Origin of the sequence: Paenibacillus naphthalenovorans (assembly GCF_900099895.1) — a bacterium.
GTDB classification, from domain to species: Bacteria; Bacillota; Bacilli; order Paenibacillales; family NBRC-103111; genus Paenibacillus_G; species Paenibacillus_G naphthalenovorans.
The window spans coordinates 1-56,154 of sequence record NZ_FNDY01000021.1; the positions used below are offsets into that span (position 1 = coordinate 1).

Sequence of the window (56,154 nt, forward strand, 5' to 3'; positions counted from 1 at the left end):
TTTCAGTTCTGCTCTGGTCAATGTTAATGTCTCCTGTCCCATAGTGACATTATCTCAGAACAGTTACAGGATGACATTATCACAGACGAACAACACCTGGTCGAAATCATTACACTTGACAGCAAGGATGGGCTGGAGGTCTATCGCCACAGTACGGCGCATTTTGATGGCGCAAGCCATGAAGCGCATATACGGGGATAAGGCCGTCAAGCTCGGAATAGGCCCCGTTATCGCAGACGGGTTTTACTACGACATCGACATTGAGAAGCCGCTTGCAGTGATTACCATATATACGCAGGGAGAGTTTTCAGACCTTTGTCGCGGACCGCATCTGCCCTCCACCGGCCGGATCAAAGCATTCAAACTGATGAATGTTGCCGGAGCTTATGGGCGCGGTGACTCAAAGAATAAAATGCTTCAGCGTATTTACGGGACTTCATTCTCGAAAAAGGGGCAGCTCGATGAGCATTTGAAACTTCTTGAAGAAGCCAAAAAGCGCGATCACCGGAAGCTGGGCAAAGCGCTCGGATTGTTTATGTTATCCGAAGAAGCGCCGGGTATGCCATTCTACTTGTCAAAAGGGATGGTCATCCGGACCGAGCTTGAAAACTTCCTGCGCAATATGCAGCAAAAACGGGATTATGAAGAAGTGCGCACACCGTTTATCATGAAACAAAGGCTGTGGGAGAAGTCAGGCCACTGGGATCATTACCGTGAAAATATGTACTTTACCGAGGTTGACGAAACAAAATTCGCGCTCAAACCGATGAATTGTCCGGGGCACACTGGATTTTCAGATGCCGGAGAAATTTGACCTGTCGTACATCGGCGAAGACAACAGGAAATACCGGCCAGTCGTGATTCATCGTGCCGTATATGGTTCCATTGACCGGTTCATTGGCATTTTAACGGAACACTACAGCGGCGCATTTCCGCTTTGGCTTGCGCCGGTTCAGGTGAAGCTGCTGCCGGTGTCGGCTCCATTCCTCGACTATGCTTTTCAAGTGAAGGCAGCGCTCCGGAACGCTGGTATACGGGTCGAGGTCGACGGGAGTAACGAAAAATTGGGCTACAAAATCCGCGAGGCTCAGTTGGAGAAAATTCCTATTATGCTGATACTCGGTGAAAACGAGGCAACCTCCGGTACAGCAGCCGTCAGAAAACGCGGGGAAGGGGATCTCGGGACAAAAAGCGTGCAAGAGATCGCTGAGCAGATCTGCAAAGAAATTCGCGAAAAAAAGTGACGGCTGGCGCGCTGTTTCACACGAAAATAGGATGAGCAGGGAACAAGGTTATTATCAAAATATAAGCGAATGGAAAGAATTGTTGGAAGCCTACATCATTTCTTCACAAGTCAGTGGTAAAGTAATCAAAGAAACGTGTTTGGAGGATGGTCATGAAAACGATTTTGGTGGTGGATGACGAGGAGAAAATTCGCGATGTCATGGTGTCCTATCTTAACAAGGAAGGGTTTAAAACATTAGAAGCGGCAACCGGAAAAGAGGCATTGTATACTCTGCAAAACCTGCCGGTCGATCTCGTCATACTCGATCTCATGCTGCCGGATATGGAGGGGGAGCTTGTATGCCAAACCATACGTCAAAACCATTCCGTTCCAATTCTCATGCTTACCGCCAAAGTGTCGGAAAACAATCGAATCAAAGGCTTGTCCATTGGCGCCGATGATTATGTGACCAAGCCTTTCGATCCGCGCGAGGTCGTGGCCAGGGTCCGGGCGATCCTGCGCCGAACGGATGACCGTCATTTGCTTGCTGACCGCATAGCCTTCAACAATGGCCATTTGGTGATCGATTCGCTGAAACGAATCGTCCTTCGCAATGGAGAACCGGTGAATTTAACGCCGAACGAATACTCGCTGCTCCTTGCTTTGGCTAAATATCCTCAGCGGCATTTTTCACGTGAGGAATTGGCAGATAAAGTGCTCGGTTATGAATTCGAAGGCGATATTCGGACCATTGACCAGCATGTTAAAAATATACGCCACAAAATCGAGCCGGATCCGAAAAACCCCCGATATATCGTTACAGTTTATGGTTACGGTTATCGCTTTTCAGGTGGTGCCCGATGAATAAGCGATTGCACACCCGTCTGGCGATGCTGATCATTGCAATAGCGACGGGCATTTTATTGATTTCGACGGTCAGCATTATTTGGGGAACCCATTATCATATTTCCATGTATCAGGCACAGGCTGCAGGCGCGCATCATGATTTTCCGCAGCTGGGTTATCACTTGGAACAGGCGCTCATTCAATCGATCTTGTGGACGTTTGCCGGTTCCATCGTCCTTTCGGTTCTGATCGGTTTTTATACAGCGAAACGTATTTCGGCCCCCCTTGTCGACATGAAACGGGTCGCGGAACGGATGTCGGACGGCCAGCTGGACGCCAGGGTGAAACTCGACGGCAAGGACGAGCTTGCGGAATTGGGCAGTTCGCTAAACAAACTGGCCGAGCAATTGCACAAACAAGAGCAACTTCGGGTCACCATGACCGAAGACATCGCGCATGAACTTCGAACGCCGCTCGCCACTTTAAAAAGCCATATGCGGGCGTTTGAAGACGGCGTTTGGGAACCGACTCCGGAACGCATCCATTCCTGCTACGAAGAGATTGAACGGTTGACGGACATGGTAGCAGAACTGGAAGACCTGACCCATATGGAATCTCAGGCATTTCATTTGGAACGAAAAGAAGAGCCTCTGGTTTCCATGATTGCCAAAGGGGTGGACTTGGTTTCCGCTGCTTATCTTGAAAAAAAGATTAAGCTTTCGTTTAGCTGCAGTCCGGACATCCGGATTGTTGCGGACCGCAAACGCATGATTCAGGTGTTGGTCAATCTGCTTGGCAATGCCCTCAAATACACTCCGGAGAGCGGGGAAGTGCGAATTGAAGCTGTAGAGGAGGAACAATACGTACTTATTGCCGTTCAGGATTCGGGCAGCGGTATTGCGCGGGAGGATTTGCCGTATATTTTCGAGCGGTTTTACCGGGGGGACAAGTCGCGAAACCGGAAAACCGGCGGCAGCGGTTTGGGGTTAACCATCGTAAAGAAGCTGGTTAACGCTCACGGGGGACAGATTTGGGCGGAAAGCAGTCAGGGGACCACGTTTTATATCCGAATTCCTAAAGTAAGCCGTTCTTTTTAACCGGCAAATCATCATTCTTCACAAGATCTTCAAAAGCGGTGGTTATTCTTATTGCAGCGGATTGGTTTGGACATTAGCGGGCACAATCTCGCAAAATGAAAAACCGTAAAGACAGGAAGGAGGCTGTGTAATGAAAAAAACAATGAAAGTCGGAATTGTTTCCGTGGTTACGGCCTTGGCCTTAACGGGATGCTTCCATGCTACGGATTCTTCCCCGCAGCACGAGGGGCATAACATGGGGAATGCGGAGCAGCAGGCCGGTTCCGGACAAAGTCAACCGGTCTTGGCGGTTAACATGCCGTGGGTGGGATCGAAAAACACAACACGCATCAATACGAGTGATCCCGCGGAGGCGGCCGTGCTGGTTTCGCGAACGTTGTGGATGGCTACCGGCGACGAGAACAGACCGGGCGGTGTCGTGCTCGCGAATCCGGACGATTGGCAAACGGCGCTTGTCAGTGCGAATCTGATTCATCATCCGAATAACGGCCCAGTGCTTTTCGTGGATAAAGACGGGATTCCCGAAGTCACCTTGAACGAGTTGAAGCGGTTAAAGCCTGCAGGTGTGCCCATGAACAACGGTGTCCAGGTCATTCTGGTCGGTGATCTCGATCCAAAGGTAGAGGAACAGGTGAAGGAGCTTGGGCTGAAAACGGACAAGATTGCAGGCGGAAATCATGCGGCGGTGGCCAAAGCGGTTGATGCCTATTATGCGAATGTCACTAAAGAGAATCCTCCTTCAGTGATCGTGGGTTCGAAGGATAGCCAGGAATATACCATGCCTGCCGTAAACTGGATCGCCCATATGCCGGAACCGCTGCTTTATGTCACAAAAGACGAAATTCCGCAGGAAACCGTCGATGCTTTAAAGACGCGGGGAGGCAAAGCAAACATCTATATCCTTGGACCGGAATCGGTGGTATCGGCCAGTGTGGAAACCCAATTGGGGCAATTCGGAAGGGTCGTCCGGATCGCCGGGAAAGATCCTTACGAAAATGCCGTTGCCTTCGCGAAATACAAAGATCTCGTTACGGATTTTGGGTGGGGAATAACAACACCGGGACACAACTTCTCTTTCGTGAGCAAGGATTCCCCGGCTTTGGCCCTGGCTGCCGCACCGTTCTCCCATTTGGGCAAACATGCGCCGATGCTTTGGACGGATAAGGACAGCATGCCGGAGGCCGTCATGTCCTATGTCATGTCGATTCAGCCGAAGTATAAGAGGACTCCTGCGGAAGGACCTTACAATCATGCCTGGTTAACAGGGGGCGAAGACGTGCTGAGCGCCGCGGCACAAGGGGAAATAGATGCCATGCTGGAGATCGTCTCCGAATCCGGAGCAGGCCATGGAGGACATGGCAGCGGCAATGCCCATGCGGGAACGCAGCCTGATACGGGTGGAGGAAACGGACACGATATGGGCAGCATGCCTGGAATGAAGCATTGAATAAAAGCAGCTTGAAACGGCGAAAATACGCAATCGATAAGAAAACATAAACGCCTTTTACATGCTATGAATGAAAAAAGCGCCTCCTGTATGCCGGGTCTCGGAATGATGCACATTCACTGCCCTAATTGAAGGAGGACGTTCTACATGAAGTATAAGCAATCCAAAAAGCAAAATCAACGCATTCTACAAAATACCGAATCGACCCTTGTGGTCGGAGCCGACATTGCCAAGAAAACGCATGTCGCCCGAGCCGTCGATTACCGCGGAATCGAGCTCGGAGTCTTAGCGAAATCCAATGCGGAGTTTGTGAACAGAACGAAGCGTATTGTTGCCGAATTAGGCAAGGAAATCGCAACCCCCGATGAAGCAAGAAAGATTTTGAAATTAACCAAGACACCCCAACTTGGAGAAGTTTTCAAGTGACCAAACCCGAAAACAACCAAGGGAGGAAGTCACTTTGTATATTCTCCAAGTATGTCTGTTTTCCTTCGAAGAACTATTAAAAATACAACCCAAGGAGCGATTGCCCATCTTATTCAGCTCTCTCGATCTGAGGCCGTATGCCAAGGAATTGAGGAGCCGTTCACCCCGAGGCGCTGACGGATACTGCAGACAAGGTATTCTACGAGCACTCTTGGCTGCGCCACTTGAAGGAATCGATACCTTTACGGGATTGCATCATCGTTTGGATACGGATCTCCGGTTTCGTTATCAGTGTGGTCTTCCTCTGGATCGGGAAGCTCCCTCCATATCCACATTAAGCCGAGTTTTCGCGGAACTGACGAAGAAGGGCTTGGCAAAACAGCTTTTTGAGGATTGGTCACACGCTGTCAACAGGAAGGCATCCTGGATGGCAGTAACGTCGCCATTGACAGCGCCGCTCTCCGTGCTTACGAGAAAAAGCAACCCAAACGCAAAAGCGCGCAAACGGGCAATTGCAAACTGGGGCGCAAAATTTGATTCCTTCGGTAAAATTAGAATAATAAAGGACTGCCCGTTATTCAACTAACGAAAGTCCGCATGTTAAATAAAGGAGTGGAACCCCGAGGCCGATCGGGATTATTTTTATGCCCGGGAATGGGCGGGAAGGAGTGACTGATCTGGGACTGCGATGTTTATTTTAAGTGGATTCGAGGGAAGGCTTCATATTTTTCAGTACCTTGTCGGCGTTCACGACGTCGGCGTATCTCGCATTTAAGTCCAATAGGGTGATGTTCTGGATTGTCTGATTGCGGTCGCCTACCGCCTCCTTTGGAATGATCACCTTGTATCCCCTCTGCAGCGCTTCGACAGCCGTCGCCCGGATGCTTCCGCTTGTCGTCGCACCCGCGAGAATCAATGTATCGATTTGACGCCCCTTCAAAAAATCTTCCACCGAAGAATTGTATAAGTCCGTAATGTAGACCGTGGGGTTGATAAGGTCGTAGGGATAATCGGCAAGCTTCGGGTGAATATGGACCCATGTGCTCTGATGATCCAATATTTGGAGCGACGGAAACTTCTGGCTCCATAAACGGGACACCTGATGGCTTGATTCATAAATGGTCATGCTGAAAATAACCGGGATACTGTGGGAAAGCGCCTCTTCGATAAGCTGCTGTGTCACGCTTACCTGATCCTCGATTTCAATAGACAGCTGTGACTGCGGGTCTGTAAACGCTATAGTTAAGTCCCGGATGAGCAGCGCGGATTTGTTACCGAAGCCGGTTTGCCCTGAGAATCCTTGATTGGAATAAAGATGCTGAACCTCATCCAGCATGTATCTTCTTTGTCCGCCGGGAGTATACATGACCTTCAAACCGTACCCCTCAACGGTTCCGTTTTTCTCCAGACGCCGCAGGGTGCTTGCCGAAATCCCCAGTAATTTTGCGGCCTCCGATATATTTAAAAGATTTTCATACATACGCTGCATTCATTACTCTTTTCGTATAAACTTGTTAACTATGCCCAAACTTATCTAAATCCATTATAACATAATATTTTTGTTAACCATATGTAGTTTTCATTCTCCATTCAAAATGTAATAAAACATAACATAAAAAACTTGATGCTTGCATTTTAAAGGGATTATTCTAAAAAAAGAAAATGTTGACAGTGTATAAAATATAAAACACAATGAATTTGAAAGGTTTGGTAAGTTTAGTTTGTGGACTCGTGTTTTAAGAAGGAAGCGGAGTAGGGGTTCATCAAGATACGTTGAATTGAAAGTGTAGTTGCTGGCATATACCGCACCTGCTGTTATTGTACTTCCAATTTAACACGCGATTCCGCTAACGGGAAACGATAGTTGAAACATCGAAAGGGGTGCCGCGCGGCATCCCTTCGCTTCGCTAACGGGCAGTTTCGGGTAATAATTATTTCTAAAAAAGGAATTGGTTTGGTGCTCACGAATCATATATTTAATATCCTCAATTTAAAGGAGACTAGAACACAATCATGAAATTATCGATAAAATTATTAGCTGTATTTTCCTTGCTTTCAGTAGTGTTGGGAAATTTAGATACAGCCTTTGCTGGGAATGACTCGATTGGTTGGAAGGATATCGCAGTTGGCGGAGGAGTTAGTCTTGCCATTAAAAAGGATGGGACCCTCTGGGCATGGGGTGAATCAAATCGATCAGGAGTATTCGGTAATGGACAAAAAGGAACGGAAAATCCTATGATTCCAGTTCAAGTTTCAGGGTTAAAAGATGTACGCCTTATTGCTGCTGGTTCACATCATGCTTTAGCAGTGGATAAAGGAGGTTCTGTATGGGCTTGGGGAAGAAATTCTGAGGGTCAAATCGGAGATGGGACGAAAACCGTAATAAAACCTGGACAAGGATCTCAAGTTGTTGAAGACAACGATCGCGTCACGCCAGTAAAGGTTAGGGGAATAGATAATGTTGTTCTTGTTGCTGGAAATTGGAGTAAAAGTTTCGCTGTAACAAGTGACGGTAGTCTTTGGAACTGGGGGAAGTCTCCTTCCAAACTTGATGGTTTTTTTGACATCGTTTCTATCTCCACTGGGTACGGAAATAATTTAATTGCTACAAGAAAAGACGGGACTGTTTGGACACTCGATCAAGGAAAAGCGGTTCAAATTGAGGGTTTAAACGATGTTCTAGCTGTTGCAGCAGCCTCAAGAGATTCCTACGCTTTGAAAAAAGACGGCTCTGTTTGGGTGTTTGGTTCAAACGGGGCAGGTAAGATTGCAGGTGAAACAGTAAATAAGAAATCCAATCCTAAATTAGTGGAAGGTATTACAGATGTTGTTTCCATACAAGCTACTGCAGGCGGACCACTCTATTTAAAAAGAGATGGAACTGTTTGGGCAAGTGGTCAAAATTTAGGCGGACAATTAGGAATAGGATCTTATGAAGATAGCAACGTACCTGTTCAAGTTAAAGGTCTACATAAAATAATAAAGATCGCGGCACACGGTACAGGTTTCCGCTCTATGGCGCTTCGAGAAGACGGGACTTTATTTTCTTGGGGCGGAGGCTATACGGGAGATGGAACTCAATGGTATAGGACAGAACCAGTTTGGATTAAAAGTAATGAGAATGAAGATTTTGTAGACAACTTAATTAGCGTTAAAATTGATGAAAAGGTACTCGAGTTCGAACAACTACCTATATTGGTTGATGGAACAACCTTGGTTCCGATGCGCAAAATTTTTGAATCTTTGGGTGCCGTAATAGAATGGCATGCCGAAACTTCTACAGTAACTGCACATAAAGGGCAAACCACCATACAATTAACGATAGATAGTGATTCTGCAATCATTAATGGTGAATTAACAAAGTTAGATGCTCCACCAATAATAAAAAATGGCGTGACCCTTGTGCCAGTTCGCTTTATCAGTGAATCACTAGGGACAAAAGTTGAGTGGAAGGAAACTACAAAGACGGTGCAAATTACAAGCAACTAAATCATGGGCTTTTATTTTATCGGAACAAATTCTTGTTACAATTCAACGTCAAGAATCTGTTCCGATTCCTGATTTAGGCCAAGAATGTAGTCCGCTGAAGTTCAGTTATGGTAAGGGAGATTTAAACTCATTGCTGATTCGGTAGGGGGTAAATGATAAACTTCTTTACAATCTTTTTAAAATATAATCAATTGATTATATAATTTAATTATTATATATTTATTTTATCATTCATTTGATGTTGACTGTGAGGTGGCTATAACGGTTGAAGTCTTAAAAGACCAAAAGATTTTATAGTGATTTATTGGAGGTTCTCTATGGAACAAATAAATGAAATGTCGGAAAGCTTTAAAATGCTCGGAGACAAAACACGGTTAACGATCATGGCTTTATTGAAAGAGCGGCCGCTTTGTGTATGCGACATCGTTGATTTGTTGGAAACGTCTCAACCGAATGCAAGCCAGCATTTGCGCAAACTAAAATCAGCCGGGCTTGTCAACGAAACACGTAAAGGCCAATGGGTTTATTACTCATTAAATATTGATGATAAACCATATATTCAGACAATTTTAGAATATATCCCGTCATTAAAACTAAAGATCGATCAGAAGAAAAACGACTGTTGCGAATAAGTGGGGGACAACATGGCGATCATCGCATTTCTCATTTTTTTATTTACCTTGACGTTGGTCATCTGGCAGCCGCGGGGACTGAATATCGGCTGGTCGGCGAGTGCCGGAGCTATTCTCGCTTTATTGTTCGGGGTGGTCAGCTTTACGGACGTGGGCACCGTAACCGGTATCGTATGGAATGCAACATTGGCCTTTGTGGCTATCATTTTAATCTCGCTGATTCTTGATGAAATTGGTTTTTTCGAGTGGGCAGCCTTACATATGGCACGGCTAGCACGCGGAAACGGACTCCTTATGTTTGTTTTTATCATTCTGTTGGGATCGGCGGTCGCTGCCTTGTTTGCCAATGACGGTGCAGCCCTGATTATCACGCCGATTGTGCTTGCAATGGTTCGGGCATTGAAATTTGATGAAAGGATGATTTTGCCGTTTATTATGGCCAGCGGTTTTATTGCCGATACAGCATCTTTGCCGCTTGTCGTCAGTAACTTAGTCAATATCGTATCCGCGGATTATTTCAACATCGGTTTTGCCGAATACGCCAGCCGTATGATCGTTCCGAATTTCTTTTCTATCATCGCAAGCCTCGTTGTGCTCTATCTGTATTTCCATAAAAGCATCCCGGTAAACTATAATCTGACCTCATTGAGAAGACCGGAGAAAGCCATTAAAGATCCGCGGCTATTTAAACTATCTTGGGTCATTTTAGCCGCACTGCTCGTCGCTTATTTCGTCAGCGAATTTTTCTCGCTCCCTGTATCCTTGATTGCAGGCATCGCTGCGATTGCGTTTTTGTTTGCTGCGAGAAAAAGCCCTGCAATCCATACATGGAAACTGGTGAAGAATGCTCCTTGGGCAGTTGTGGTCTTCTCCGTCGGTATGTATGTAGTCGTATATGGCCTTCGAAATGCCGGACTTACCGATGCGCTCGGCAGTGTCATTCAAACGGTCTCAGACCAAGGACTTTTTGCGGCTACCGTAGGTACGGGCTTTATTGCCGCAATCCTGTCCTCCATTATGAACAACATGCCAACAGTCATGATTAACGCGCTGGCGATCCAGGGCACTCAAACCGGCGGATTTATTCGTGAGGCGCTCATCTATGCGAATGTGATCGGTTCGGATTTAGGTCCGAAAATCACACCGATCGGCTCATTGGCTACGCTGCTTTGGCTGCATGTGCTTTCTACGAAAAACGTAAAAATTAGTTGGGGTTATTATTTTAAAATCGGCATTCTGCTAACCGTACCTACATTGTTCATTACGCTTACCGGTCTTTATATATGGCTGTATGTTCTGCAGCATCTGCAGATGAATGCATGAATAGTTCAATTTAAAAGGGAGATTGTTCATCATGGAGAAAAAACCGTTAGTTTACTTTTTGTGTACCGGCAATTCCTGCAGAAGCCAGATGGCGGATGGCTTTTTAAAAGCATTAGGTGGTGATAAATACGAAGTAAAAAGCGCAGGACTTGAAGCGCATGGGGTAAATCCTCGGGCAGTACAAGTAATGAAGGAAGCCGGTGTGGATATTAGTCACAATACCTCGGACGTGATCGATCCCGATATTTTGAATCGGGCCGACTATGTCATTACCTTGTGCGGCCACGCCGATGAGCATTGCCCCGTAATCTCCAACAAGAACGTTACAAAATGGCACTGGGGGTTTGATGATCCGGCAAAAGCTGTTGGAACGGAAGATGAAATAATGAGCCAATTCCGTACTGTTCGCGATTCCATTAAAAGCCGGATTGAGCGGTTCGTCAAAGAAGGGGAATGAGCCGAATTCGAATGGAGGATATGGAGGTGGAAGGGGAACTTGATACGATAATCATTGGAGGCGGATAGGCGGCAAAGCTATATTGTTTCCGCCGTTACATAACCTGAGCGGATCGTGCAGGGAATCGGGCGAATGAGGGAATGAAGCCCAACATTTTACAGTAGAGGAGAGAGACAAAAATAAAAGCTGATTTCCGCATAGGAGATCAGCTTTTCTCTTTGCCCATAAGTTTTACTTGGAGAGTATTGAATCAAGATGCTTTCTTATTGCTTCCTGATCCCCGGAAACAAGCTCTTCTCGCTCTTGATCCTTTTTCAACTTATCCAAAGCTTTATGGAGAATCGTTGTTTCTATGTCCTTAGGGACAACGACAACCCCGTCCACATCCCCGACAATGATATCACCGGGTTGGATCGAAACCCCGCCGCAAGAGATAGGTACGTTTATTTCCCCTCCTCCCGCTTTGCCGCTCGCAGCAACCGTGGTCCCTTTGCAAAAGACCGGATAATTCAGTTCCCTGATCCCATGAATATCGCGGATGACTCCGTCAACAACGATACCTTTTATTCCTAAGGTTTGTGCCATGCCCACGACAAAGTCGCCGGCCACTGCACGGTACGTATCTCCTTTAGCATCGATGACAAGAATATCATCGGGTTTAGCTTCGGATATTGCCCGAAGTACAGCGTGATTGTCTCCGACAGGCATTTTAACTGTAAAAGCTCTGCCCGCAACTCTATACTGCTCCTTTAAAGGTTTAATGCCGGGATCCAGGTTATTCATTCCTTGCAAAGCATCGGATATACAAGTGGTCGGAATTTCTTGAAACAAGCTCACAATATCCTTCATCTATGTTCCTCCGTTCTTAACATGAGTAGCTGCCTATTAACATTTAATCATAGAAGTATAATGAATTAAAAATACTAATTTTGCATGGTTAGACATAACCAACTTGCATATCTGATTCGTTCAACTATAGTATGTTATTTATAGATTGGAAGAGGGGGCTAAGACATTGGAGGAACAAGATTGGCTCATATTGCGGGTGCTTTACAAGCATAAAAATATCACAAGAACCGCTGAGGAATTATTCATTTCTCAACCTTCCATCACGAAACGCTAAGGATGCGGAGATCAATAAAGTAGACATCACAGACAAAGAGGGAAACCGCATCATAAGACAAACCTGGATGTTTTACTATAATGAAGCGCTGGAAATGAATACTGTCGAAAGCGTTTGTTCATTTCGTTAAAGAAACCGATTTGCAAGAGTAAAGAAAGAAGTCAAATGAGACAATTGCAGTCTGTCTTGTTTGGTTCTTTTTTTATTTTTAGATATTCCCAATGGGTATCGCCGGTCATAAGGAATTGATATTTTCTTTTAGTTCTGGGTCCGGCCTATAATAATCTCAAGTTCGTTACAACAGGATAGGAGAGGGGGAGACCATGAGAACACCTCAAGATATCTTCAACAAGTTCATTATTACCGGATTCAAACTTTGGAGGAAGCTGGTATAGGCTAAGTATCCAGACTTCCGTACTCGATTAAAATTTTATTGGAGTCAGTATTGCGTCAGTATGACGGAAAAACGATCACGCAGGAGCACATTGAGAATTTAGCGAAATGGGGCACAAAGGATGCGAAAGAAAATGTAGAAGTACCTTTTAAGCCGGCTCGTATGGTCCTTCAGGATTATACCGTCGTTCCTGTTGTCGTGGACTTGGCTTCTTTACGAACCGCCATGGCGAACATGGGCGGAGACCCGAAGCAGATTAATCCGGAGATTCCGGTTGATTTGGTGATTGACCACGCTGAGCAGGTGGATAAGTTTGGGACGCCAGATGCATTAAAGTATAATGTAACGTTATAAATTCATTAAATTTCTAAGTTTAATTCAAAACCGCGATAGACAACAGGCTTGCTGATTATGCCCGGAGTCGATTGCTCGGAGACATCAAGCCGCGGCAGCTTGTTAAAGTAACGGCAGCGGACGAGGATGGAACGCAAAAAACGTTTGAAGCAGCGGTAAGATTCGATAGTGAAGTCGAGATTGATTACTATCGCCACGGTGGAGTGTTGCAGATGGTGCTGCGAAATAAACTGGCGTTGAGTCAAAAAGAAGAGAGGCAAAGATAAAGGAAATGGAGGTACAACGGTCATGAGTAAATGGGGAAAACAAATCAAAATCCCGGCAATATATATGCGTGGCGGAACAAGCAAGGGGGTGTTTTTCGTACCGGATGATTTACCGGCCGATCCAACTGAGCGTGATGGAGTATTATTACGTATTATAGGTAGTCCGGATCCGTATGGTCAGCAGATTGATGGTATGGGCGGGGCTACATCGAGTACGAGCAAGGTCGTCATTATCAGTAAAAGTAATCGGCCGGGATGTGATGTAGATTATTTATTCGGACAGGTTGCCATCGGACAACCGTTGGTGGACTGGAGCGGGAACTGTGGAAATCTTACTGCGGCTGTAGGGCCTTTTGCCATACATAGAGGCCTGGTAGACACTCCGCGGGATGGAGTGGCTGCAATAAATATCTGGCAAGCAAATATCGGCAAGAAGATTATTGCTCATGTCCCGATGAAGGATGGAGAGGTGCAAGAGTTGGGTGATTTCGAGCTGGATGGTGTCACTTTCCCCGCAGCGGAAATTAAATTGGAATTTCTAGATCCGGGTGCGGGCGATGGGGATGAGGAGGGAGGAGCCATGTTCCCTACAGGAAATCCAATAGATGTACTTCCGGTACCAGGTGTGGGAGAGGTGGAGGTCACCTTAATGAATGCCGGAAACCCTGCTATCTTTGTCTCGGCATCATCCTTGGGATTAACGGGAACGGAGCTGCAGCAGGATATCAACGGTAATGCGGAGCTTCTTGCCCGCTTTGAAGCGATTCGGGCTCATGGAGCTGTGGCCATGGGTCTGGCCGATAACGTCGAATATGTCATGACGAAGCGTCAGCACACGCCGAAAATCGCATTTTTCGGAGAACCGGCGAGCTACACGGCGTCCGACGGAAAAGAAGTGCGAGCGGAGGGGATTGATATTTTGGCACGCATTCTTTCCATGGGTAAACTTCATCATGCCATGACCGGTACGGGTGCTGTTGCGATCGCCGCTGCAGCTGCAATTCCGGGAACGATTGTCAGTAAGATTTTAGGTGACACCAAGTCAGCACTTTGTTTTGGTCACCCCTCCGGTACCTTAACGGCAGGTGCTGATGCCGTACAAGAGGAAACAGGCTGGATCGTGAAAAAAGTGGTCATGAGCCGCAGTGCTCGAAGACTCATGGAGGGATCCGTGCTGATCCCTTCTAAATAGTAAAATTGCTGGGACGATGAACGATAAGCGAAGGATACCGAATATTTGCTGGCAGCCTTCGCTTGCTTCCTTGGTTATTTGGAGCCGGTCTTCCTATCGGTTAGCGACAGGAATCCAGCCTGAGAGGATGGCTCCTCCCTCCGGGTGGTTGCTTGCAGCAAGCTCGCCTCCATGCCGGCGGATGATTCGCTGGGATATGGTCAGCCCCAATCCGGCTCCTCCCGTCGCACGATTTCTCGATTGCTCTCCCCGATAAAGAGGCTCAAAGATACGTTTGAGCTCATCCTGCGCAAAGCCCGGCCCTGAATCTTGGATCGTGAACGCTGCCCGATCTCCCTGCTGGCGGCACTGAACGAGAATGCGGCCATGAGCAGGCGTGTGCCGCACGGCATTATCCAATAAATTGCTCAACGCGCGCTCCATTAAGTGCGAATCTGCTCGAATCAAACAATCATCCGGCGCATAATGGGCGACGATCGAGATGTGCTTCTTCTGCGCTTGCGGCTCCAGGCTGTCAATCGATTTCTGAACAATTTCGTTAAAACCTGCTGTGTTCTTGCTTAGCTCCGTTTCCAGGTACTCCAACTTCGTAAAGGTGAAAAGATCCTCGACCAACCGGTCCAATTGCGCCGATTTCTCCTTGCAAACATCCACATACTTTGCGATTTGTTCCGGTGTTTGCGCAATGCCTTGCTCAACCCCGTCCAAATAACCGCGCAAGGCAAATAACGGTGTCCGCAAGTCATGTGCGACAGCAGCGATAACGAATCTCCGTTCCTCCTCCAGCTCCGCTTGCTTCCGGTGCGAGCTTAGCAGACCGTTCACCATGACTTCGAATCCCTCTCGAACCTCGGCAATCTCTCTGATGGTCGATGGGGGCAGCTGAACGTCCCAATCGCCTTCGGCAATTTGCCGAGCTGCCTGGCTCATTTTCTCAAGGGGCATAAGAAGGAGCCTTCGCATGCGAATGCCTACAATAAAGAAAGCGAGCAGAAGCCCTGCAAACGCAGCCACAATGGGAACCGCATAGGAATCCGGCCGGCCCGCTCCAATATGCAGCGATTGGGTCGTGATGAAGTGAGCTGCCACAAAGAAAACCCATGGCAGCAGCAGAAGGAGCACCAAACTGAACAAGGCATAGGTACGAATACGAAGCTTCCTCATGTTATACGCCCCTCGAAGCGATAACCAACGCCCCATACGTTGGTTAAATATTGCGGCTGATCCGGATCCAGCTCGATCTTCTCGCGAAGACGACTCAGATGGACGCGAATCGTATGCTTATCGCCGATGCCATCCCAGAATTTCGCGAGCAATTGATCATAGGTAAACACCTGTCTCGGTTGCTCCGCAAACAATCGCAGCAGCTCATATTCCTTCGGCGTGAGCGAGACTCTCCTTCTATCGACGAACACTTCTCTAGTAGACAAATCGAGCTTAAGACGGCCATAATCCAACACCTTGGCCGCACTTGCTTGCTGGTTGCCGGCGCGTCGCAGAACAGCCTTTACGCGGGCAACGATTTCGCCGGGTGAAGCGGTTTTGACGATATAGTCATCGCCGCCAAGTGTCAACCCGCGAATCTTGTCTACATCATCGCTGCGGGCACTCAAGAACAGGATCGGAACAGGGCTTTCCGTCCGAACGCGCCGGCAGAAATCAAATCCGTTTTGTCCCGGCATCATAACGTCCAGGATGATGCAATGAACCGTGTTCTGTTGAAACGCTGTCCATGCTTGCGCCGCGTCATTAGCCATTACGACCTGAAAATGATCATTCTCCAAAAAGTCTCTCAATAGTTCAACGATGCTCCGGTCATCGTCCACGACCAAGATCGTAGGTCTTTCATTCATATCGATCCCGCCTTCATTCCGAGGATTGACCCTTACCGAATATATATATAAGTGTATCATCTCTTCCGCCAAAAAAACGAGTTCCGCGCATATTGTGACGGTTTGTTTATGGTTTTGTTACCTTTTTGGCGCTACGTTTGAGAGATTCTTTTGGTATCCTACCTATCAGTGGAGTGAATAAAAGGAGGTTATATGGATGTTGACTGTACAAATCGTGCTGTTCGATGGCTTCGATCTTCTGGATGCTATTGCACCTTACGAAGTATTTTGCGCGGCCGGAATGGTTGCCGATCATGCGTTGTGTGTGGAATTCGTCACTGCGGAAGGGCCAAGGCTCGTCCCAAGTGGCGTAAACGGGTTAAAAATTGAAGCGGGCGGCAGGCTGAGCCCATACCGAAAGGGCATCATTCTCGTGCCTGGCGCGTCCGGTGAGATAGAAGGAGACAGCCCAAATTCCATTCCTGCCATTTTGGCCCGTGCCGTGAACACGGAACTGACCGGAATACTTAAGCAGGCACTCGGGCATCCGGATATCGTAGTGGCTACCGTATGCGGGGGTTCCTTGGTGCTGGCCATGGGAGGACTGCTGGAAGGAAGGCCGGCGGTAACGAATTACTTGGGAATGGATGTGCTTGGGGCGACCGGTGCCATACCTGTTCCGGCTCGCGTAGTCGATGACGGCAACCTTGTTACCGGGGGCGGTGTAACCTCGGGGCTGGATATCGCGCTCCATCTCGTTGAGCGGGAGCTGGGGCCTCGGATTGCACATGCAGTAGAGCAATTGTTCGAATTTGAACGGAGAGGAACGGTCTGGCGTAACATCGGTATCCCCCCGCGTAAGGGATCGGCGGTCCGTGACCCAAACGCCGCGAGCCTTCAAGGCACATCGGTGAATGACATTATGACCGGTTTCGCCAAAGCCGATGTATTGCCGGCCTCCAAATTAACAGGGAAGCGAATATAAGGGGTAAAAGCATGAACAGACGCCAAACCTTCTACAAGCTGATCGCGTGCGTTAGTATGATTTACATCCTTTATGTCTTGGTCAACAATTTCGTTGTCGATCCAGGTGCCGAGACGTTTTTAAGTCATAAAGCAGGTCTTGAGTATGAGCTTAAACCTCGGATCTGGCTAATGGTCATGTATATTCATGCAGGTTTCGCCTGTATTGCGATGGGCTCGGGTCTCATCAATTGTTCAAGGCGCAGCTATGAGAAGCACCGTGGTTTTCATCGCGTGAACGGCTGCGTCTATGTTTCGTCCGTGCTTATTGCCGTGCTGACATCCGGATACATGGCGCCCTATGCCACGGGAGGAAAAATAAGCAGTATAGGCTTTAATGTTCTCAATATTCTCTGGCTGGTCATAACGGCAACTGCTCTTGTCCACATCTTTAAAAAACGGATTCTTCAGCATCGTCGGTGGATGATTCGAAGCTATGCCTTTTGCTATACGAATATGCTGATCCATCTGCTCACCTTCGTGTTTCACCAGATCATCGGCTTCGCTTACGTGACCAGCTACACGATTGGATTATACGGCTCGATGGTGCTGCTGATGATTGCTCCGGAAGTGCTTTTTCGAGTGAAAAAACCTAAGTGCGCATAGGCCTGCTCGATTCAAAAATTCAAAAATGAAAATGGGGGCGGTCAGCCTGTGGATTTTGGTTATATCGAAACGGTTGCCGCTTTATATGTGTTCAACGGACTTGCCGCCATGCTGATCGTAGGCGCTCAAAACATTATCCATTCGCTCAAAACAGAGTTTTCCCTACCCGAATGCGTTCGACCTCCGTCGGTTGGGGGCTTGGCGTCGGCCGGATCGGTTCTATTCTCGGACCGACAATAGGCGGTTATTTATTGGCTTTGAACTTTTGAATTCAAAACCTACTTCATTTTGTTCAGTATCCCATTGATTTTAGTTTCCTGATCATACTTACGTTTCCCAAGCACGTGGAGGAATCAGAAGGGGACAAGCAGGAATATCTCCCCAATACAGCGGAACAAATTCATTCAAGCATCTAAGAGTCATGCCGTTAAAAAGGCAGCCTAACCCAATTTTGAGAACGTGTCTTTTTAAAATTGGCAGGTGCAGGTTGAGAGGAATGATCTGCTTAAGCTGGTCCCGCTTGTCCTTTTGACTCACGTACCAGGCCTCCATGTGTTGGCAGATCATAATGCCATAAAGTTTACATAATAATTATTATGTAAACATTGAATGTGAATGTACCACAACATTGTAGAGCGATGTCGATCGGATTCCAACATTAGACTAAGAGAATAAATATTAGACTGGCAAAGTGTATTAGGCTAACGGGCAGAAGAGCTCAATAGTAAATGGGTATAATTTGGAGTATACTATACAGTGGAAAAGTATATCTACCGGCGGACTTGAAAGGAACATTTCAGCATGGAACTATACGAAGAATCAAGAAAATTCATTATCACTTGCTATGAGGAACTCGGAAAGGGGATAGACGAAACTCACGAAAGAATATCGGAAATATGGAACATGATCAAACAGGATGGAACCTATGAGCATTCATTTGAGGAATTGGAACACGGTGCTAGAATGGCTTGGAGAAATAGCAATCGATGTATAGGACGATTATTTTGGCAGTCACTCAAAGTGTTTGACGAAAGAAGTCGACAAACCGCTGAGGAAGTTGTGACTGCTCTTTATCGCCATATTGAATATGCAACGAACGTAGGAAAAATCAGGCCAACCATCACAGTGTTCGACCCTAAGATTCGGATCTGGAATCACCAACTCATTCGCTACGCCGGTTATGAAACAGATCAAGGTATCGTGGGCGATCCACATTCAGTGCGTTTTACACGTATTTGTGAGGAGTTAGGATGGCGAGGTAAACGAACGGCATTTGATGTGTTACCATTAGTTATTCAAGTAAATGGGGAAAAGCCTGTATGGTTCCCTATTCCTGACGACTTAGTAATGGAAGTCGATATTCGTCATCCGGATTTACCTCAATTCATTGAATTAGGACTCAAGTGGTACGCTGTTCCAATGATTTCAGACATGGCATTAGAAATAGGCGGCATTACCTATTCAGCAGCACCGTTCAATGGTTGGTATATGGAAACAGAGATCGGTGCACGTAATTTCGCCGATACTCAGCGGTACAACATGTTACCCAAGGTGGCTCATTTAATGGGGCTTAATACCAAAACGGACACATCCTTGTGGAAGGACAGGGCACTGATCGAGTTAAACATCGCTGTGTTGCACTCTTTCAATGAACAAGGTGTCACCATTGTCGATCACCACACTGCAGCGAAACAATTTCAACTTTTTGAGCAGATCGAATCTGACGAAGGACGAAATCTTACTGGGGATTGGTCATGGCTAATACCTCCGGTTTCACCGGCAACGACACACATTTTCCACAGTCATTACGATGATACAATCACTAAACCCAATTTCTTTCGGCAATCCCCCCTTTTTTGACAAGCAATTAGACATTCATCCTTTATTATCAGACAATTTATTTTATAAACAAAATCTACTAATTATAGATAATGGGTGAAGGATACTATTGAGCACACTAAAAGGATCAATATTCAGATCGAACATAGATTGGTTGGATTTGTCTCAGGCATTCCATTCAATATTCCTTTTTTTGTAGAATTAGAATTATATATAAAACTAAGGAAAGAAGTCATTGTCATTATCTTGTTAATGCCAAGTGCAGTAAGAAATAATAGAGGGGGTGGTATAAATTAGGGAGAGCAGAAGAAAGTCAGTTCGAGTTCCGGTAAATATGTGAAGAACATGAAAATATCTTACCCAAAAAAAGCTGGCCTAATTGGTCGGCTTTTTTTGTTTAAATATAGTGGATCGGATCATCGAAACTTATTTTTTAATGTACGAAAAATCACATCAAATTGTGTAACAAGATATATGAAAGCATGCCATACAAAGGGCCTAATCGATTTATAGACATATGTACAAAATACGAGTTTTGTGAAAAAGTATAACTGACAATATGAGCATTCCAAATAATATCTCTGATCAATTGTCAAGTACAACTAAATACGAACTTCCATAACATTTTCCTCATACTGACTCGATTAATGTCTTAAAGGACATCATTTTTCTTCTGTAATAAATGACATGTCTGACAATCCTGACCGGCTCTCCAGCGAACCGGAACACTGGCAATATTAGATCGAATATTAGATTCTTGCTCTTCCTTTTCATCCGATGCTTTAATCAAGAAAATGGAAAATAGATTTCGCTTGTATTTGCTTGGCAATTCATATCTCATTTATAGCGATTTCTTTTTTGTTTTAGAAAATGATTTGTTTTGGTAAGTCGGAATAAAGCAAATTTGAAGGCAGCCCAATAAAAGCAAGAAATGCCGGGGGCTATCCGCTGATAGAGCAAATAACCCCGGCACGCTTTTGAACCGCCGGCATGCGGATTTTATTGTAAGTGAAATTACGGCGCATCGGCTTCCTACCTGGTTTTGAACAAGCGTTGAAAAAATCCGGGCTTGCCCCGGCCGGTTCGTTTTGGTGCCTCAACGGCAACCGCCACTTCAAACTGGGAACGAAGATGTTCCGTGAGATGCCGGTCGCGCATTTTTAAGGAGTCCTCAATATACCGCTGCTGCTGTTCCATCACTTTCGATTGCTCGTCCAGCTTTTGAATCAGCATCTGAAGCAGCCCGTTTTGGTCCGTAACCTTTTCCGCAAGGTCCTCAACTTGTTTTTCGAAATTCGATTTGGCCTCCGGTGTTTTATCCATGTTTACGCTGCCCTCAAGCCATTCACGCACCTGGTTGTAGGTCCAGCCTTCGGTTTGAATTTTTTCTTTAATCGCCAGCAAATCGGAAATGTTCTTTTGCGTAAAACGACGGTGTCCGCGAGAGGTACGCTCCACTTGCAAATTAAATTCTTTTTGGTAAACACGGATTAAATCGTCCGACAGCTCCGTCATTTCAGCAACTTGTTTGGTACTGTAGAAGGCTTCAACAGAAATTTCGTTTTCAGATTCCAGCATCGATTGCACAATACTCCCTCCCTATTAAAAACTCGCAACACCTAATCCAGATTTCAACTCTACTTCTTTCATTGTAGATTCAAAGAGATGAATTTACAGTCGAAATCAGGGTGTCGGATATTCAAAAATAGTGAGGAAAAGCATTTTTGTTTTGTATTATATCCGTTGAATTTTGACGATTGTTGTTGGAGCGTTACCGATACGGTTTATACTGCTGTCCATCCTCCGTCGACCATGACCGTATGGCCTGTGACCAAATCAGATGCAGAACTGGCGAGATAAATGACCGTGCCCAGAAGATCCTCCGGTTTTCCGATCCTTTGAATAGGTTGACGCCGAAGGTAATCCTCTTTAAATGTCTCTTGTGCAAATAAAGACTCAGTTAACGGCGTTAATAAATATGTTGGACCGATAGCATTGACATTAATGCCGAATTCAGCCCATTCGGCTGCCAGGGTACGGGTCAAATTGATCACCCCTGCTTTGCTTGCGGTGTACGAGGACCGTTCGGCGGAACCGATCATCCCGTTAATGGATGCGATGTTGATGATCTTCCCGCTTCCTTGCCGGATCATGACTTTGCCCGCGGCTTGGCAGCAAAAGAAAACGCCCTTCAGGTTGACGTCCATTACTCTGTCCCATTCTTCTTCTGTCACCTCTACAGCCTTTTTCCTGATGATCACTCCGGCATTATTCACAAGTACATCGATTCTCCCAAAATAATCACAGGCTTGCTCGATCATCTTCCCGATCCCGCCCACGTCCGTTACATCCAGTTCAACGACCAGGGCTCGCCTGCCCGCGCTGCGGATTTGCCTGGCAGTCTCATTGGCGGTTTCCAATCTCTCCGGAAGTTCAGTAATGACCAGATCAGCTCCGGCCTGGGCAAGTCCCAGAGCTATACTTCTGCCAATGCCGGAACCGATTCCAGTAACGATGACCACTTTGTTGTCAAGGTTAAACATGGGAATGTCCTCCTGTCCAGCTAATGAATTTAGCAGTCTGAATATGGAACAAACAACAGGTGAAATATCTATATTGTCTACTAAAACCGCTTTCATGTCTAACAAAAAAAGCTGTCCTGAGAAAATAAAGTATTAGACATCCATGCCGCTGGTTCATTGAGCTAACGTACCCGTTTGCTTAACAATTTCATTCAAAATAAACCTAAAATCATAACCAACCCTTCTCAAAAGCAATTAATCCTAAAACCGCACCTATTCCAGCACCAAGAAAAACAGGAATAACCCAACCTGACTTGTTCTTCCCATTGCTCTGTATCAAATTCTTATCACTCAAAAATCTCACCTCGGTAAAACTATACGAATTATTTTTGGTGAAGGTTCCAAGGATGACAAAAGCTTGATTGATTTATCCCCAGCCGGTCTTTATGGTCAATCGATTGAACTCAACATAAATAATATTATGTAAACAATGAAGCGGCCATCCTTGGCAAGCTGCTGTTCAAGGGGCTGTTAATTTATTTCCAGATGACTTTGGTATTCTTGCCAATGTATAATGAAATCGTTGTACTCATTCCCAACTTTATCACGCTCTTCCACCCGGTTTTCGCAGATTGAATGATGAAGGAGGCCTTTCTAATGAATAAAAGCTTCAAAATTTTGGCGTGTTCGACAATGGCTTTTGCCATGCTGACTTCCGCAGCCCTGGCCAATCCGGTAGAAAATAAGTCGGCCGTTGCCGTTGCTAACGCAAAAGTCTCTTATGCTTTCAATGATTTATCCAATATTGATCCGGTTTTGAAAGCAAAGATAGATTCGCTGCTGTCTAAAGGAATATTTGAAGGAGTTTCGGATGATACCTTCGGGATTCATCTAAACATGACTCGTGCCCAGTTTGCGAAAGTGGCTGCACTGGTCTTCGATTTGGATGTTGATTACAGCATCACTACCTCCAGCTTTGCGGATGTGAAAGCCGACGATCCGCAACATGGCTGGGCGATCCCGTACATAGAAGCCGCTAAGAAGGCCGGGCTGATCGATGGGATGACGGATACGGAATTTGCTCCGGGAAATGATGTGACGATAGGCCAGCTGGATAAGGTGTTCGTCGCCGGTTTGGGTAAGCCGGTGAACGTGACAGGCAGTCCCTGGTATGAGGATGCTGTAAGGCAAGCTCAGGCTTTGGGCATTCACCCGCCCGGCAAAGACGGCCGTGCTGCGGCTTCCCGTGCCGATCTGGTTACAGCCGCTTATGCCGGTTATGAAGCGTTCCATAAGCAAGAGGATAACGCAACTCCGGCAGCGATTGTTTCTGTCAAATCGGTTGACAATAAGACCGTGCAAGTGATACTGAACCAGCCGGTGGATCCTTCCAAGGTCGCCTTTTCCCTTACCAAGGATACCCAGCAATTCTCTACAACAACCAAGTGGTCCAACGACCATAAATCAGCGGATTTAACCGTTAACGATGCTGAGCTAACCGCCGGCGAGTACACGATTAGAGTAACCGGTCTGGACAAACCGCTCACAGCGACGTTAACCGTTTCCGGAACGATAAGCACCAATGATCCCCATGTATCTATCACTAATCCCGGCACTATCGCCAACGTGATCGATAGCGGATTAACGAGTGCGGCTACCGGGCTCAACGGCTTTGTCACAAGGACGGTAGCCGAAGACCCGACCCTCAGCAAATTTGCCAAGGAAATCAAATTTAATGTGACCAATGCGGCTGGAGACGCCGTAGCGATTCCAGGCATCATCGAGACGATCACCTCGTCCGATCCCAATGTGGTCAAAGTCGGTCGCTCGAATGACAACCGCGGCTATGTTCTGGGCAATAAAGCGGGAACGGCGACCGTGAATATCGTTTACAAGACCAATAAAGGCGAAAGCAAAGTCGCATCGGTAACCGTAAACGTAAAAGACGAGGTCGTGGCCGCAAGTCAGGTTGAAGCCGATGCGAGAGCCTATCAAAGAATGACGGTATCGGATAACGTATATTCCGCCGAATTTAACGCGTTTACTGCGATGAACCTTAAAGTATACGACAACTACGGCATCAAGTACCAGAAAGATGAAGTGCAGAAGTATAATTTTGCCCTCGCTGTAGTGCTTATCGCGGATCATATTGTTGGAGATCTGGACAAAGGCGATACAGGCACGGTGACGGTAGATCCGGATGGGACGGTTCATGTCGTCGGAAACGTCACGCAATTTGATATAACCGCGCATTTACCGAACAACAAGAGTGCAACTACAGAAATTCGACTTCTCCCATAATAACAGCCAAAAGACGCAGCATAGCAAGTGTACAAAAAGGCCCGAATGGCTCATCCGAATGAGCTTTCGGGCCTTTCCTGTTATGGTTTTTCCGATCTGTCGTTCATCATCAAACGCAGCGCGGCGCGAAAATCGTCATCTTTCATTGCCGTATGATCCGAATCCTTTTTTGAGCTTTCGCGTTGGTCCGGCTGCCGAAATTTTTGAAGCGCCTGCCGGTAATCCCGATCGGCCATTTTCCCGTCATCCGGAGCGCGCCGCGTTTGCCCGGAATCCGTGCTTTCAAGCACCGAAGAATCGTCAGTGACGGATATTCCTTCTGATTGGGGCTCCATGCTTTCCGTTTTGGCCGCCGGCCGGGCATGCTTTGGTGCTGCCGCGGATGCGCTCGTGTCATCTGACGATTCCGGTTTCGCCAAATCTTCTTCAGGACGGACTATGGGATATTGCCGCTCGCTTCTTTTAGGGGTCGAAGAGAGCGAACGAAGATTATAAACAATGAGAATCACGATAAGGATCAGGCCGACGGCAATGCTCAATATGGGAACAATCACCGCCTCTCCCCCTTTCCACACTGATGTCCCTCACTACACATGAATGAATTTATTGGTCACCTGAGCGACGCGTTCTCCCAATGCTCTTCCGAGCGCTATTCCCTGCTCGCTTATGAGCTCATCCTTATCGATCGGACAAGTGATGCCGACGCCATAATAAGAACCGTACAGGGCATTCTCGGGAATATTGCCGGGAAGACCTACGATAATCATCCCATGATGCAGCATGGGAGTCATTAAACTGACCATGGTGGACTCCAACCCGCCATGCTGTGTTGCCGTCGTACAGAATACCGCCCCGATTTTATTGATCAGCTTGCCGTTCGCCCATAGATGCCCGAGCTTATCGATCCAGGCTTTTAACCCCGAACTAATCGTTCCGAAATGCCCGGGACACCCCCAAATGATGGCGTCCATATCGGCGAGATCGTAGACACTGGCCGAATGAACATGGTGGATATGCACCTCCGCCTGAGCCTCTCTCGAGGCCCCTTCAGCGATGGATCGGGCCAAAGCTTCCGTATGTCCGCCTTCACTATCGTATACAATGTAAATTTTCATTTAACCGCCTCCGCTTCACGAGACTTTCAAGAATTAACCATACGTTAACCTTGCCGGGTTTGACCAGGAGCCGGAAGCATAATGACCTCCGTACTCGCTGCCTCTTCCCTTTCCGCAGTCTTTTTATCTTTTCGCACATCCTTCAGAAATACACACAGCAGCAGGGCGGCGGCCGAAATGATGGAGGTCCAGAAAAAGGCATCGTTGATCCCCATAACCGTGGAATGCATCTGAGCTTGTCCAGCGAGCTGGGAAATGGCTTGGACTTGTGCCTGTTCCAGCGGCAGGTGCGACGAATCGGCTATCTTGTGAACCAGCGAATTAAACGACTCCATAAAGGCTGGATTGGTTGTATCCATCCGGTTCGTATACGAAGCAAAATGGAAAGTCGACCGGTTGGTGAAAATCGTCGTAATCCAGCTTGTGCCAATCGAGCCGCTAATTTGACGCAGCGTATTGGACATTGCTGTACCGTGGTTGTTCAATTCCTTCGGTAGCTGGTTCATCCCTGCGGTCATAATCGGCATCATCAACAACGACATCCCAAAGAAACGAAGCATATACAGAATCATAATAAAGTTATACGTCGATTCCATTGTCAGCTTAGTAAATTCATATGTGGTGACGGTCGTAATGATCATGCCGATGATCGCAAGCGGCCGCGGGCCGACTTTATCGAATAAAGCTCCCGACACCGGCGACATGACCATCATGACCAGCGCACCCGGAAGCATAAGAAGTCCGGACTCCATAGGCGTAAAGCCTCTTAAGTTTTGCAAGTATATGGGAAGCAGAATCATCCCTGCGAACATGCTGGCTGTCAGAAGCACACTGATGACGGTGGATAACGAAAACATGCTGTATTTAAACACGCGCATATCCAGCATAGGCGTATCGGACTGCATTTGCTGCAGTACAAAGATGAAGATCAAAGCCAAACCGATAACAAGATAAGCCAGGACTGCGATATCCGTCCAGCCTTTCGTTCCCGCTTCCGTCAAGCCGTACAAAAGCAATCCAACTCCGGTTAAAGAGGTAAAGGTGCCGAAATAATCCAGCTTTATTTTTTTCGGTTCTTCGATATTGTTTAGCGTAAAAAAGGCAATGATAAGAACCAGCACCCCTAGAGGTATCATCCCCGAAAAAAGTAGATGCCAGTCATAATTTTGCACCACCCAACCGGATAATGTCGGGCCGACCGCCGGAGCGAACATCATAGCCAGCCCGAAAAGCCCCATGCCCTTGCCTCGCATCTCCGGAGGGAAGATATACAGGATCACACTCATGACAAGAGGGGAAAGCACTCCCCCGCCAACGGCCTGAATCAGACGACCGGCCAGCATGAGCGGAAAATTCGGGGCCAGGCTGCATATCAGAGCTCCGAGCGTAAAACAGAACATGGCGATCAAAAACAACAAACGAACTCCGAACCTTTCGATTAAGAATGCGGATAAAGGGATTAAAATCCCGTTTACCAGCATATAGCCGGTTAAAAGCCACTGGATCGTATTCGTCGTTACACCGAAATCCGCTGTCATATGTGGAAGAGCAACGTTTAATAACGTCTGGTTCAAAATCGCCAGGAACAAACCCAGCATCAACACGGTCAACAGCGGGATATGCCGGGAAATACTGTCGCCGCCGCTCTTCACGGCTGAGTTTTGAGCAGCCATATCGCTCCTCCTTTCCAAATCATTACATTATTTTTTGGTAATCTTCACTTCAGCATTCATCCCTGGAAGTACATTGTCCGAGTAGTTGCTGATCGATATCTTAATCTGCACTTTTTGCGTTACTTTCGTGTAGTTGCCACTTGTATTGCTCACGGGAAGCAGCGAAAATACGGAATTCGTTGCCCGTCCGATCTCCTCTACCTTGCCTTTTAACGTATTGCTCGAATCACCGTCAACCGTTACCTCGACGTCCGAACCGATTTGAATATCTTTCACGTCGGTTTCGTCAATATTGGCTACGATATACAGCTTCTTCATATCGATGAGCTGGGCTAAGGTTTGGCCGGGTTGAACCATTTGGCCTTCTTTGGCCTGGTTTTTCACAATAGTGCCTTCGAGCACCGGACTTACATTGACCGTCTTGGTTCCGTCACTCACTTGGCCCACAACTTTGGCTTTTGCGACCACGTCCCCTTCTTTCCCGTCCCAGTTAGTCAAGGTTCCTGCAGCCGGTGCGGACAGGTTTATGATATCTCCTGCGACGCGCGCATCCTCTGTCTTAATATATTGTGAGCTTTGAAGATAGTAATAGAAACCTCCCATAATCAAAGCAACGATGACGATAATGCCAATCAGATTGGCTGCAAACAAACGACCTTTCATAGGTTTTCTCCCTCCATACTTTAATATATAAATTACTTTGTAACAAAGTATTTTAGAACAAAATAAATTTATCATAATAAAAAAAAGAATACAAATAGTAAAGTAATCCTGTATACTTAACTTATGTCATTTCATCGGGAAAGATGGGGATGAACAAGGAAAATGGGAATGCGAGATGGAAAAAAAGATATGACCGCGCAAATCGAAGCCATGGATCATTTTAATGAAACATTCTTGAGATATAAAATGAAATTGCTGGATGCCCATCATAAAGACCCGCAGCTTCGTATGAATGGCACCAAATATCATATACTGATAACGATATACCAGCGCCAAAGCTGCATGGTAACGGATATTTCGCGGCATTTGCATTTGTCTTCGGGAGCTACTACGATTTCGCTGAATCAGTTGGAAAAGGACAATCTGATTGAGCGGCTGCGGAGCAATGAGGACCGGCGCACAGTCATGGTTACCCTCACTCCCAATGGAAAAAGGTTTATTGAAACGGTGCTGGACGTCCGAAACCGGCTGCTGGCCGAGATGATTGAGCCGCTTTCTTCGGAAGAACAAGATCAATTATTTCATATTATCGCTAAGATATCCCGACAGCTGGCCAAGAAGATCGCTTCCCATGAGCTGTAAAAGATATCCTAACCGCTTGGCCCGGGAACCAAAGTTGAAGGTGATACCATCATGCTGCAGCTTATTGCTATGACCACGATGCTGATTGACCATGTCGGGTACATTTTTTTTCCTCATACGGATCTGTTCCGCATTATCGGACGCATTGCCTTTCCGCTCTACTGCTGGTTTCTGGTCCAAGGCTATCTTCACACGAGCAGCCTGAAAAACTATATGCGGAGGCTGTTCTGGCTGGCCTGCTTGTCGCAGATTCCGTATTCCCTGGCATTCGATGAGTGGGAATTAAATGTGATCTTTACTCTTTTGCTGTCGATCGTTGGCTTATATGCAGCGGATCGCATCAAGGATGAGAAATATAAAGCCCTGCTGATGGCCGGAGTACTGCTTGCCGCCCTGTTGATACCTATGGATTACGGGCTTTATGGGGTGCTGCTTGTTTTTCTTTACCGGTATTTTACCGGGTGGAAATTGATCGTTTATCATACGGCCCTGAACATGATGTTTATCGCCGTATATGGAACGGGCGCCTGGATTCAATTATTTAGCCTGCTGGGGACTTTTCTGTTTGCTTATCCTATCCCTAATTACCAGATATCCATTAAAAAATGGTTGTACCGCAGCTTCTATCCGGCGCATTTGTTCCTCCTGTTTATCCTCTATCTCTGGATGGAGCAATCCTAGACTCTCTCCTGCCTAAAGCAAAAACGGGTCGAAGAGCAGCAGCTCTTTAACCCGTTTTTGTTCATCTATTCATTGCTCTTCCTTATCTTTGGATTCGTTGACCAACCGGTCATATTTGGCATATCGATCATCCACTTCCGAGGCCATTTGCCGAAACCTTCTGGTCTCTTCAAGCACCGGATCAATCTGTGCCTGAATGCGGATCTCGGTTTTGATCGGCAGCCGTTTGCGTGCGGCCTCCTTCGTATCCTCCTGCTCCATTTGGCCTTCCGTCAGTTTTTGCGCCAATTCTTCCTCCAGCTTTCTGGAATTCATGGTTCTTCATCCCCTTTCGCCTTGTGTCAGATTCATCAAAGTCTTTTTATATCCTGTCCATACGAAAGAGCTGCTATAAGGCGGAGCCTGTTGAGCGGTTCAGCAGGAACGGGTCGGACTGTTTTTCCAGCCGGTGAAGCAGGACATATACCGTTGCCAGCTCCAATGGCGCCGCGATGGCGGCAGCCAGACCGGTCAGTCCTCCGTTCAGATGAGGAATCGTAAAAACGAACAAAATCAATAAAGCGACGGAGAACAGCACAGATACCATTTTGCTCGCCATAATCGGTTTGGTTTTCCCCAGCAGCATGCATTTCCCGGCTAAAAAATCGATCCAGGGAAACAGCAAACTCTGTATGGACAATAATTTCAACAGCATCTGAACTTCCTGCAGCAACGGCCCGTGCACGCCAAGAACACCTTCCAACAGCCATCTTCCCCCCTGCATCCGATGAGATCGTCAGGAGAAAAGCGGGCGATAATATGGATAAGCAGGCAACGACAATCAAAACATTGCGGCGATCCGACGAATAAAATTGGATAACAATTTGATGGATGGAAGCACAAATAAAAAGGAAGCAAATGCCGCGCCAGCTCAATGCTTTGATGGTCCCTTCGCTCCGGAAGGCGTTTTTTGAGGGCGGATCCTTCCCAGACGGAGACCATGCATTCGATGATCACGCCGACCATAAAAATGACAGCCCCGTATCTTCCGTCATCGGTCCAGCCGTTCCGCGCCCAATGGAACATAAAACAAAACGATCCGAAGCACGTGTTCCCATCTCCATCCCCAATTATCATTGATCAATCAAGCTGTGGGCTGTCGTGCTCTCCTTCAGACCGGATCGATTTGAACGGCAGCTTGCTTACCGCTGATCTGAATCGCCGTTTTTTACGGCCTGCCGTGCTGAGATCCCGCAGTATATCCTCTAAAAGCGCTTTTCCCCTCCCCTCTTCTTTCCCTTGCGCCCGGACAACGAACATCACCGAATCGCCGGATTTCAGGATTTTCTGTGCCTGCTGCAATTTGGTCTCGTAGTCTTGCTCTTCAATCCCGGGTGTAAGACGAATCTCCTTCAGCTTGGGCACGCGATCCTGCTTCCGGGCTGCTGCGCCTCCTGCCTGGCCGCTCCTGCACCGATCAGCCTGCATGGCGGAGGACTGCTCATGAATGAGGTGCATACCAAATCAACCTTGAGTTTTTGGGCCATGGCCAGAGCTTTTTTCGTCGGGACGATGCCCAGGTCTTCCCCGTTTGGTCCTGTGAGGTGAAACTCGGAGGCTTTATTTTTTTCGTTCATGATCATTGTCAGCGCACCTGAACTTTCTCTATAATGAACCCATATTACCGTGTAAAAGGAGATTTTTCAATGAGTCAAAACGAACTTGAGCAACAAATCATTCGCAACTACCAGCGCGACGAGCAAATGATGATTCTTGTGTTTGCCCAGTGGTGCGTTAATCATGATCTCGATCCGGCCGCATTGTACCGCCGTGCCTATCCGCAGCAAGACGCTAATCCTTCGCTGCAGCAGGCGATCGCATTGACCGTGCCTAAAGAAGAGGCCGGCGAAATTGCCGATGAAACGCTGCTGGGCGTCTTGTCGCTTTTCGGTAATGATGAACTCGCCATGGTCGTCACTGAGGAAATTCAAAAGCGTCCGCGCGTCGCCAAAAAATAAGACCCAACCGATCGTCGGCAGAGCTTAAACGCGCCGCCCAATTCCATTTGTTCTCCTATCCGGGCTTGTCATTTCCGCATGCAAATAGCGCAAACCAAAAGTCTGCCAGGCCCGGTACCGGAACAGATTTTTGGTTTGCAAAGTGGTAAATGAAATCCATCAGATTTTCATGGCTTGTTTCTTGATCCGAATTTGAACACTCGTTCCTTCTCCCGCTTCTCCGGATGAACGAATGATCATCCGATAGGAGCAGCCATATAGCATTTTGAGGCGGGAATCCACGTTTTTCATCCCGTATCCGGAAGAGGAAATAATCTCCTCCTCCAGAACGTCGCCATTCAACAATTCCCGTTGTTTATTCAACTGCTCCACCGTCATCCCCACTCCGTTATCGGAGACATCGACGACGACCTCATCTTCTTCGAGATAACCCGTGATCAGGAGCAGACCCTTCTTTCTCAAACGCCGCATCCCATGGACAATCGCATTTTCGACAAGGGGCTGCATCACCAATTTACCGATCGTATATTGGGCTGCTTCATCAGCCAAATGAAGGGTAAAATCGAAGCGTTCTTCAAACCTGATTTTTTGAATTTGCAGATAGACGCGCACCATTTCAAACTCTTCGGCCAAGGTTATGGTTTCCCGGCCCTGGCTTAAAATCATGCGGAACAGCTTGGACAAGCCGCTGACCATCTCGCTGATTTTGGGCTGTTCATTCTCCTGAGCGAGCCAATGAATCGAATCCAGTGTGTTGTATAAAAAATGAGGATTGATCTGATATTCGAGAACTCTGAGCTCAAACAGCCTTTTTAAGCGCTGCTGCTCTTTCAAATTCGTCATCAATTCCTCGATTTCGGACGCCATCAGATTGAATTGATCTCCGATGATGCGGATCTCGTCGTTTCCCTTGAGCGAGATTCGCGTTCCCCACATGTTTTGACCGAATTTACGCATGGCCTTAATCAGCTGCCTGAGCCGTTGAGACAGTATTTTCGTCGCCCACAAGGATACGATCAATGCAAGAAATAGAAAAATCACATAACCGTAAATCAGTTTATTCCGAATTTCTTTCGTTTCTTTATGGATAAATTCCTTGTCAAGCCCGACAAAAAGATAGTCCTGCTGGTCCATCCGCATGAGAACGGTTCTCCATATGCGGCCGTTTAGGCGAACTTCCGTCAGCTTGGATGCGATATCCCCCGCTGCTTGATCGATCAGAGGGCCGGTGCCGCCCTGGATTTTCTTATTGTCGTATACCATCCACCCGTTTTCCGATGCATGGATCATGCCGAACATCATTTGGCCGTAATAATTGTAGGTCTCAAAGGAGCTGCGAACGGCGTCCAAAGAAAGATTCACAATAACGTAACCGATCATCTCGGTCGGCTGCGTTACGCCATAGATTTTACGCGCGATGGTGATCATATCCTTGTTTTTGATTAATGCATCGCTGACGCTCCATGCCAAACCGGACTGCTCCGCCGAGATCACCGTCTTAAACAGCTCGGAACGCTCCAAATCTTCAGGATAGATCCGGTAATTTTCGGACGTATTCAAATATACTTCTCCGTTCATATCGATGATGGCGATGGAAAAAATATTGTTCCAAACCAACCGGGATCTGGACAGCAGGTTCCTCATGGTGTGCTCGTTGGCGTATCTCTCCTGTAGACGCACATTTTCATCAAGCGGGCGGCCGGCATCTCCCTCCTCCATGGTTTTCTTGGCCGAGGCTAATATCCTCTGCACGTCGGGGTCAATCAGAATCTGGTTCGTCAAAGTGGTCACATCGTTAAAAATAGCCCGTATTTCTCTGCTTGCCGCATGCTCCAGCACATACAGCGTATTGTTCATTTCCGCCTCTTTTTGTTCGATCTGATCGGACATCAATTGGGCGATGACAGCAATCAACAGCAGATTCGGAACCGAAATGATGAGGATGAGCTTAATGAAAATTTTACTGTTGAGTGTGGTGTACCATCGAGAGAGATGTCTGAACAGCGGTTTAAGCATAGGAACCGGATTCCTCTTTGTAGTCTGATGGATTTTTACCGACCCATTTCTTGAAGTAGCTGCTGAAATAAAGGGGGTTCTCGTAGCCGACCTTCTCCGCAATTTCGGATATTTTCAGATCGGTGTTGTTTAACAGCTGCTTGGCTTTTTCCATACGCGTCTTTGCCAGGTACTGCATGCAGGAAAAACCGGTTTGTTTGCGGAACGTTTGCGTCAAATAATTGGGATGAAGCGAAACGACATCGGCAAGAGATTGAAGAGTAAGCGAATAATCGTGGTAATGCTGTTCTATGTACGCGGCTACCTTGTCAACAACATCCGAGGCTGCGCCGGTTTTCGTCACCGTACCGCGGCTGATCACGCAAGCTTCCAGCCACCGCTGCATTCGTTTGGCCGCTACAGCCATGGAGTGCCGGTGCAACTGCGGCAATGCGGGGCACTGCAGTCCCAGTTCCTGAAACAGTTTTTCCACGGAGACCGCAAGCTTATAAAAGCCTTGCAGCGCATGAGCGTCCCCCGCATTGCCCGCCATGAGCATCCGAAGAAATTGCCGCGCTGATAAAAGCGCCTCTTCCGTTCTGCCCGTGCCAAGCGCCATGCGGAATTTTTGCTCCTCCTCCAACGGATAGGAAGGTTCCCCCAAGGAATGGGCTTCCAATAGATCATAGGCTTGACTTACGGATTGCGGAATCCGGACAATGCCGCGAACAACCGTTCCCACGGCTGTGGCCACAGGAATGCCAAGCACCTTGTCGGCCAGAAGAGCAAAATTCTGAATGCTGTCGCATGAATTTGAGTCCGCAGGCTGAATGCCGAACACCAGCGTTCGTTCATCCTTAATCAAGACAAAGCCTTTGACGTCTCCGAGGACGGTTTCGCCAAACAGATGCTTGGTTCCGGTGCAGTACAGCAGCAAATCCCGCTGCGACAGCTCCGGCTCGCTTTTCTTCAGCCGGACGACGCCGCCGAAATACTCCCCATCGAGTGGAAAGTTAAAGCAGTCGGCATTCTCCTTTAGTTCCGCCATGGAAAGGAGCTTGCCTTCCAGCAAATCCGATAGAAGCTTCTCCCGCACATAGCTCTCTGTGTTGGCTCGTGACGGTTTGCCCGCGTGCTGTTGAGAGGCAAAGCGCAAACGCGCCTTCATGATGTCCTCTCGGATCGCGCATAAGATGCCATGCAGCTCTGCCGGCTGCACAGGCTTAGTAATATACCGGCATACCTTTAAATCTATGGCTTTTTGCGCCAGTCTGAAATCTTCATGACCGGACAATATCGCGCAGGGAATACCCGGATAACGTCTGTTCACCTGTTCGATCAATTCGATGCCGTCCATAAACTGCATATAAATATCCGTGATGATCAAATCGGGCAAAACCTTGGCTGTCTCGAGCCATTGCAAGGCCGTTTCCCCATCGTCTGCCGTACTCAATACGCGGAATCCATCGTTCAGCTGGGCAATGGCCCTCTCTATCCCTTTTCTGATTGCCTGTTCGTCTTCGACCACTAGAATGTTCATTTCAGACATACTCCCCTCCATTGTCAAAGACGGCGCAGCAATGGGCCAATCCCTTTCTCATTGCTGCGCCGTCCGTATGTCTGCCTGTACAGCAAACCAGGATCCTGCTTGTTTATTATCGGACATAATCTATACTATACAGGAAACGGGCAATAATAAATCATTAATTTGCCCAATACATTTCTCCAGTTGTCTCCGTAATCAGCACTTCTTCAAGAAAGCGGACCGCTTTGATAAAGCCTTCTTGTACGGACATGAGCCCGTCTTCGTGTTCGATGCTGATCGCTCCGGTATAGCCCACCAGCCGCAGGGTGCTGATGATCGCTTTCCAAGTGTCGGCTCCGTGCCCGTAGCCTACCGTCCGGAAGGCCCACGAACGGGCGGATATATCCTTATATGACTTCGTATCCAGCACGCCATTGAGTGCGGTACGATTAGGGAAGATTGCCGTATCCTTGGCATGAAAATGATAGATCCGGTCCTGGAGCGCCAAGATGGACGATACCGGATCCATGCCCTGCCAGAACAGATGGCTGGGGTCAAAGTTCACGCCGACCTGCTCTCCCCCGATATCGCAAAGCCGTAATGCGGTTTCCGTGTTGTACACCGCAAATCCGGGATGAGGCTCAACGGCAACCTTGACGCCGTGCTCACGGATAAACGAGCTCATCTCTTTCCAATACGGGGTCACCTTTTCCCGCCACTGCCACTCTACGATTTCCGCAAAATCGGTAGGCCAAGGGCACGTAATCCAAACGGGGCGCTGCGAGGTTTCCGATTCGCCCGGGCATCCGGAGAAGTTGACGACCGTATGGACACCGAGCCGCTGGGCCAACCTAATCGTGTTTTGAAAATCGCGATGATGCTCCTCGGCAACGATTTTGTTGGGATGAAGGGGATTTCCGTGGCAGCTCAGCGAGCTGATTTCCAGCTTGTATCGGTCAAGCAATTGGCGGAAGCGCTCAATTTCTCCCGGGTTATTCAGCAATTCCTCCGGCTTGCAGTGATGGTTGCCCACATAGCCGCCGGTTGCGATTTCCACGGTTTGAACTCCGCATTCGGCTGCATAAGCGAGAGCCTCTTCCAATGTTTTTCGTCTAAACAAGGTAAGGAAAACGCCTAATTTCATCGTATACTCTCCCTTCGGACACTACCGTTTTAATTGATGCTGTCGATGCGAACCCAGCTTTTCTTCGTCGAGGAGGTTTCAACGGCCTCCAGAACGATTTGATTTTTAAACCCGTCTTCAAAATTGGGAGCGGGCTGATAGCCTTTGGCGATCCCGTTCATCAGCTCATGCACCAGGTTGATAAACGTATGCTCATATCCGATAATATGCGCTGCAGGCCAATAAGCTCCGGCATAGGGGTGATGCTCTTCCGTGCAGTTGATCAGCCTGTACCCCTGTAATCCCGGCTCGTCGTCGGCAAAATACACTTCAAGATTGTTCATATTCTCCAAATCCCAGCGGATGGATGCTTTCTCCCCGTTGATCTCAAAGCGCTTGCCGTTTTTATTTCCGCCTGCGAATCGGGTCACTTCGAATGTCCCGAGCGCTCCGTTCTCGAACCGGGCGATAAAGACCGAGGCATCATCGACGTCCACCTTCCCTTTGGTGCCGCTTTTTCCATAAATTTGTAGCCGATGATCGTACTAATCCTTCATGGACCCGCTGGTCAAACCGCTGACAATAGATTGCTGCAGGGTGATAAAAATCAGGATGATCGGCAGCGCGGCGATGGTCGCTGCGGCCATGAGGTTATTCCACTCGGTTCCGTATTCCCCGATGAATTTATATAATCCCATGGTCAGCGGACGAATGGTTTCATTGGTCGTCAGCGTCAGGGCAAAAATAAAGTCTCCCCACCCCCACAGAAAGCAGAATGCGCCAACCGTCAGCAATCCAGGCTTTACAAGCGGCAGAATGATCCGCCAAAAGGCGCTGAATTTGTCGCTGCCGTCAATCAATGCGGCTTCTTCAAGCCCCGAGGGAAGCGCCAGAAAATAAGGCCGCAGCACGAGGATCGCAAAAGGCAGCGAATGCGTCGTGTTGGCCACGATCAAAGCGGGGAAGCTGTTGATCAGCTGCATTTTGGAAAAAGCGATAAACAAAGGCATCGCAAGCATAATGGTCGGCAGCATTTGGGTCGCCAGGAGCAGAATCAGGATCGCGGCCTTTCCCCACATGCGTAGGCGGGCCAAACCGTAGGCCGCCGGGGCGGCCAGGATCAGCGTGAGCAGCATCGTGCCCGATGCAATGATAAAGCTGTTGCCGATATACCCCAGCATGGAACGGTTGGATACAAAATTATCGGTATAGGCGGCAAAAGTGAGCTCATGAGGGAACATATGAGGCGGGTTGGCAAACAATTCCCCCATCGGCTTAAGCGACGTAATGATCATCCAGTACACCGGAAACAAAAACAGCAGGGTGACCGCAGCTCCGATGACCGTAAGCGCGTATTCTTGTTTGCGGTATTTGGCATGCGCGCTCAATGATGTTCCTCCTTTCGCATCATCCGCAGATACACAGCCGACAAAGCCATCAGCACAAAAAACATGATGCTGGATACCGCGGCGCCCAAACTAAATTCAAAGTTGATGAAGGCCAACCGGTACGCATAAAGAGGAAATACGGTAGATGCGTTAACGGGACCTCCTCCGGTCATAATGAAGATCAGGTCAAATACTTTGAAGGTGTAAATCAGCCCGAGCATGAGCAGCACCAGAATCGTAGGCCTCATGAGCGGCAAGGTAATGTCGCGGAACTGACGCCAGCGCCCCGCGCCGTCGATCCTGGCTGCTTCGTAGAGATGATCCGGCAGGGATTGCAGCCCGGCGAGCAGAATGATCATATTAAACGGTACGCCGATCCAGATATTCGCGAGAATCGTGCCATATAATGCGGTTTTTTCCTCCGTGAGCCAGAATCGGTGACTGTCGATCATGCCGAACAGCTGCATTAGATAATTCATCACGCCGTGGTCGCCGGCCAGCATCCATTTGAATAAGGTCGCTGTAATGACAATCGGCATCATCCAGGCTAACAGCATCAGCGAACGCATCATACCGCGTCCCGGAAACCGGAGATTGAAAAATAAGGCCAATGCAAAACCGATCCCGAATTGGAAAACGATGCTCAGCACCGTGAAAATGGCTGAATTTTTAAATGAAACGGCAAACACTTCATCCTGAAAAATCGTTTTGTAATTTAGCAGCCCGACAAAATCGTGTTCGCCTCTCAAATTCATCAAGGTGACATTCTGAAAGCTGATCAGTAAATTGTACAAAATCGGAAACACAAGAAAGATGACCATAAACAATACACCGGGCAGTACAAATACATAATTGGCCAGGCGGTTCCATAAGCTGCGCAAGCTTCTTCGGGAAGCATCCGGCACACGTTCGGTTGAAGCAGGTGACAATTCTCTCTCCATGATCTCCCCCATTCCCTGTGCAAGAATGAAGCCGTCCGGCTCCACCCCTTACCTGTTATTGAAGAAGCGGTTTGATTTTGGCATCCGTTTCCTTCACCGCGTCTTCCGGCGACTTCACTCCCGTTAACACCTGCTGAATCATCTCCTGTATCGCATCTGAGATTTTCGGATAGTTCGGTCCGTACGCCCGTGCCTTAGCGACATTCATGCCGTCGGCGAATATTTTGAAATACCTGTCGCCTTGCCAATAAGGATCCTGTATGAAATCCCTGCGGCTTGGCAGTCTGCCCGCCGCCTTCAGGAAATTTTTCAAATATTCTCCCTGGTTGGCGAACTTCACAATATCCCAAGCGATATCCTTATGCTTCGACGTCGAGGTAATCGCCCAGTTTTCCCCGCCGAGAATCGTGCCACCTTGTTTGTTCACAGGAAGCGGGACGATATCCCATTGAAATTTGGCCTCCTTTTTCAAAACCGGAATTTGCCATGTCCCATTGACCATCATGGCCGTATTTCCTGCAGCAAACTGCAGCATTGAGGCCTGCTGATCTTGTCCAAGAATTTCCTTCGACATGGCGCCGCTGTCAAGCAGCTCTTTCCAAAGCTTAATCGCCTCCACCGTTCCCGGACTGTTGAAATGGGTCACATCCGAACCGGATTGCCACACAAAAGGCAGGAACTGAAACGTTCCCTGTTCGGTCCGCACAGCGGAAACGCTCATGCCGTAAACGCCTTGCTTCGTCAGCTTCTTGGCGGCATCCAGCAGTTCATTCCAATCGGCCGGAGGCTTCACGCCCGCCTGTTCCAGCATGTCGACGTTGTAATAGAGCGCAAGGTTATTGCTGCTGTTCGGAACGCCGTAATTTTTATCCTTGTAGACCGTCGAGGACCACGGGCCGTCAAAGTACTGGTCGGCTTGCCCCCACTCCTTGACTTCCGCCGTGATATCGGCCAGGACTCCCGCTGCGGCGAACGCCTGATGATCCGGGTTGTCAATCCATACGATGTCAGGAAGCTGTCCTGCGGCGGAGCCTAACAGCAGCTTATTTTTCAAATCGCCGAACGGAACGTAAGTGCGTTCGATTTTCACATGAGGATTCGCTTTCTGGTAATCGTCGATGACCTTGGTTAATGCTTCGACCATCTCATCGGAACTCATATAATCCCACCAAGTAATCTTCACCGTCTCGCCGGGTTTGTTAGTTTGTCCGTTAGGCGCTGTTGTCCCTGAAGGGGCAGTCGATCCATCCCCGGTTGAGCCGGGATTGCATGCGGTGGTGAGTCCCAAAACCGATACGATGGCCGCCAGCCTGATTTTTTTCCACATGGATAACGATCCCTCCCATACCTGTTATCGTTTTAAGTCCCGCAAAAGACTAAAATCGGCCAGACGAACCGGCATTCCGCTTTTCGCCGACTGAATCGCCGCACAGGTCATCTCGAAGCTGCGAATATTATCCTGAATAGGCGTTGCCGGAATACGGGATTGCCGAACCGCCGTTACAAAATCATCGAGAGACGACGCTCTGTCTCCCAGCTTTGCAGGGATTTGATCAATGACACGGCATACGGCGTTCTCGGGAGCCTCCCCTGTCCAAAGCGTGATTTCATCATTGATCATCTCGATCGCCCCGTGATCTCCGACAATGCGAATGTCCCCGTTCCAGCTCGTTTCCTTTCCCCGGGAAACCCAGCTTCCAAAATAGTGCACCTGAATTCCCCTTTCCAGCTGCATGACCACACTGGCGGACGGATTGCCGCTGAACCAGCTCCATGAAGGCCGGAAGCTATGCGCCAGGATCTCTTCCGCTTCCGCCTCGAGCAAAAACCGGATGATATCAAAATGATGAATGGCCATATCCTCCAATAAAATTTCGGAATAGTTATCCCGCCACCCGCCGAATTTCATGGCCTTTCGGAATTCATATTCCACATAACCGACAGATCCGATCACTCCCTCGTTCAGAAGCTGTTTTACGGTTTGAACAGGGGCTCTCCACCGGTAATTTTGGCTTACCGCAATCTGTTTGTTGTACCTTCGGCTGATTTCAAGCAGTTCTATCGCTTCCTCGTACGTATGGGTCATCGGTTTTTCCATCAATACATGAAGCCCCGCCTCCAACGCTTGAGCGGCTAGAGCTTTGTGTGTCTGCGGCGGGGTAACGATTAATGCGATATCCGCTTTGATCTCCCGGAAGCCGTCTTCCGGCTGATGGAACAATCGCTCTTGCGGCAAACCGGTGATTTGAGCCGCTTGGGCCAGATTGTCCGGCATGATGTCAACCACCGCAGCTAACTCCGCCGCCCGGCAGTCCTTCACAATTTGGAGCCACGATCGTCCGAATCCTCCGGCTCCGATTTGAATCATCCGCATGATGCCCACGCAGGAGACCTCCTTTTTTCATTCGAGATAAGCGCTTACATGAAAACTATATCGAATCATCGGGAATCCATGAATCCAAAATATTAAGGCAGCATATATAAATATTTAATATCTTAGCACTTAGCAGCGAAGGAACGGTTCATCGGCACTAAGTCGGATTGCTTTGAACCCCTCTCCCCTTGATGTTATGATAATAGGACAAGTAAGAACATGAATTTGGTTTACATAATAATCATTATGTAAACCATAATAACCCGCTGCCAGAGGTGAGACGCTTCATGAATATCATTAAAATCAAAGACCGCAACGAGCTGGACAAAAAGGTACCCTTGATGCCGTGGTATGTGGAAAAATTTATTAACTATAAATTGCCTGACCTTTCACCATCCTCGCTGCTGGAATATGTACGGGACTATGAGACGTTTTTTTCCTGGCTGATGGCGGAGGGACTTACTTCTGCTTCATCTATTCGGGAGATTCCGATTGAAGATTTGGAAAGGCTCCATATGGACAGTATCGATAATTTCAAAATGTTTCTGTCCTCCCGTAAAGAGAATGCCAACGGAAAAACAACCATTTCCCGCAAGCTTTCTTCTCTCCGTTCGCTTTTTCATTATTTGAGTCAAATTGCGGAGGATGAGAATTTCTATCCTTTATTGAAACGGAATGTCATGGCGAAGGTGGAAATCAAGCGGACGCACAAGCCGAAGGATTCCGCGGCTAAACTCGAAGGCAAGCTGCTTCAGGAGGCGGAAATCGCGGAATTTATCAGGTATGTCCAGCAAGGATACGGACAGGATGTCGCCAAAAACAAGCAGGCTCTCTATTTTTACGAATTGAACAAAATCCGCGATGCGTGCATCATCAGTTTAATTCTGAATTCCGGACTGCGGGTATCCGAAGTGGTCAATCTGAATGTGGACGACATCGACCTGAAAAAAAAGCTGACCTATGTTTACCGCAAAGGGAAAAATGACGATACGTTCAAAACGCCGGTTTATTTCCGTCAGGAAGCGATCGACGATCTCACAAAGTACATGGAACTGCGCCAGACGCAGTACAAAGCGCCGAAACGCGAAAAAGCCCTCTTCCTTGCCGTGGCGAACGGCAAAAAAGAAGGCGAACGAATGACGAAGCGCGCCATTCAGGAAATGGTGATTAAATATGCCAAACGTTTCGGGAAACCGTATTTGTCCGTGCACAAGCTGCGCCATTCCTTTGCGACGGATTACTATTTGCGCAATGATTTATACAAGACACAGGAGCAGCTCGGCCATGCATCCCCCGAAACGACTCAAATTTATGCGCATTTGACCGACAAAACAATGGCCGAAGCCATCGATAAAAGGCCCGACGGCGCTTAATCTCCGGCGCTGTATGAGTGGATTAAACCGTTAATTGCCTCTGCTGATCCAAAAGGTGATGCGCTCCCCTTTATTCACTTTGCGACCGGGCTCCAAGTCCTGCTTAAACACCGTTTCGGCAGGACTCTCATTCGGCTCTATGAAGAATTGGTATCGAAGACCTGAAGCCAGAGCCTGCTTCTCCGCTTGTTGTTTAGTAAGACCGATAAGGTTAGGCACAAATACAGGACCGTCGGAGGAAGGCGGCTCTTGCGCTGTCTCGGGAGGTTCCGCCGACGTTTCCTGCTCATCCTCTGTCTGCGTTGACTTTTCCCGCTCATGCTCTGGCTCAGGTTCAGATTCGGTAGGAGCCGGAGACGTATTTAATGCAGCATCCCTTTGATTCGATTGACCCGCAATCGTAGGATCCTCCTGTTTATCCGGTCCGCCCAGGCCGAATAGAAAAATGAGGAACAGTATGGAGAATCCTGCCACTGCGGCTCCAATCATCAGCTTGGCGCTTGCGCGCCACAAAAAACCTCTTTGGCGCGGCTCTTGTTCTTCGTCTTCCTCCATGTCGTCGGGTTCTTCATATTCATTCGGGAACGACTCTTCCATCGGCTGCGTTTCTTTAGTCCAAGGCTCCTGCGCTGCATTCTGCAAGCTAAGAATAAAGGAAGACAGCGTATTTTGACCGTTCCATGCTCTTCTCCAGGTCATCATGAACATTTCACGGTAGCTCTCCGGCATGTCTTTGAGCGCGGAGCGCAGCGAATGCTCGGCAGCTTGCAGCGAATCCGGCAGCGTTTCGGAACGGGTCATCAGCTGATAGAGCAGCCCGGCCAAGCCCTGAACCCCCCGCTCCGCAGGCTCCCCTTTTTCCCAATAGTTGATCATTTGCAGTTGTCCGTCGTCGCCGATCCATATATTGCTCGAAAGGACGGAGAAACCGGAAATCCCGTGCTCCATCGCATCCTGTAATCCTTTACCAAGCTCAAATACCATAGCGATGATCTCGCGGGTGGAAAAGGAATGATGCTTCAAACCTTGGATCAGCGGTTTGCCGGCAAACGTTTTTAGCGCTGCAAAAATACGCTGGTTCTCAATGCCTACGTCGAGAATATGAAGAAACCGGCTGTCGTTGAACATGGCCACTTGTTGGAGCAGCTGAAGATATGCCTGTTTATGCTTTTCCCCCCGGCTTTCCACGACAAAAATGATGATTTCTCTATTTAAGGACAAGTCATTTCCGCTGTATAAGATACCGCTCCGCATCGGAACGATCGGCTTCAGAAGCTCGTAACGTCGGTTGATGCGTTTCTCCATGAAAACCTCCTGCAAAAAAATAATATTTCAGTTAAAAACACGAATGGTTCTTCATCGAACGGGTTTCGATCAATCAAAAATTGTTCTTATAATCATTCGGATAAAATGCCGATTTTCAGAGGTATGCTCATGATTATCACTTATTAATTAATGTCATAAATGATTTATATAGTTTATTTTTAGATTGATTAATGATTGAAGCTATAAATTTTCGACAATGTCGCCGGCAATTAACGACGCCGAATGACAGCGTCTTTGCACCGCACGATCTCCCGCAGCTCCATGCAAGTAAACACCCAGAGCCGAGGCCTGGGCAGCTGTATATCCTTGCGCCAGCAAGCCGCTGATCAGTCCTGCAAGCACGTCGCCTGAGCCGCCTGTGGCCATACCCGCATTGCCGGTAGGGTTTACGTAGACTGTGCCGTCCGGCGTCGCTACGACGGTCCGGGCTCCTTTAAGCACGAGAGTAACATGGTACTGAACCGCATAGTTTCTCGCGCAAGAAATACGGTCCTGCTGGACTTCCGGGACGGATCGTCCGCATAGCCTTGCCATTTCTCCGGGATGCGGCGTAAGCACAACCGGGGATTTCCTCCGGCTCCACGAATCAAAATCAGCCGCCGCCGCGATCATATTCAATCCATCCGCATCAATCACGAGCGGGCATGCCGTTTCCTCCCAAATCCTGCGCACAAACCGGTCATCCTGCGCAAACCGTCCTGTGCCCGGACCGAACAGCATCGCGTTCTTTTTTTGTGCCATCGCAATAAGCTCCTTGGGATCGGCGGCCCTCCAATCCCCATGCTGTTCATCCGCAACCCCCTGAAGCATAACTTCAGGGAGATGGCCGAGCAGCGGCTCCACCATACTCATCGGAAGCGCCCACGAAACAAGTCCTGCGCCGCTGCGCAGCGCCGCTTTGGCGGACAGCAGTCCTGCACCGGCCATTGCCCGGCTGCCTGCGGCTACCAGCACATGACCGAAAGTTCCTTTATGTGTATCGGACTGCCGGTGCCGATACTCGTTTAAAGCGAGCTTTGCCGATAGAAGCGGCTCCTGTATAAGATAGGTATTAACGTTCATCCGATCCGCTATTCCCTGCGGAATTCCGATGGATCGTACAATCACGGTGCCCGCCTGGCGGACGCCGGGATACTGCTCTAACCCGCGTTTGGTAAACGCCAGAGCGACCGTACGATCGGCACGTATGCATGGCGTGTGGATTTGCCCCGTATCTGCGTCAAGACCGCTTGGAATATCGATCGAGATCACCGGGCGTCCGGATCGGTTGACTTCCTCTATCAGCTTGGCATAAACGCCGCGGGGTGCTCCCCTGCTTCCTGTTCCGAGAAGGGCGTCGACCACCGCGTCATATAATTCCCAGTTTATTCGTTCTTGCTCGCTATATATATAATGGGGCAGCCCCCATTTGTGTGCAATTTGACTTTGAAGCGCCGCTTCTCCTTGAAACCGGTCCGGAGATTCGGCATAGATGAGGTGCACCTGATAACCTGCTTCGCTCAAATGGCGGCCTGCGACGATCCCGTCCCCGCCGTTGTTGCCCTTACCTGTAAGGATGGCGATGCGTCCGGGACGTCCTTCCAAAAAGGAAATGACCTCTTCCGACACCGCCCGGCCCGCGTTTTCCATAAGAACCATGGCAGGCATTCCGATGTGATCGATGGCATAACGGTCAATCCGTCTCATTTCTTCCGAGGTAACGATATGCATGGGGTGAATCGCTCCTTATCGCAGCTTATCTCTGCAATTATAACACACCGTGGAAACCGCCGCATTCGGCCCTTATATAGTTTACATAATAAATAATATGTAAACTAATTTATTCCTTCTTCCATCCGTTCACTCCATCTGCTACCATGGAGCTTGTAAAACATGATGAACCAAGGTGGGACATGCGATGAGAACAGAAGATCAAATCAGGAGAAAGCTGAATGAGTTTGTTATGCAAAGGAAGTCCCTTCAAAGCCGTCTCCAGGCTGCAGCGGATGACGCCAAGCCGGCGCTCCAATCCGAACTGAATCATCTTGAGGATCAAATCATGCTGCTCGAATGGGTATTGAACAAGCCGGTCGGAAGTTATCATATGTGAATCACCGGATTTACCGTCCTACTTACCCGAAAGTAACTTATACACACCTATTTCACTACTTATCATCTTCATTTCGTTCGTATATAATGGCATTGTTATAAAAATATGCGGTCAGGAGGTACGAAGAATGAAGTATCGGAAATTGGGTAGAAGCGGATTGAAAGTGAGCGAAATCAGTTTGGGCAGCTGGATGACGTACGGTGGATACGTGGAAAATGAAAAAGCGGTCCGTTCCATCGAGCAAGCCTACGATTTGGGCATAAACTTCTTCGATACGGCCAATGTATATGAACGCGGCGAAGCAGAGAAAGTAGTGGGACGAGTCCTCAAAGCGTACCCCCGGGAATCGTATGTGCTGGCCACCAAAGTGTTCTGGCCCATGGGTGAAGGACCGAATGACCGCGGCTTGTCACGCAAACATGTGATAGAACAGTGCCATGCCAGCTTGAAGCGCCTCGGTGTCGATTATGTTGACCTTTACTACTGCCACCGGTACGACCCGGAAACGCCGCTGGAAGAAACGCTGCGAGCGCTGGACGATCTGGTGACCCAAGGAAAAGTGCTCTATGTGGGCGTCAGTGAATGGACTGCGGCGCAAATGGTCGAAGCGCTCGGTATAGCAGATAAATATTTACTTGACCGAATCATCGTCAATCAGCCGGTATACAACATGTTTAACCGTTATATCGAAAAAGAAATCATCCCTACAGGCCTGGAAAAAGGGATCAGTCAAGTAGTCTTCTCCCCTCTTGCACAAGGACTGCTCACAGGTAAATACCGTCGGGGCCAGGCGATCCCCGCAGACAGCCGTGCAGCAAGCAAAGGCTGGGAGGAAGGCCGCATTCAAGAAAATCAGCTGCTGAAAGTGGAGCAGCTGGAATCTGTTGCCGCCGAGCTTGGCATCAAGGTTTCACAGCTGGCTTTGGCCTGGATCCTCAGGCAGGACAACGTGGCGAGCGCTCTGGTCGGAGCGAGCCGTCCGGAGCAAGTCGTGGAGAATTGCGGCGCTTCCGATGTCGTGCTTACGCAGGATGTGCTTGATCGGATAGAAACCATTTTGCAGGATTAGGAATGTCCGTCAGGAAACCAGCCTTACTGAACCGGTTAGCATATTCCGGCCGATAAGGCTGGTTTTTACAAGTCCGCATGTTATTTCTTGATCATCATGGCGTATTTGGCCGGAGGCTCTTCAAGCAACTCCTCCGCCCCTTCATCGCCCGGAAGGCTTCGAGTCGGTTCAAGGTAAGCCTGCATGTCATCGGGTGCATAAGGCTTGAGCAGACTTTGCAGATAGTCCGGCTCTCCGTTCATAGCGGGATCAAGCCATGCATCGATATCACGCTCATTTAAAATGGCGGGCATCCGTTCGTCGTATTCATAAACGAGCCGGTTCGATACCGAAGTGATGACCGTGCACGTACGATACTCGCCTCCCCGGGCGTCTTTCCAAACTTCATACAATCCGGCCATGCCGAACGCACGTTTGTCGTTCATTTCAATCCGGACCGGCTGCCTGGCTTTCCCTTTCCGCTTCCATACATAAAAACCGTTGCCTGGAATGACGCAGCGCTGGTTGGAAAACATTTTGCGGTAGGCCGGCTTCTCGTGAATCACGGCACTGTCGGCGTTAACGGCATCCTTGGCCCAGAACGGGACGAGTCCCCAGCGGTGCTCCTCCAGCTTCCGCCCCTCCCGCTCGGCGATAATGACGGAAACAGGTTGAGTCGGTACGTTGCGGAAGCGCGGTTGATAGGGAAACATCACTTGACCGATTTGAAAACGATGCGACAGCTCCGAAAGGTCTGTAGTTAATAGGAAACGATGGCACATGAAGAACACCTCTTATGGGTTTTAGTTCCAGTATCTTCATGTATAAGAAAATTATGCGGCGCGGCCGCAACAGGTTGGCGAGTTCAACGCTTCAATCCGAGTTGAGCCCCGATCATGACAGAATAAATGGATGAATTTGGGCAAATTAAATAAAGGGTAAAATACACTGCGTCATTTGAGAGGAGGAACAGCGATGTCTGTATACGAAATCCGTACCTATACGGATACTTACCCCATCTATGAATTAATCGAAACGAACACCCGTTCGTGGTTCAAGATCGCCCCTGAGCGGGGCGGGATCGTAATCAGCTACGGAACCAACGGCGAAGAGCTTCTGTATTTGGACAAAGCGACCTTCGACGACCCGAACGCCAATATTCGCGGCGGGATTCCGGTGCTGTTTCCCATTTCCGGACAGCTTACGGACGGTGCTTATGAATGGAATGGAAAGCGGTATACGATGAAAAATCACGGGGTGGCGCGCACCCATCCCTGGCAGATCGAGCAGACGAGCACGCAAGACGGCGCCGCTATCACTTTGACGTTAAAAAGCAGCGAAAGCACGCGGGATTCGTATCCTTTTGATTTTGAGCTGAGGTTCACGTACCGGTTAAAAAACGGAAAATTAACGATTGAGCAAGAATATCGTAACGAATCGGACGAAGCTATGCCGATGTATCCCGGCTTTCATCCGTACTTTGCGGCCACCCGCAAAGCCATTGCTTACGAAACCGACGCGAGCCGTTACTATGATTATAATGACGGAACGGAGAAGCCCTATGAGGGAAAAGCGATCGATTTGGACCGGCTGCCGGAATCTGTCGTATTCTTGAATCCCCAAAAGCGGGAAATTACGTTCAGCCCGACGGAGGATCGCCGCATCCGCATGACCTATGGAGACGACTTTAAGTATGTGGTCTTGTGGTCCGTGGCCGGCAAAGATTTCGTCTGCGTTGAGCCCTGGATGGCCAAGACGGATGAGCTGAATCGGAAGCAGGAGCTGGTTCTCGTTCCTCCGAGGGGAACCCACAAAACCTTCCTGACCATTGAACGCAATCAGTGATTAACCAGGGGCAGGTTGGGGTGGTCATCCGCATGAGCATGCCAGCTTAGGCAGGCTCCCGCCTGCCCTCTGCCGCCCGTTTAGTCAAGGATTAGATAGGATTCGAGGTTAACTAACGCGGTTTTGTCGAAAATATCAGATAATTTGAAATTATTTATCGACTCGTGCGCTTGCCCGGGAAATGAATCCTTGTTTATTTCCCGGCCTCCGGGGAAATTTCCTGCCGGTGCTTCTCAATGGCCTGCAGCAGCAATTTGTAATAAGCTTCCGGGTGCGGTACGAAATCTTTCCGGCTAACCGTTCGTTCCACGGATTGCATCCGGCCCCTCTTCCGCGGGTCAGGCGACACGCCTTGAACGGTTGCCTCAAAGTCCGGTTCCGATGCCAGCTGGCGTACGTCGGCAAGACGAATACGATACAAGCCCGTGACTTCCTCCTCCTGCAGGCGGTAGTCCGTCAAAGGCCGGCTGCACGGGTAAAGAAATACATGACAAAACTCACGGTCTATGAGCTTTTCGGAAATGCGGTCTTCCTCCGGGAAAATACCGCACGAAAACAGCTTTTCAAACGGTACGCTTAAACCGAGCTCCTCTTCGAGCTCACGGACACCATCCTCCACCCTTTCTCCGGCGAGCAAATGTCCCGCGCATGAAATATCGAGCAAGCCCGGAAACGTCTCTTTATCCGGATGCCGTTCTTGAAACAACAACGCCCCCTCCCCTTCCGCATCGTCCCATATCCAGCACTGGAAGGTTTGATGCCATAAGCCTTTGGCGTGTGCTTCCGCACGTGTTGCCGTTCCAATAAGATTCATCGTTTCATCAAAAATATCCAAACGTTCACCGGACTTGTTTGCGTTCATATCGGTTCGTTCCCTTTCCGTCTGATGCGGCGCCTGGACGAGGATTGCCATGACGCTTTATCCTATAGTAAGATGAAAACGATTATAACGTAATGATAGAAGGAGCTGCAATGATCAATGAACGTCCATGAAGCCATTACCAACCATACCCGGAAGCAGCATGCCCACCTTGAGCGGTTTATCGAGCTGGAGAATGAGCGGGAACGCGCCATTGAACAAGCGGTTGCGCAGTGTGCCGCAGGTCTGCCTTTCAGCGTAGAGCCGATCAACGCGGTAACGGCCCTTATTAACAGCCATGCTCAAAAAGGGATCTCCCCTACCCGGATCTTCGTGACCGAAGAAATGGTACGTGAATTCGTGAAGCGCAAAGGCTAAAATATACCGGAAACATAACGCCGGGGGCGAGTACGTAATTGGGTATCCGCGTTTAGCGATATGTTGATGATCAGGGCCATCCGCCCCGTTCATACATTTCATTCATATCCATCGCGAATTGAAGCCAATGTTCAAGAAGAGCCCCCATGTCGTCCATGTGACTCTCGTCAATTTTGCTTGCTGAGGTGAGCTTGATCCGATAGCTGCCATGAAGGACCTTGCTGTCGGATTCAAGAGATGGCGGAAACAGCTCTTCCAGCCGCTCATATCGAATGAGCCATCCCTGCCCCCACAAGCTCGATACATATTCATGGATGTCCCGCAAGTGCTCCGAGAGCTCGGCCGGCATATCCAGTTGAAGCTCCAGCCCGGCTCCCGGGCGCTCCCCCGCTGCATGAAGTCCGCGCAGCTCCCCGGCAAAATCCGTTAATCCGCTATGTAGTGCAATGGTTGTCATAAAGCCGTCTCTGCCGCACTGCAGTACAAATTTCATCCGAAATGTTCGCCCCATCTTCGCCAAATCGACCAAATCTTCTCTTCCGACGACCCTGATCTTTCCTTCGGCGTCCAGATCGTATAAATGGCCTTCCAATACAACCTTCAAATTATCGTATATGGTTGGATCAAACAAAACCGTAAGCACCTCTCTTTTTTTCCGGCTTTTATGGAATAAATAGCTGCATTCTGTTGAAACTAGAATCGTTCCTATCCTGTCCTCAAAGGAGAGATTTTGCTTGAAACGCATAGCATCCCTGTTCATTACCGCATGCATCCTGCTCATTTGGCCTGCCTTTCCGTCTGCCGCGCAACCGGATTTGAGCAAGCTGCGGTTGCCCCACAAAAAGGTCGGTTCATACCAGGAGCTGATCCGTTCCGCAGACGTGATCGTATTCGGCCGCTTCGGCACCCGTACGGCTTCCTATCCTACCGGTGTCCCGATAGGATCGGGCCAGCTGGTCAATTATGTCCAGCCGCTGCGCGTGCTGCAAACCCTCAAAGGCCCGGCACAGCCTTCGGTCTCCGTGCTGACAGACGGCGTTGAGCCGCTGCCGAAGCCATCGGATCCATTGAATCTTACTTACACCGGACCGTTGGCTGAAGGGGAATACCTATGTTTTCTGCATAAGGTGCCCGGTACGAACCTATATTCGCTTATCGGCCCATGGCAGGGCCTGTACCCGGTACGGGACGGTAAACTGATTTCCTTACAGGAAGGCGGATTTCAACACTTCATGGGATTAACGGTCCCGAATGTGAAGAAGGTGGTGGATGATGTCGCAGCACAGCGCACCGGCGTGAATTAACGCGCCGGACCGGAATAATTGCGGACATCAATCACGTCCCCCTGGCCAAAGCCTCCTTTATCCAGTATGGATATAATCCGCTCGGCAGCTTCATCCGGCAAATATAATTTCCCGGATGCTTTCAACCCGATGAAACGGCCCACTTCCGGAAAACGTTGGGGGGCAGTCTTGCGAATTTGTTCCTGCATTCTGGTATCGACAACGCCCGGCGCTATGGAAACCAGCTTTACCGCACCTGGGACGTCCCCTTGCTCTTGTCCCGCGCACCGCGTCATCATATCGATCCCCGCTTTGGCCGTACAATAGGCACTCCAGCCGGAATACGGTTTTTTCCCCGCGCCGGAAGAGATGTTTACCACGGTTTTGGAAACGGTAACCGGCCAGGAGCCTGTCGCCCGGATAAACGCCGAAGTCAGCAGCATCGGAGCCAGCAGATTGATATGCAGATGGTCCGTCAGCTCCTCTGATCCGGCTTGTTCCAGCGGCATGATCGGATTCAGTACCCCTGCATTGTTTACCAAGGTGACGCTGGAAAGCTGCGATACATCGATCATGCCCATGATCCGTTCCATGAACGGCACAAGGTTTGGCGTCTCCCTTAAATCACAAAGATACTCTGTCAGAATAGCCCCTTTTTCTTTGGCATATTCGGTCAATGACTCATTAAGCGTCCGGGAGACCGATATCACCGAACGACCGGAGGCCAACAAACGTTTAGCCAGCGCTTCCCCAAGTCCGGAAGTGGTGCCGGTAATGATATACAATTGCATGGCGGCTTGATCTTTCCTTTCCTTAAGTATAGAAACACAAAAAATCCCCTTTTCGGGGATGCTGGCAATAACCGTTACGGCTTCATCCAATCGTCCGCCGTAATCCCGTCTTCCACTGCGAATTCGAAGTCGTACACATCGTAAACCTGTACCGGAATTTCGGCTTGAATGATTTTTTCCATCAGCTCAATTTGATCCGTCAGCACGGGTGCCTTTTCACGCAAAGAAGTAAGAACAATCTCCGTTTCGATCGGATCCAGGGCCTCGCCGTACTGCGCATTCTCAATCGAGTGAACGACGATAAAGGTCACCCGCTCGTTCACCGGAATCGGCGGACTGCTGCGCCAAGGCGCCTGAAGCGCGCGTTCGAGCTTTTTCTTATTAAACGGATCGTCAAAAAAGGCAATCAGCTCTCCGATTTTCTCTTTCACATGCGCATCGTCATCCGCCTCCGGCATCACCGGCTCCTTGCTGTCTTTCATTTCATATAGCTCCAATATACTTGAGTATGGGATTAAATATTCCACCGGCCGAGACGGTACCATTAACTCGCCGTAAATGGCTACCAGGACCGCTTCGATGACAAAGCGTCGGGACATGCTGCATTCCCCCTTTCTGTATGCATCCGTACGTTCTTGTCCCCTCCTTAATGTGATATCATAAATAGTTGGAAAAGTCCAATGAGGATGAACCCCATAAAGCCCCGTGCTTCATAATGGAAGCCGCGGGGCTTAGCGATTTGTCATGGATGAACCTGTTGTTTTCGGCGTTGTCGTGCTGCACCAGCGGGAGTTCGGAAACAGCTCCTATTCATGATTACGGATGTAATTCTGAGGCGACGTACCTACAATCGATTTAAAATCACGGATAAAATGCGATTGATCGTAATAGCCTAATTCCGAGGACAGTTCAAGCCAATCCGGAGGGTCGCCTTGTTCCATCCGCTCCGCAGCATCATGCAGCCGATAGCGCCGGATGACCCACTTGGGGCTTACCCCCACATACCGATCAAATAATCGTTGGAGCGTTCGTTTATGCAGACCGGTTTGCCGCACCGCATCTTCCACTTTGATCAGGGTTCGGTCCTCCCGAATCGCGCTCGCAATGTCATTGACCAGCCCAACGTTCGGATCCGGCTCAGGCAGCCGCTCGAATATAAACGATTCCACGAGATTTACCATTCACTGCGCATCATCACGCTCAAGGATTTCCTCTTCTAACGGTTTGCTGTTTAGGCCAAATACATTCTGAAAGCCGACGGAGCTATGAAGACACCAAATCACATTGGCCCATGATATTGAGCAATATTAAGACATACGCTGAAACGGGCAAGACTATTGACTTTGGATTTTAATATTTAATGTTATTCATCTTCTAATGCCGCCTGATTATGGTGGCATTTTTCGTTTTTGCTTAAATTTAGGATCGATCTTTTCATATTTATAGAAGGAAGTGCTAGTGAGAATGAGCTGAATGGTGATATAATAGAAAAACGTTTTTCTGAAAAAGGATCGTCGTCTGAGAAAGGAGCTGAACTTCGAATGGTGAAAACCTTGTGGAAATCGCCATACATACTGCTTATCATCGCGACTTGCTTTTGGGGCGGTAATTTTGTTGTAGGCAAAACGCTCGTAACCGAGGTTCCTCCTTTTTTGCTGGCGCTAATGCGGTGGATCTTGGCCCTGCTCGTGATCCTCCCGTTCTGGGGGGCGGAATGCTGGAGATACCGCAAGCAGATTATGCGAAAATGGCGGATGACGCTGTTCCTTTCGCTCACAGGTATTGCCGGGTTCAATACATTAACCTATATTGCCGTACAATACACAGGCTCCATTAATGCATCGCTGATGAATGCGGCGACGCCTATGATGATCGTCGTCATTTCGTTGTTCATGCTGAAGGAACGAATTAACTGGAGCGTGCTTCCCGCGATTCTGCTCTCCCTGTTCGGCGTAATCTGGATCATTTCGCGCGGCAGTTGGTCGGCGATCGCAGGCCTCTCTTTTAACCGCGGCGATTTGTGGATGCTGGCTGCCATAGGTTGTTGGGCGCTCTACTCCGTAGGTATGAAAAAGTTTGCAGGCGAGCTGCCTGTGCATGCTTTGTTCGTGGCCACGCTGGTGATGGCATTGATCGTCCTTGTTCCTAGCTCGGTTGCAGAATGGATGATCCGCGGTTCCGAGATCGAGTGGACGGCCGGGCTTGTCTCCGGCGTGGTATTTATCGGTATTTTTCCTTCCCTGTTATCCTTTACGGCATGGAATGCGGCGATCGCCATGATTGGTCCGTCGCGCTGCTCCGGCTTTTTGAACCTGATTCCGCTGTTCAGTGCGATCTTTGCTAAGTTTTTCGCCGGAGAATCGATTCGTGCGTACCATCTGATCGGAGCCGTATTGATTATTACCGGTGTGTACTTTATGAACCGTCGGTTAAAACCGTCGTCTAAACGAATGGAGATTACAGCCTGATGAATGCCAAACCGAATGTACCTATGGCTTTACCGCTGCTGCTGCTCATCGGTATCGTGGCTATTTCTTTTTCGTCTATATTCGTGCGGTGGTCGAACGCGCCGGTATCCGTCACCGCTATGTACCGGCTCGTCCTAACTACTCTGCTCATGCTTCCTTTCTTATGGAAATATCGTGAAGAGATTCGCCGAATCTCGATTCGGGATTGGTTGGGGCTGGCTTTATCGGGGCTTGCGCTTGGGCTGCACTTTTTATTGTGGATGGGCTCGCTTAAGCTGACAACGGTAGCAAGCTCCACGGCCATTCTCGCCCTGGAGCCGGTTTTCGTCCTGATCGGAGCCTGCCTCTTCTTGAAGCAGCGGACCAACACGTTTGCAGTGATCAGCATGCTGATCGCAATCACCGGAGCCATCCTGATCGGCTACGGTGATTGGGGACTCACCGGGCCGGCGCTGCTTGGAGATCTGCTTTCACTTCTCGGCACCATCGCCGTCGCCATACATATGCTTATGGGCAAAAGCCTGTTGAACCGGGTTCCCGCTTTTCTCTACAGCTTCTTCGTGTTTGCCTTTGCTGCGGCGGTTCTTGCCGTCTACAATCTGGGACTTGGATTTAGCTTTACGGACTACGATGCGAAGGAATGGGGAATTTTCCTGCTGATGGCTGTCGTCCCCACCTTGTTCGGCCATTATCTGTTTAATTGGCTGCTCAAGTTTATGCGTCCGGAATCCGTATCGATGAGCGTACTCGGCGAGCCGCTCGGAGCTACCGTTCTTGCTTATCTGCTGCTGGGCGAAACTGTTACCTGGCTGCAGGCGGCCGCGGGAGTCCTGCTGCTGTTGGGCGTTTGGCTGTTTCTTCTTTCGAATGAAAAGCAGAACTCCCCTGAATTGCTTCATTCTCAAGTCAATTAAACAAAATGAAAACCTCCTTTGTCCGCAGACAAAAGGAGGTTTCAGTCGTTTCCGATTAAGAAACGCGACGCGCGGTCGTGTAATTTTTCTTCCACCAACCACTATTCAGATCGGAGATCGTCACTCCGGGCTTGCCATATGTGTGTATAAATTTACCATTGCCAATGTAAATTCCGACGTGGTGGATCGGTTTATAGAAGAAGACGAGATCGCCTGGCTTCAACTGGCTTTTCGGCACATACTTGCCGACCTTGGATTGGGCTTTGGAAGTACGCGGGAGCGTAATTCCATGCTTTGCAAACACGGTCTTCACAAAGGAAGAGCAGTCAAAAGTTCGGGTTTGGCCCATCTTTGCACCAAACTCGTAAGGCGTACCCAGATATTTTTGGCTTGTGGAAATAATGCTCTGTGCTTTCGATGCGGATACAGCTTCAACGGTGTTTACAGGTCCAGCCAATATACCGGTCGTAAGCAGCGCAGCGCTTAAGCTGACTGACATCATAAGACGTCCCCAGCGTTTTCCCATCAGGTTGTTCATCTGTAACGTCCTCCTTGAGTAAGTTGTGGCTGCTTGGCCATAACCTACTATAGCACAGATGAAAATCAGGGATATTTTCCCAAAGTTAGGCGATTCCTTGCTATGACTGGCTTTAGGCTTGATTATTAGAATTCAATGAGAATTCTCTCATGGTCTGCTCAGATTATTACGCTTCCTTTTCCTTCTTTAGCAGAGTTATGGTAACGGTCATCCCCTTCCCTTCGTCGCTGTCCAGCCGGATCGTACCCTGGTTCTGTTCTACGATCCGTTTGGCGATCGCAAGTCCGAGGCCCGATCCTCCCGTGCCCCGTCCTCGCGCTTTATCCACTCGGTAAAAACGCTCGAACAGCTGACCAAGCTCCCGCCGCGGAACCCCGATCCCCTCGTCCTTCACTTGCAATATAACCGTATTGGCTTCTTCTTTGCACACGATCGTTACAGGCTTTTTACTGTATTTAATCGCATTATCCAGAAGAATAATCAGCAGCTGCTTGATTTTTTCCTCGTCTGCCATGCAATAAAGCTCCTTGGAGGCGGATTCCACCCTAATCTCCCGCTTGAACGCAAGGCTCAGCTGTTCGGCTGTCGCATCAATCAAAGGCTTCAAATTGATATTGCGCAGCCGGATCTCGGGTTGACGTTCGATCTCCGCCATATGCAGCAGGGAGTCGATCAGACCTTTCAGACGGACGGTTTCCGAATGAATGGCGTCCAACGCTTCTTGACGAAGG

59 protein-coding genes and 5 pseudogenes (1 of these 64 only partly in view) are annotated in these 56,154 nt (G+C 48.6%); 31 read left to right on the forward strand and 33 right to left on the reverse strand.

Annotated elements, in window-relative coordinates; all coding sequences use genetic code 11:
* Positions 1-84: 84 nt before the first annotated feature.
* From BLT35_RS26290 to BLT35_RS17710, 8 genes and pseudogenes are all read left to right on the forward strand, one after another.
* A pseudogene (locus tag BLT35_RS26290) lies at positions 85-1,244 on the forward strand (His/Gly/Thr/Pro-type tRNA ligase C-terminal domain-containing protein); the annotation flags it as partial.
* 31 nt (positions 1,245-1,275) lie between these two features.
* Positions 1,276-1,422: a hypothetical protein gene (locus tag BLT35_RS27085; RefSeq protein ID WP_175472010.1), complete on the forward strand. Its 147-nt coding sequence runs from the start codon at positions 1,276-1,278 to the stop codon at positions 1,420-1,422.
* A complete protein-coding gene (locus BLT35_RS17690; RefSeq protein ID WP_062408328.1) occupies positions 1,397-2,089 on the forward strand; it encodes a response regulator transcription factor in 693 nt (230 codons plus the stop codon). Before BLT35_RS27085 ends, BLT35_RS17690 begins: the two co-directional genes overlap by 26 nt.
* Positions 2,086-3,168 carry a sensor histidine kinase gene (locus BLT35_RS17695; RefSeq protein ID WP_074729213.1) on the forward strand — a complete coding sequence of 361 codons (1,083 nt, stop codon included), beginning with the start codon at positions 2,086-2,088 and terminating at the stop codon, positions 3,166-3,168. The genes BLT35_RS17690 and BLT35_RS17695 overlap by 4 nt, the downstream gene beginning before the upstream one ends.
* A gap of 130 nt (positions 3,169-3,298) precedes the next feature.
* A complete protein-coding gene (locus tag BLT35_RS17700; protein WP_083351329.1) occupies positions 3,299-4,615 on the forward strand; it encodes a cell wall-binding repeat-containing protein in 1,317 nt (438 codons plus the stop codon).
* Positions 4,616-4,762: 147 nt separating this feature from the next.
* Positions 4,763-4,897, forward strand: a pseudogene (locus BLT35_RS28070) (IS110 family transposase); the annotation flags it as partial.
* A gap of 27 nt (positions 4,898-4,924) precedes the next feature.
* On the forward strand, positions 4,925-5,041 hold the full coding sequence (locus BLT35_RS28075) for a hypothetical protein (protein ID WP_437438533.1): 117 nt from the start codon (positions 4,925-4,927) through the stop codon (positions 5,039-5,041).
* Positions 5,042-5,075: 34 nt separating this feature from the next.
* Positions 5,076-5,588: pseudogene (locus tag BLT35_RS17710) on the forward strand (transposase); the annotation flags it as partial.
* A 150-nt stretch (positions 5,589-5,738) separates the two neighbouring features.
* Here BLT35_RS17710 and BLT35_RS17715 read toward each other — a convergent pair.
* Entirely contained in the window at positions 5,739-6,530 is a 792-nt protein-coding gene (locus tag BLT35_RS17715) for an isochorismatase family protein (RefSeq protein WP_254777600.1), read from the reverse strand.
* Positions 6,531-7,054: 524 nt separating this feature from the next.
* On the opposite strand from BLT35_RS17715, the gene BLT35_RS17720 reads away from it, so the two are divergent.
* The 4 genes from BLT35_RS17720 to arsC all read left to right on the forward strand — a co-directional run bounded on the left by BLT35_RS17720 (position 7,055) and on the right by arsC (position 10,942).
* Positions 7,055-8,530 carry a stalk domain-containing protein gene (locus tag BLT35_RS17720; protein ID WP_074729215.1) on the forward strand — a complete coding sequence of 492 codons (1,476 nt, stop codon included), beginning with the start codon at positions 7,055-7,057 and terminating at the stop codon, positions 8,528-8,530.
* Positions 8,531-8,847: 317 nt separating this feature from the next.
* A complete protein-coding gene (locus BLT35_RS17725; RefSeq protein ID WP_074729217.1) occupies positions 8,848-9,162 on the forward strand; it encodes an ArsR/SmtB family transcription factor in 315 nt (104 codons plus the stop codon).
* 12 nt (positions 9,163-9,174) lie between these two features.
* Positions 9,175-10,485, forward strand: coding sequence for an arsenic transporter (locus BLT35_RS17730; protein WP_074729219.1), 1,311 nt, complete (start codon positions 9,175-9,177; stop codon positions 10,483-10,485).
* A gap of 31 nt (positions 10,486-10,516) precedes the next feature.
* Entirely contained in the window at positions 10,517-10,942 is a 426-nt protein-coding gene (gene arsC / locus BLT35_RS17735; protein WP_062408334.1) for an arsenate reductase (thioredoxin), read from the forward strand.
* Between the two features lie 231 nt (positions 10,943-11,173).
* Here the strand turns inward: arsC and BLT35_RS17740 are convergent, their stop codons facing one another.
* Complete coding sequence (locus BLT35_RS17740) at positions 11,174-11,791, reverse strand: RraA family protein (protein WP_074729221.1); 618 nt, start codon at positions 11,789-11,791, stop codon at positions 11,174-11,176.
* A gap of 620 nt (positions 11,792-12,411) precedes the next feature.
* On the opposite strand from BLT35_RS17740, the pseudogene BLT35_RS17745 reads away from it, so the two are divergent.
* The 3 genes and pseudogenes from BLT35_RS17745 to prpF form a co-directional block, all read left to right on the forward strand.
* Positions 12,412-12,810 (forward strand): annotated as a pseudogene (locus BLT35_RS17745) (aconitase family protein); the annotation flags it as partial.
* Positions 12,811-12,884: 74 nt separating this feature from the next.
* On the forward strand, positions 12,885-13,079 hold the full coding sequence (locus tag BLT35_RS17750) for a hypothetical protein (RefSeq protein WP_054818582.1): 195 nt from the start codon (positions 12,885-12,887) through the stop codon (positions 13,077-13,079).
* 22 nt (positions 13,080-13,101) lie between these two features.
* The gene (gene prpF / locus BLT35_RS17755) at positions 13,102-14,271 is read left to right on the forward strand and encodes a 2-methylaconitate cis-trans isomerase PrpF (protein ID WP_074729223.1); all 1,170 of its coding nucleotides are present in this window, start codon (positions 13,102-13,104) and stop codon (positions 14,269-14,271) included.
* A gap of 93 nt (positions 14,272-14,364) precedes the next feature.
* Here prpF and BLT35_RS17760 read toward each other — a convergent pair whose 3' ends face one another.
* Both BLT35_RS17760 and BLT35_RS17765 read right to left on the reverse strand, forming a co-directional pair.
* Positions 14,365-15,435, reverse strand: a complete 1,071-nt coding sequence (locus tag BLT35_RS17760; RefSeq protein WP_054818583.1) for a sensor histidine kinase — start codon at positions 15,433-15,435, stop codon at positions 14,365-14,367.
* Entirely contained in the window at positions 15,432-16,124 is a 693-nt protein-coding gene (locus BLT35_RS17765) for a response regulator transcription factor (RefSeq protein ID WP_062408337.1), read from the reverse strand. The genes BLT35_RS17760 and BLT35_RS17765 overlap by 4 nt, the downstream gene beginning before the upstream one ends.
* A gap of 196 nt (positions 16,125-16,320) precedes the next feature.
* Here BLT35_RS17765 and BLT35_RS17770 point away from each other — a divergent pair.
* From BLT35_RS17770 to BLT35_RS17780, 3 genes and pseudogenes are all read left to right on the forward strand, one after another.
* Positions 16,321-17,019: pseudogene (locus BLT35_RS17770) on the forward strand (DJ-1/PfpI family protein); the annotation flags it as partial.
* Positions 17,020-17,099: 80 nt separating this feature from the next.
* Positions 17,100-17,732 carry a DUF2306 domain-containing protein gene (locus BLT35_RS17775; RefSeq protein ID WP_062408339.1) on the forward strand — a complete coding sequence of 211 codons (633 nt, stop codon included), beginning with the start codon at positions 17,100-17,102 and terminating at the stop codon, positions 17,730-17,732.
* Positions 17,733-17,780: 48 nt separating this feature from the next.
* Positions 17,781-17,972: a hypothetical protein gene (locus BLT35_RS17780; RefSeq protein ID WP_074729226.1), complete on the forward strand. Its 192-nt coding sequence runs from the start codon at positions 17,781-17,783 to the stop codon at positions 17,970-17,972.
* 87 nt (positions 17,973-18,059) lie between these two features.
* On the opposite strand, the gene BLT35_RS17785 is transcribed toward BLT35_RS17780, so the two are convergent.
* Positions 18,060-18,269, reverse strand: coding sequence for a hypothetical protein (locus BLT35_RS17785; protein WP_054818585.1), 210 nt, complete (start codon positions 18,267-18,269; stop codon positions 18,060-18,062).
* 264 nt (positions 18,270-18,533) lie between these two features.
* On the opposite strand from BLT35_RS17785, the gene BLT35_RS17790 reads away from it, so the two are divergent.
* On the forward strand, positions 18,534-19,592 hold the full coding sequence (locus tag BLT35_RS17790) for a nitric oxide synthase oxygenase (RefSeq protein WP_074729228.1): 1,059 nt from the start codon (positions 18,534-18,536) through the stop codon (positions 19,590-19,592).
* 1,011 nt (positions 19,593-20,603) lie between these two features.
* On the opposite strand, the gene BLT35_RS17795 is transcribed toward BLT35_RS17790, so the two are convergent.
* On the reverse strand, positions 20,604-21,149 hold the full coding sequence (locus tag BLT35_RS17795; RefSeq protein WP_235594336.1) for a MerR family transcriptional regulator: 546 nt from the start codon (positions 21,147-21,149) through the stop codon (positions 20,604-20,606).
* A gap of 206 nt (positions 21,150-21,355) precedes the next feature.
* The gene (locus BLT35_RS17800) at positions 21,356-22,114 is read right to left on the reverse strand and encodes an SDR family NAD(P)-dependent oxidoreductase (RefSeq protein WP_074729230.1); all 759 of its coding nucleotides are present in this window, start codon (positions 22,112-22,114) and stop codon (positions 21,356-21,358) included.
* A 636-nt stretch (positions 22,115-22,750) separates the two neighbouring features.
* Between BLT35_RS17800 and BLT35_RS17805 the strand changes: the two genes are divergently transcribed.
* Positions 22,751-24,394 (forward strand): S-layer homology domain-containing protein, encoded by a 1,644-nt coding sequence (locus BLT35_RS17805; RefSeq protein WP_074729232.1) that lies wholly within the window; start codon positions 22,751-22,753, stop codon positions 24,392-24,394.
* 80 nt (positions 24,395-24,474) lie between these two features.
* Here the strand turns inward: BLT35_RS17805 and BLT35_RS17810 are convergent, their stop codons facing one another.
* Genes BLT35_RS17810 through BLT35_RS17825 form a run of 4 tightly spaced genes read right to left on the reverse strand, consistent with a single transcriptional unit; the run spans position 24,475 to position 27,845 of the window.
* Positions 24,475-24,948 carry a hypothetical protein gene (locus tag BLT35_RS17810; RefSeq protein ID WP_074729234.1) on the reverse strand — a complete coding sequence of 158 codons (474 nt, stop codon included), beginning with the start codon at positions 24,946-24,948 and terminating at the stop codon, positions 24,475-24,477.
* Positions 24,949-24,981: 33 nt separating this feature from the next.
* On the reverse strand, positions 24,982-25,509 hold the full coding sequence (locus BLT35_RS17815; protein ID WP_074729237.1) for an NAD(P)H-dependent oxidoreductase: 528 nt from the start codon (positions 25,507-25,509) through the stop codon (positions 24,982-24,984).
* Between the two features lie 44 nt (positions 25,510-25,553).
* Positions 25,554-27,182: a DHA2 family efflux MFS transporter permease subunit gene (locus BLT35_RS17820; RefSeq protein ID WP_074729239.1), complete on the reverse strand. Its 1,629-nt coding sequence runs from the start codon at positions 27,180-27,182 to the stop codon at positions 25,554-25,556.
* A gap of 27 nt (positions 27,183-27,209) precedes the next feature.
* The gene (locus tag BLT35_RS17825) at positions 27,210-27,845 is read right to left on the reverse strand and encodes an HlyD family efflux transporter periplasmic adaptor subunit (protein WP_074729241.1); all 636 of its coding nucleotides are present in this window, start codon (positions 27,843-27,845) and stop codon (positions 27,210-27,212) included.
* A gap of 168 nt (positions 27,846-28,013) precedes the next feature.
* On the opposite strand from BLT35_RS17825, the gene BLT35_RS17830 reads away from it, so the two are divergent.
* Entirely contained in the window at positions 28,014-28,487 is a 474-nt protein-coding gene (locus BLT35_RS17830; RefSeq protein WP_062410910.1) for a MarR family transcriptional regulator, read from the forward strand.
* Between the two features lie 51 nt (positions 28,488-28,538).
* Positions 28,539-29,168 (forward strand): TraX family protein, encoded by a 630-nt coding sequence (locus BLT35_RS17835; RefSeq protein WP_083351332.1) that lies wholly within the window; start codon positions 28,539-28,541, stop codon positions 29,166-29,168.
* A 69-nt stretch (positions 29,169-29,237) separates the two neighbouring features.
* Here the strand turns inward: BLT35_RS17835 and BLT35_RS17840 are convergent, their stop codons facing one another.
* The 4 genes from BLT35_RS17840 to BLT35_RS28085 form a co-directional block, all read right to left on the reverse strand.
* The gene (locus BLT35_RS17840; protein ID WP_062408350.1) at positions 29,238-29,483 is read right to left on the reverse strand and encodes a hypothetical protein; all 246 of its coding nucleotides are present in this window, start codon (positions 29,481-29,483) and stop codon (positions 29,238-29,240) included.
* A gap of 73 nt (positions 29,484-29,556) precedes the next feature.
* Positions 29,557-29,931 (reverse strand): hypothetical protein, encoded by a 375-nt coding sequence (locus BLT35_RS17845; protein WP_175472011.1) that lies wholly within the window; start codon positions 29,929-29,931, stop codon positions 29,557-29,559.
* Between the two features lie 356 nt (positions 29,932-30,287).
* Positions 30,288-30,572: a translation initiation factor gene (locus tag BLT35_RS28080; protein WP_437438532.1), complete on the reverse strand. Its 285-nt coding sequence runs from the start codon at positions 30,570-30,572 to the stop codon at positions 30,288-30,290.
* A complete protein-coding gene (locus BLT35_RS28085; protein WP_418007099.1) occupies positions 30,560-30,790 on the reverse strand; it encodes a hypothetical protein in 231 nt (76 codons plus the stop codon). The genes BLT35_RS28080 and BLT35_RS28085 overlap by 13 nt, the downstream gene beginning before the upstream one ends.
* A gap of 63 nt (positions 30,791-30,853) precedes the next feature.
* Here BLT35_RS28085 and yxiS point away from each other — a divergent pair, with 63 nt between their 5' ends.
* On the forward strand, positions 30,854-31,165 hold the full coding sequence (gene yxiS, locus BLT35_RS17860) for a protein YxiS (protein ID WP_054818597.1): 312 nt from the start codon (positions 30,854-30,856) through the stop codon (positions 31,163-31,165).
* A gap of 159 nt (positions 31,166-31,324) precedes the next feature.
* Here yxiS and BLT35_RS17865 read toward each other — a convergent pair whose 3' ends face one another.
* The 8 genes from BLT35_RS17865 to BLT35_RS17900 form a co-directional block, all read right to left on the reverse strand.
* The gene (locus BLT35_RS17865; RefSeq protein WP_074729248.1) at positions 31,325-33,181 is read right to left on the reverse strand and encodes a sensor histidine kinase; all 1,857 of its coding nucleotides are present in this window, start codon (positions 33,179-33,181) and stop codon (positions 31,325-31,327) included.
* Entirely contained in the window at positions 33,174-34,700 is a 1,527-nt protein-coding gene (locus BLT35_RS17870) for a response regulator (RefSeq protein WP_160327354.1), read from the reverse strand. Before BLT35_RS17870 ends, BLT35_RS17865 begins: the two co-directional genes overlap by 8 nt.
* Before the next feature lie 163 nt (positions 34,701-34,863).
* Positions 34,864-35,829, reverse strand: a complete 966-nt coding sequence (locus BLT35_RS17875; protein ID WP_062408355.1) for a sugar phosphate isomerase/epimerase family protein — start codon at positions 35,827-35,829, stop codon at positions 34,864-34,866.
* A gap of 29 nt (positions 35,830-35,858) precedes the next feature.
* Entirely contained in the window at positions 35,859-36,335 is a 477-nt protein-coding gene (locus BLT35_RS17880) for a Gfo/Idh/MocA family oxidoreductase (RefSeq protein WP_437438534.1), read from the reverse strand.
* Positions 36,336-36,353: 18 nt separating this feature from the next.
* Entirely contained in the window at positions 36,354-37,196 is an 843-nt protein-coding gene (locus tag BLT35_RS17885; RefSeq protein ID WP_062408356.1) for a carbohydrate ABC transporter permease, read from the reverse strand.
* Positions 37,193-38,149 (reverse strand): carbohydrate ABC transporter permease, encoded by a 957-nt coding sequence (locus tag BLT35_RS17890; RefSeq protein WP_254777601.1) that lies wholly within the window; start codon positions 38,147-38,149, stop codon positions 37,193-37,195. The genes BLT35_RS17885 and BLT35_RS17890 overlap by 4 nt, the downstream gene beginning before the upstream one ends.
* A 43-nt stretch (positions 38,150-38,192) precedes the next feature.
* Positions 38,193-39,464 (reverse strand): ABC transporter substrate-binding protein, encoded by a 1,272-nt coding sequence (locus BLT35_RS17895; RefSeq protein ID WP_074729250.1) that lies wholly within the window; start codon positions 39,462-39,464, stop codon positions 38,193-38,195.
* A 24-nt stretch (positions 39,465-39,488) separates the two neighbouring features.
* Positions 39,489-40,511: a Gfo/Idh/MocA family protein gene (locus BLT35_RS17900; RefSeq protein ID WP_254777604.1), complete on the reverse strand. Its 1,023-nt coding sequence runs from the start codon at positions 40,509-40,511 to the stop codon at positions 39,489-39,491.
* 287 nt (positions 40,512-40,798) lie between these two features.
* Here BLT35_RS17900 and xerS point away from each other — a divergent pair, with 287 nt between their 5' ends.
* Positions 40,799-41,884 (forward strand): tyrosine recombinase XerS, encoded by a 1,086-nt coding sequence (xerS, locus tag BLT35_RS17905; protein WP_054819846.1) that lies wholly within the window; start codon positions 40,799-40,801, stop codon positions 41,882-41,884.
* A gap of 30 nt (positions 41,885-41,914) precedes the next feature.
* Here xerS and BLT35_RS17910 read toward each other — a convergent pair whose 3' ends face one another.
* Together BLT35_RS17910 and BLT35_RS17915 are read right to left on the reverse strand one after the other, a co-directional pair.
* Positions 41,915-43,189 (reverse strand): PASTA domain-containing protein, encoded by a 1,275-nt coding sequence (locus tag BLT35_RS17910; protein WP_074729255.1) that lies wholly within the window; start codon positions 43,187-43,189, stop codon positions 41,915-41,917.
* 201 nt (positions 43,190-43,390) lie between these two features.
* Positions 43,391-44,920 carry a bifunctional ADP-dependent NAD(P)H-hydrate dehydratase/NAD(P)H-hydrate epimerase gene (locus BLT35_RS17915; RefSeq protein WP_062408360.1) on the reverse strand — a complete coding sequence of 510 codons (1,530 nt, stop codon included), beginning with the start codon at positions 44,918-44,920 and terminating at the stop codon, positions 43,391-43,393.
* Between the two features lie 187 nt (positions 44,921-45,107).
* On the opposite strand from BLT35_RS17915, the gene BLT35_RS17920 reads away from it, so the two are divergent.
* Entirely contained in the window at positions 45,108-45,299 is a 192-nt protein-coding gene (locus tag BLT35_RS17920) for a hypothetical protein (protein ID WP_054819842.1), read from the forward strand.
* Between the two features lie 127 nt (positions 45,300-45,426).
* Entirely contained in the window at positions 45,427-46,368 is a 942-nt protein-coding gene (locus tag BLT35_RS17925; protein ID WP_074729257.1) for an aldo/keto reductase family protein, read from the forward strand.
* Positions 46,369-46,448: 80 nt separating this feature from the next.
* Here BLT35_RS17925 and BLT35_RS17930 read toward each other — a convergent pair whose 3' ends face one another.
* Entirely contained in the window at positions 46,449-47,129 is a 681-nt protein-coding gene (locus tag BLT35_RS17930) for an SOS response-associated peptidase (RefSeq protein WP_062408362.1), read from the reverse strand.
* Between the two features lie 193 nt (positions 47,130-47,322).
* Between BLT35_RS17930 and BLT35_RS17935 the strand changes: the two genes are divergently transcribed.
* Positions 47,323-48,192 (forward strand): aldose epimerase family protein, encoded by an 870-nt coding sequence (locus BLT35_RS17935; RefSeq protein ID WP_062408363.1) that lies wholly within the window; start codon positions 47,323-47,325, stop codon positions 48,190-48,192.
* A 193-nt stretch (positions 48,193-48,385) separates the two neighbouring features.
* Here the strand turns inward: BLT35_RS17935 and BLT35_RS17940 are convergent, their stop codons facing one another.
* Entirely contained in the window at positions 48,386-49,105 is a 720-nt protein-coding gene (locus tag BLT35_RS17940; RefSeq protein WP_254777602.1) for an NUDIX hydrolase, read from the reverse strand.
* A 66-nt stretch (positions 49,106-49,171) separates the two neighbouring features.
* Here BLT35_RS17940 and BLT35_RS17945 point away from each other — a divergent pair, with 66 nt between their 5' ends.
* Positions 49,172-49,429, forward strand: a complete 258-nt coding sequence (locus BLT35_RS17945; protein ID WP_054819838.1) for a DUF2533 family protein — start codon at positions 49,172-49,174, stop codon at positions 49,427-49,429.
* Between the two features lie 70 nt (positions 49,430-49,499).
* Here BLT35_RS17945 and BLT35_RS17950 read toward each other — a convergent pair whose 3' ends face one another.
* A complete protein-coding gene (locus tag BLT35_RS17950) occupies positions 49,500-50,072 on the reverse strand; it encodes a hypothetical protein (RefSeq protein ID WP_217634722.1) in 573 nt (190 codons plus the stop codon).
* 91 nt (positions 50,073-50,163) lie between these two features.
* Here BLT35_RS17950 and BLT35_RS17955 point away from each other — a divergent pair, with 91 nt between their 5' ends.
* Entirely contained in the window at positions 50,164-50,733 is a 570-nt protein-coding gene (locus BLT35_RS17955) for a hypothetical protein (protein ID WP_062408365.1), read from the forward strand.
* Here BLT35_RS17955 and BLT35_RS17960 read toward each other — a convergent pair.
* The 3 genes from BLT35_RS17960 to BLT35_RS17970 form a co-directional block, all read right to left on the reverse strand.
* Positions 50,730-51,503, reverse strand: coding sequence for a (S)-benzoin forming benzil reductase (locus BLT35_RS17960; protein ID WP_062410913.1), 774 nt, complete (start codon positions 51,501-51,503; stop codon positions 50,730-50,732). The two genes, BLT35_RS17955 and BLT35_RS17960, sit on opposite strands and share 4 nt — an antisense overlap.
* Before the next feature lie 74 nt (positions 51,504-51,577).
* On the reverse strand, positions 51,578-52,102 hold the full coding sequence (locus BLT35_RS17965; protein ID WP_062408366.1) for a hypothetical protein: 525 nt from the start codon (positions 52,100-52,102) through the stop codon (positions 51,578-51,580).
* A gap of 207 nt (positions 52,103-52,309) precedes the next feature.
* Positions 52,310-52,684, reverse strand: coding sequence for a helix-turn-helix domain-containing protein (locus tag BLT35_RS17970; RefSeq protein ID WP_062408367.1), 375 nt, complete (start codon positions 52,682-52,684; stop codon positions 52,310-52,312).
* A gap of 360 nt (positions 52,685-53,044) precedes the next feature.
* On the opposite strand from BLT35_RS17970, the gene BLT35_RS17980 reads away from it, so the two are divergent.
* Both BLT35_RS17980 and BLT35_RS17985 read left to right on the forward strand, forming a co-directional pair.
* Entirely contained in the window at positions 53,045-53,971 is a 927-nt protein-coding gene (locus BLT35_RS17980; protein ID WP_074729261.1) for a DMT family transporter, read from the forward strand.
* Positions 53,971-54,885, forward strand: coding sequence for a DMT family transporter (locus BLT35_RS17985; RefSeq protein WP_054819833.1), 915 nt, complete (start codon positions 53,971-53,973; stop codon positions 54,883-54,885). Before BLT35_RS17980 ends, BLT35_RS17985 begins: the two co-directional genes overlap by 1 nt.
* Before the next feature lie 55 nt (positions 54,886-54,940).
* Here the strand turns inward: BLT35_RS17985 and BLT35_RS17990 are convergent, their stop codons facing one another.
* Both BLT35_RS17990 and BLT35_RS17995 read right to left on the reverse strand, forming a co-directional pair.
* Positions 54,941-55,423 (reverse strand): C40 family peptidase, encoded by a 483-nt coding sequence (locus BLT35_RS17990; protein ID WP_062408370.1) that lies wholly within the window; start codon positions 55,421-55,423, stop codon positions 54,941-54,943.
* Between the two features lie 166 nt (positions 55,424-55,589).
* A protein-coding gene (locus BLT35_RS17995; RefSeq protein WP_062408371.1) for a sensor histidine kinase crosses the window boundary here: on the reverse strand, positions 55,590-56,154 show its 3' end. Its footprint extends 797 nt past the window's final position; only the last 565 of its 1,362 coding nucleotides appear in the window; its start codon lies off the right edge, out of view; its stop codon occupies positions 55,590-55,592.

Coding starts and splice junctions, on each gene's coding strand:
- BLT35_RS27085 (WP_175472010.1), top strand. CDS start 1,276: ATGAGCAGGGAACAAGGTTATTATCAAAATATAAGCGAATGGAAAGAA.
- BLT35_RS17690 (WP_062408328.1), top strand. CDS start 1,397: ATGAAAACGATTTTGGTGGTGGATGACGAGGAGAAAATTCGCGATGTC.
- BLT35_RS17695 (WP_074729213.1), top strand. CDS start 2,086: ATGAATAAGCGATTGCACACCCGTCTGGCGATGCTGATCATTGCAATA.
- BLT35_RS17700 (WP_083351329.1), top strand. CDS start 3,299: ATGAAAAAAACAATGAAAGTCGGAATTGTTTCCGTGGTTACGGCCTTG.
- BLT35_RS17715 (WP_254777600.1), bottom strand. CDS start 6,530: ATGCAGCGTATGTATGAAAATCTTTTAAATATATCGGAGGCCGCAAAA.
- BLT35_RS17720 (WP_074729215.1), top strand. CDS start 7,055: ATGAAATTATCGATAAAATTATTAGCTGTATTTTCCTTGCTTTCAGTA.
- BLT35_RS17725 (WP_074729217.1), top strand. CDS start 8,848: ATGGAACAAATAAATGAAATGTCGGAAAGCTTTAAAATGCTCGGAGAC.
- BLT35_RS17730 (WP_074729219.1), top strand. CDS start 9,175: ATGGCGATCATCGCATTTCTCATTTTTTTATTTACCTTGACGTTGGTC.
- arsC (WP_062408334.1), top strand. CDS start 10,517: ATGGAGAAAAAACCGTTAGTTTACTTTTTGTGTACCGGCAATTCCTGC.
- BLT35_RS17740 (WP_074729221.1), bottom strand. CDS start 11,791: ATGAAGGATATTGTGAGCTTGTTTCAAGAAATTCCGACCACTTGTATA.
- prpF (WP_074729223.1), top strand. CDS start 13,102: ATGAGTAAATGGGGAAAACAAATCAAAATCCCGGCAATATATATGCGT.
- BLT35_RS17760 (WP_054818583.1), bottom strand. CDS start 15,435: ATGAGGAAGCTTCGTATTCGTACCTATGCCTTGTTCAGTTTGGTGCTC.
- BLT35_RS17765 (WP_062408337.1), bottom strand. CDS start 16,124: ATGAATGAAAGACCTACGATCTTGGTCGTGGACGATGACCGGAGCATC.
- BLT35_RS17775 (WP_062408339.1), top strand. CDS start 17,100: ATGAACAGACGCCAAACCTTCTACAAGCTGATCGCGTGCGTTAGTATG.
- BLT35_RS17790 (WP_074729228.1), top strand. CDS start 18,534: ATGGAACTATACGAAGAATCAAGAAAATTCATTATCACTTGCTATGAG.
- BLT35_RS17795 (WP_235594336.1), bottom strand. CDS start 21,149: ATGCTGGAATCTGAAAACGAAATTTCTGTTGAAGCCTTCTACAGTACC.
- BLT35_RS17800 (WP_074729230.1), bottom strand. CDS start 22,114: ATGTTTAACCTTGACAACAAAGTGGTCATCGTTACTGGAATCGGTTCC.
- BLT35_RS17805 (WP_074729232.1), top strand. CDS start 22,751: ATGAATAAAAGCTTCAAAATTTTGGCGTGTTCGACAATGGCTTTTGCC.
- BLT35_RS17815 (WP_074729237.1), bottom strand. CDS start 25,509: ATGAAAATTTACATTGTATACGATAGTGAAGGCGGACATACGGAAGCT.
- BLT35_RS17820 (WP_074729239.1), bottom strand. CDS start 27,182: ATGGCTGCTCAAAACTCAGCCGTGAAGAGCGGCGGCGACAGTATTTCC.
- BLT35_RS17825 (WP_074729241.1), bottom strand. CDS start 27,845: ATGAAAGGTCGTTTGTTTGCAGCCAATCTGATTGGCATTATCGTCATC.
- BLT35_RS17830 (WP_062410910.1), top strand. CDS start 28,014: ATGCGAGATGGAAAAAAAGATATGACCGCGCAAATCGAAGCCATGGAT.
- BLT35_RS17835 (WP_083351332.1), top strand. CDS start 28,539: ATGCTGCAGCTTATTGCTATGACCACGATGCTGATTGACCATGTCGGG.
- BLT35_RS17840 (WP_062408350.1), bottom strand. CDS start 29,483: ATGAATTCCAGAAAGCTGGAGGAAGAATTGGCGCAAAAACTGACGGAA.
- BLT35_RS17845 (WP_175472011.1), bottom strand. CDS start 29,931: ATGCAGGGGGGAAGATGGCTGTTGGAAGGTGTTCTTGGCGTGCACGGG.
- BLT35_RS28085 (WP_418007099.1), bottom strand. CDS start 30,790: ATGATCATGAACGAAAAAAATAAAGCCTCCGAGTTTCACCTCACAGGA.
- yxiS (WP_054818597.1), top strand. CDS start 30,854: ATGAGTCAAAACGAACTTGAGCAACAAATCATTCGCAACTACCAGCGC.
- BLT35_RS17865 (WP_074729248.1), bottom strand. CDS start 33,181: ATGCTTAAACCGCTGTTCAGACATCTCTCTCGATGGTACACCACACTC.
- BLT35_RS17870 (WP_160327354.1), bottom strand. CDS start 34,700: ATGAACATTCTAGTGGTCGAAGACGAACAGGCAATCAGAAAAGGGATA.
- BLT35_RS17875 (WP_062408355.1), bottom strand. CDS start 35,829: ATGAAATTAGGCGTTTTCCTTACCTTGTTTAGACGAAAAACATTGGAA.
- BLT35_RS17890 (WP_254777601.1), bottom strand. CDS start 38,149: ATGGGGGAGATCATGGAGAGAGAATTGTCACCTGCTTCAACCGAACGT.
- BLT35_RS17895 (WP_074729250.1), bottom strand. CDS start 39,464: ATGTGGAAAAAAATCAGGCTGGCGGCCATCGTATCGGTTTTGGGACTC.
- BLT35_RS17900 (WP_254777604.1), bottom strand. CDS start 40,511: ATGCGGATGATTCAAATCGGAGCCGGAGGATTCGGACGATCGTGGCTC.
- xerS (WP_054819846.1), top strand. CDS start 40,799: ATGAATATCATTAAAATCAAAGACCGCAACGAGCTGGACAAAAAGGTA.
- BLT35_RS17910 (WP_074729255.1), bottom strand. CDS start 43,189: ATGGAGAAACGCATCAACCGACGTTACGAGCTTCTGAAGCCGATCGTT.
- BLT35_RS17915 (WP_062408360.1), bottom strand. CDS start 44,920: ATGCATATCGTTACCTCGGAAGAAATGAGACGGATTGACCGTTATGCC.
- BLT35_RS17920 (WP_054819842.1), top strand. CDS start 45,108: ATGAGAACAGAAGATCAAATCAGGAGAAAGCTGAATGAGTTTGTTATG.
- BLT35_RS17925 (WP_074729257.1), top strand. CDS start 45,427: ATGAAGTATCGGAAATTGGGTAGAAGCGGATTGAAAGTGAGCGAAATC.
- BLT35_RS17930 (WP_062408362.1), bottom strand. CDS start 47,129: ATGTGCCATCGTTTCCTATTAACTACAGACCTTTCGGAGCTGTCGCAT.
- BLT35_RS17935 (WP_062408363.1), top strand. CDS start 47,323: ATGTCTGTATACGAAATCCGTACCTATACGGATACTTACCCCATCTAT.
- BLT35_RS17940 (WP_254777602.1), bottom strand. CDS start 49,105: ATGGCAATCCTCGTCCAGGCGCCGCATCAGACGGAAAGGGAACGAACC.
- BLT35_RS17945 (WP_054819838.1), top strand. CDS start 49,172: ATGAACGTCCATGAAGCCATTACCAACCATACCCGGAAGCAGCATGCC.
- BLT35_RS17960 (WP_062410913.1), bottom strand. CDS start 51,503: ATGCAATTGTATATCATTACCGGCACCACTTCCGGACTTGGGGAAGCG.
- BLT35_RS17965 (WP_062408366.1), bottom strand. CDS start 52,102: ATGTCCCGACGCTTTGTCATCGAAGCGGTCCTGGTAGCCATTTACGGC.
- BLT35_RS17970 (WP_062408367.1), bottom strand. CDS start 52,684: ATGGTAAATCTCGTGGAATCGTTTATATTCGAGCGGCTGCCTGAGCCG.
- BLT35_RS17980 (WP_074729261.1), top strand. CDS start 53,045: ATGGTGAAAACCTTGTGGAAATCGCCATACATACTGCTTATCATCGCG.
- BLT35_RS17985 (WP_054819833.1), top strand. CDS start 53,971: ATGAATGCCAAACCGAATGTACCTATGGCTTTACCGCTGCTGCTGCTC.
- BLT35_RS17990 (WP_062408370.1), bottom strand. CDS start 55,423: ATGAACAACCTGATGGGAAAACGCTGGGGACGTCTTATGATGTCAGTC.